This window comes from Trinickia sp., assembly GCF_036503415.1.
GTDB lineage: Bacteria > Pseudomonadota > Gammaproteobacteria > Burkholderiales > Burkholderiaceae > Trinickia.
The window spans coordinates 1-45,101 of sequence record NZ_DASXWY010000059.1 but is presented as its reverse complement, the minus strand read 5'-3'; the positions used below and the strand labels follow the sequence as shown (position 1 = coordinate 45,101).

Annotated in this window: 42 protein-coding genes, 1 other RNA gene and 1 riboswitch; of the genes, 20 read left to right on the top strand and 23 right to left on the bottom strand. The window is 65.5% G+C overall.

Annotated elements, in window-relative coordinates; translation table 11 throughout:
- Positions 1–729: anti-sigma factor (locus VGL01_RS08495; protein WP_331568419.1), on the top strand; the 729-nt coding region annotated here is incomplete at its 5' end.
- Between the two features lie 152 nt (positions 730–881).
- Positions 882–2,306, top strand: a complete 1,425-nt coding sequence (gene argH / locus VGL01_RS08490) for an argininosuccinate lyase (protein ID WP_331568418.1) — start codon at positions 882–884, stop codon at positions 2,304–2,306.
- Between the two features lie 48 nt (positions 2,307–2,354).
- Here the strand turns inward: argH and VGL01_RS08485 are convergent, their stop codons facing one another.
- The 5 genes from VGL01_RS08485 to apbC form a co-directional block, all read right to left on the bottom strand.
- Complete coding sequence (locus tag VGL01_RS08485; protein WP_331568417.1) at positions 2,355–3,107, bottom strand: lysozyme inhibitor LprI family protein; 753 nt, start codon at positions 3,105–3,107, stop codon at positions 2,355–2,357.
- A 2-nt stretch (positions 3,108–3,109) separates the two neighbouring features.
- Positions 3,110–5,389 carry an arginine/lysine/ornithine decarboxylase gene (locus tag VGL01_RS08480; protein ID WP_331568416.1) on the bottom strand — a complete coding sequence of 760 codons (2,280 nt, stop codon included), beginning with the start codon at positions 5,387–5,389 and terminating at the stop codon, positions 3,110–3,112.
- 123 nt (positions 5,390–5,512) lie between these two features.
- Positions 5,513–6,082 (bottom strand): dCTP deaminase, encoded by a 570-nt coding sequence (dcd, locus tag VGL01_RS08475; RefSeq protein ID WP_331568415.1) that lies wholly within the window; start codon positions 6,080–6,082, stop codon positions 5,513–5,515.
- 25 nt (positions 6,083–6,107) lie between these two features.
- Positions 6,108–6,659, bottom strand: coding sequence for a superoxide dismutase family protein (locus VGL01_RS08470; protein WP_331568414.1), 552 nt, complete (start codon positions 6,657–6,659; stop codon positions 6,108–6,110).
- Positions 6,660–6,808: 149 nt separating this feature from the next.
- Positions 6,809–7,897: an iron-sulfur cluster carrier protein ApbC gene (gene apbC / locus VGL01_RS08465; protein WP_331568413.1), complete on the bottom strand. Its 1,089-nt coding sequence runs from the start codon at positions 7,895–7,897 to the stop codon at positions 6,809–6,811.
- 317 nt (positions 7,898–8,214) lie between these two features.
- Between apbC and VGL01_RS08460 the strand changes: the two genes are divergently transcribed.
- On the top strand, positions 8,215–8,880 hold the full coding sequence (locus VGL01_RS08460; RefSeq protein ID WP_331568412.1) for an OmpA family protein: 666 nt from the start codon (positions 8,215–8,217) through the stop codon (positions 8,878–8,880).
- A gap of 383 nt (positions 8,881–9,263) precedes the next feature.
- The gene (gene metG / locus VGL01_RS08455) at positions 9,264–11,432 is read left to right on the top strand and encodes a methionine--tRNA ligase (RefSeq protein ID WP_331568411.1); all 2,169 of its coding nucleotides are present in this window, start codon (positions 9,264–9,266) and stop codon (positions 11,430–11,432) included.
- A 48-nt stretch (positions 11,433–11,480) separates the two neighbouring features.
- Here the strand turns inward: metG and VGL01_RS08450 are convergent, their stop codons facing one another.
- From VGL01_RS08450 to VGL01_RS08435, 4 genes are all read right to left on the bottom strand, one after another.
- Positions 11,481–12,248: a hypothetical protein gene (locus VGL01_RS08450; protein WP_331568410.1), complete on the bottom strand. Its 768-nt coding sequence runs from the start codon at positions 12,246–12,248 to the stop codon at positions 11,481–11,483.
- Positions 12,163–12,861 (bottom strand): hypothetical protein, encoded by a 699-nt coding sequence (locus VGL01_RS08445; protein WP_331568409.1) that lies wholly within the window; start codon positions 12,859–12,861, stop codon positions 12,163–12,165. The genes VGL01_RS08450 and VGL01_RS08445 overlap by 86 nt, the downstream gene beginning before the upstream one ends.
- 88 nt (positions 12,862–12,949) lie before the next feature.
- Complete coding sequence (locus VGL01_RS08440; RefSeq protein ID WP_331568408.1) at positions 12,950–17,128, bottom strand: translocation/assembly module TamB domain-containing protein; 4,179 nt, start codon at positions 17,126–17,128, stop codon at positions 12,950–12,952.
- Between the two features lie 71 nt (positions 17,129–17,199).
- Positions 17,200–18,969 (bottom strand): autotransporter assembly complex protein TamA, encoded by a 1,770-nt coding sequence (locus tag VGL01_RS08435; protein WP_414720199.1) that lies wholly within the window; start codon positions 18,967–18,969, stop codon positions 17,200–17,202.
- A 283-nt stretch (positions 18,970–19,252) separates the two neighbouring features.
- Here VGL01_RS08435 and VGL01_RS08430 point away from each other — a divergent pair, with 283 nt between their 5' ends.
- The 4 genes from VGL01_RS08430 to panD all read left to right on the top strand — a co-directional run bounded on the left by VGL01_RS08430 (position 19,253) and on the right by panD (position 21,707).
- Positions 19,253–19,438 (top strand): DUF3460 family protein, encoded by a 186-nt coding sequence (locus VGL01_RS08430; RefSeq protein ID WP_331568407.1) that lies wholly within the window; start codon positions 19,253–19,255, stop codon positions 19,436–19,438.
- Positions 19,439–19,449: 11 nt separating this feature from the next.
- Positions 19,450–20,319 (top strand): ScpA family protein, encoded by an 870-nt coding sequence (locus tag VGL01_RS08425; RefSeq protein WP_331568406.1) that lies wholly within the window; start codon positions 19,450–19,452, stop codon positions 20,317–20,319.
- A gap of 125 nt (positions 20,320–20,444) precedes the next feature.
- Positions 20,445–21,278 (top strand): pantoate--beta-alanine ligase, encoded by an 834-nt coding sequence (gene panC / locus VGL01_RS08420; RefSeq protein ID WP_331568404.1) that lies wholly within the window; start codon positions 20,445–20,447, stop codon positions 21,276–21,278.
- A gap of 42 nt (positions 21,279–21,320) precedes the next feature.
- Positions 21,321–21,707, top strand: coding sequence for an aspartate 1-decarboxylase (gene panD, locus VGL01_RS08415; protein WP_331568403.1), 387 nt, complete (start codon positions 21,321–21,323; stop codon positions 21,705–21,707).
- Positions 21,708–21,771: 64 nt separating this feature from the next.
- Here the strand turns inward: panD and VGL01_RS08410 are convergent, their stop codons facing one another.
- Positions 21,772–22,395: a ParA family protein gene (locus VGL01_RS08410; protein ID WP_331568402.1), complete on the bottom strand. Its 624-nt coding sequence runs from the start codon at positions 22,393–22,395 to the stop codon at positions 21,772–21,774.
- Positions 22,396–22,528: 133 nt separating this feature from the next.
- Between VGL01_RS08410 and cobU the strand changes: the two genes are divergently transcribed.
- Positions 22,529–23,092 carry a bifunctional adenosylcobinamide kinase/adenosylcobinamide-phosphate guanylyltransferase gene (gene cobU / locus VGL01_RS08405; RefSeq protein ID WP_331568401.1) on the top strand — a complete coding sequence of 188 codons (564 nt, stop codon included), beginning with the start codon at positions 22,529–22,531 and terminating at the stop codon, positions 23,090–23,092.
- The gene (locus tag VGL01_RS08400; RefSeq protein ID WP_331568400.1) at positions 23,092–24,045 is read left to right on the top strand and encodes a cobalamin-binding protein; all 954 of its coding nucleotides are present in this window, start codon (positions 23,092–23,094) and stop codon (positions 24,043–24,045) included. The genes cobU and VGL01_RS08400 overlap by 1 nt, the downstream gene beginning before the upstream one ends.
- Before the next feature lie 69 nt (positions 24,046–24,114).
- On the opposite strand, the gene VGL01_RS08395 is transcribed toward VGL01_RS08400, so the two are convergent.
- The 6 genes from VGL01_RS08395 to VGL01_RS08370 form a co-directional block, all read right to left on the bottom strand.
- Positions 24,115–24,732: a histidine phosphatase family protein gene (locus tag VGL01_RS08395; RefSeq protein ID WP_331568399.1), complete on the bottom strand. Its 618-nt coding sequence runs from the start codon at positions 24,730–24,732 to the stop codon at positions 24,115–24,117.
- Positions 24,717–25,520 (bottom strand): adenosylcobinamide-GDP ribazoletransferase, encoded by an 804-nt coding sequence (locus VGL01_RS08390; protein WP_331568398.1) that lies wholly within the window; start codon positions 25,518–25,520, stop codon positions 24,717–24,719. Before VGL01_RS08390 ends, VGL01_RS08395 begins: the two co-directional genes overlap by 16 nt.
- Positions 25,517–26,629, bottom strand: coding sequence for a nicotinate-nucleotide--dimethylbenzimidazole phosphoribosyltransferase (cobT, locus tag VGL01_RS08385; RefSeq protein WP_331568397.1), 1,113 nt, complete (start codon positions 26,627–26,629; stop codon positions 25,517–25,519). Before cobT ends, VGL01_RS08390 begins: the two co-directional genes overlap by 4 nt.
- Before the next feature lie 99 nt (positions 26,630–26,728).
- Positions 26,729–27,550: an ABC transporter ATP-binding protein gene (locus VGL01_RS08380; protein WP_331568396.1), complete on the bottom strand. Its 822-nt coding sequence runs from the start codon at positions 27,548–27,550 to the stop codon at positions 26,729–26,731.
- Positions 27,547–28,548, bottom strand: a complete 1,002-nt coding sequence (locus tag VGL01_RS08375; protein WP_331568395.1) for an iron ABC transporter permease — start codon at positions 28,546–28,548, stop codon at positions 27,547–27,549. Before VGL01_RS08375 ends, VGL01_RS08380 begins: the two co-directional genes overlap by 4 nt.
- Before the next feature lie 63 nt (positions 28,549–28,611).
- Positions 28,612–30,531 carry a TonB-dependent receptor plug domain-containing protein gene (locus tag VGL01_RS08370; RefSeq protein WP_331568394.1) on the bottom strand — a complete coding sequence of 640 codons (1,920 nt, stop codon included), beginning with the start codon at positions 30,529–30,531 and terminating at the stop codon, positions 28,612–28,614.
- A gap of 101 nt (positions 30,532–30,632) precedes the next feature.
- Positions 30,633–30,868, bottom strand: a riboswitch (cobalamin riboswitch).
- Between the two features lie 159 nt (positions 30,869–31,027).
- Here VGL01_RS08370 and VGL01_RS08365 point away from each other — a divergent pair.
- From VGL01_RS08365 to VGL01_RS08345, 5 genes are all read left to right on the top strand, one after another.
- The gene (locus tag VGL01_RS08365; protein ID WP_173259339.1) at positions 31,028–31,396 is read left to right on the top strand and encodes an ATPase; all 369 of its coding nucleotides are present in this window, start codon (positions 31,028–31,030) and stop codon (positions 31,394–31,396) included.
- Entirely contained in the window at positions 31,393–31,707 is a 315-nt protein-coding gene (locus VGL01_RS08360) for a cell division protein ZapA (protein WP_331568393.1), read from the top strand. The genes VGL01_RS08365 and VGL01_RS08360 overlap by 4 nt, the downstream gene beginning before the upstream one ends.
- Before the next feature lie 77 nt (positions 31,708–31,784).
- Positions 31,785–31,966, top strand: a non-coding RNA gene (gene ssrS / locus VGL01_RS08355) — 6S RNA.
- A gap of 109 nt (positions 31,967–32,075) precedes the next feature.
- A complete protein-coding gene (locus tag VGL01_RS08350) occupies positions 32,076–32,534 on the top strand; it encodes an EVE domain-containing protein (protein WP_331568392.1) in 459 nt (152 codons plus the stop codon).
- A 40-nt stretch (positions 32,535–32,574) separates the two neighbouring features.
- Positions 32,575–33,312, top strand: a complete 738-nt coding sequence (locus VGL01_RS08345) for an SIMPL domain-containing protein (protein WP_331568391.1) — start codon at positions 32,575–32,577, stop codon at positions 33,310–33,312.
- 65 nt (positions 33,313–33,377) lie between these two features.
- Here the strand turns inward: VGL01_RS08345 and lgt are convergent, their stop codons facing one another.
- Together lgt and VGL01_RS08335 are read right to left on the bottom strand one after the other, a co-directional pair.
- Positions 33,378–34,277 (bottom strand): prolipoprotein diacylglyceryl transferase, encoded by a 900-nt coding sequence (gene lgt, locus VGL01_RS08340; protein WP_331568390.1) that lies wholly within the window; start codon positions 34,275–34,277, stop codon positions 33,378–33,380.
- A gap of 91 nt (positions 34,278–34,368) precedes the next feature.
- Positions 34,369–35,337, bottom strand: coding sequence for a LysR substrate-binding domain-containing protein (locus VGL01_RS08335; RefSeq protein ID WP_331568389.1), 969 nt, complete (start codon positions 35,335–35,337; stop codon positions 34,369–34,371).
- Between the two features lie 204 nt (positions 35,338–35,541).
- Between VGL01_RS08335 and ilvD the strand changes: the two genes are divergently transcribed.
- Positions 35,542–37,215, top strand: a complete 1,674-nt coding sequence (ilvD, locus tag VGL01_RS08330; protein WP_331568388.1) for a dihydroxy-acid dehydratase — start codon at positions 35,542–35,544, stop codon at positions 37,213–37,215.
- Positions 37,216–37,228: 13 nt separating this feature from the next.
- Here ilvD and VGL01_RS08325 read toward each other — a convergent pair whose 3' ends face one another.
- From VGL01_RS08325 to VGL01_RS08315, 3 genes are all read right to left on the bottom strand, one after another.
- The gene (locus VGL01_RS08325; RefSeq protein ID WP_331568387.1) at positions 37,229–37,972 is read right to left on the bottom strand and encodes a DUF2486 family protein; all 744 of its coding nucleotides are present in this window, start codon (positions 37,970–37,972) and stop codon (positions 37,229–37,231) included.
- Positions 37,973–38,082: 110 nt separating this feature from the next.
- Positions 38,083–38,499 (bottom strand): DNA polymerase III subunit chi, encoded by a 417-nt coding sequence (locus tag VGL01_RS08320; RefSeq protein ID WP_331568386.1) that lies wholly within the window; start codon positions 38,497–38,499, stop codon positions 38,083–38,085.
- A 40-nt stretch (positions 38,500–38,539) separates the two neighbouring features.
- Positions 38,540–40,051, bottom strand: coding sequence for a leucyl aminopeptidase (locus VGL01_RS08315; protein WP_331568385.1), 1,512 nt, complete (start codon positions 40,049–40,051; stop codon positions 38,540–38,542).
- 132 nt (positions 40,052–40,183) lie between these two features.
- Between VGL01_RS08315 and lptF the strand changes: the two genes are divergently transcribed.
- The 4 genes from lptF to VGL01_RS08295 all read left to right on the top strand — a co-directional run bounded on the left by lptF (position 40,184) and on the right by VGL01_RS08295 (position 44,067).
- Positions 40,184–41,281 carry an LPS export ABC transporter permease LptF gene (gene lptF / locus VGL01_RS08310; protein WP_331568384.1) on the top strand — a complete coding sequence of 366 codons (1,098 nt, stop codon included), beginning with the start codon at positions 40,184–40,186 and terminating at the stop codon, positions 41,279–41,281.
- 4 nt (positions 41,282–41,285) lie between these two features.
- The gene (lptG, locus tag VGL01_RS08305) at positions 41,286–42,434 is read left to right on the top strand and encodes an LPS export ABC transporter permease LptG (protein ID WP_331568383.1); all 1,149 of its coding nucleotides are present in this window, start codon (positions 41,286–41,288) and stop codon (positions 42,432–42,434) included.
- A gap of 19 nt (positions 42,435–42,453) precedes the next feature.
- The gene (locus VGL01_RS08300) at positions 42,454–42,849 is read left to right on the top strand and encodes a CbiX/SirB N-terminal domain-containing protein (protein WP_331568382.1); all 396 of its coding nucleotides are present in this window, start codon (positions 42,454–42,456) and stop codon (positions 42,847–42,849) included.
- A 288-nt stretch (positions 42,850–43,137) separates the two neighbouring features.
- Positions 43,138–44,067 (top strand): HAD family phosphatase, encoded by a 930-nt coding sequence (locus VGL01_RS08295; protein WP_331568381.1) that lies wholly within the window; start codon positions 43,138–43,140, stop codon positions 44,065–44,067.
- A gap of 38 nt (positions 44,068–44,105) precedes the next feature.
- Here VGL01_RS08295 and cobA read toward each other — a convergent pair whose 3' ends face one another.
- Together cobA and VGL01_RS08285 are read right to left on the bottom strand one after the other, a co-directional pair.
- Entirely contained in the window at positions 44,106–44,879 is a 774-nt protein-coding gene (gene cobA, locus VGL01_RS08290; protein ID WP_331568380.1) for a uroporphyrinogen-III C-methyltransferase, read from the bottom strand.
- Between the two features lie 65 nt (positions 44,880–44,944).
- A partial coding sequence (locus tag VGL01_RS08285; RefSeq protein WP_414720198.1) for an elongation factor 1-alpha C-terminal domain-related protein occupies positions 44,945–45,101 on the bottom strand: 157 nt, incomplete at its 5' end.

Here is a 45,101-nt window from a genome sequence, read left to right as displayed (position 1 = left end):
CTCGCCGCGCACGATACCGCCATTCGCACGGCTATCGCGGCGTGGCAGGCTCGCCTTGGCGCGCTGCCCGAGCTGGTCCCCGCCGTCGCGCCTCCGACAGGCACCTGGCAGGCAATCGAACGAGCGCTCGGATGGGCCGATTCGACACGCCGCGCGGCCGGCGAAGCGCCCGGCAATCGGGTGCTCGCTCGCACCGTGGCCGCGCGCGAGCGCCATCGGCGCTGGTTCGACAGTCTCGCGTTCTGGCGGGGTTGGTCGTTTGCGGCCACCGGTGCGGCATTGGCCGCCGCAATCGGCTTTGCCATCGTTTTGCGGCCCGCGCCGCTCGCCGTCCAATCCGCCGCAAGCGGCGGCGCGGGCGACACGGTTGCCCACGAGAACGCGATCGAGCGCGTGTCCTACGTCGCGGCGCTGGCCGATGTGAAGACGAGCAAGACGATGGTCTTTGTGATGTGGGACGACAAAAGCGCGATGATGAGTGCACACCGCATGAGCGGCGGCGATGCGGCACCGCCGGGCCATTCGGAGCAGCTCTGGGGAATCCCCGAGCACGGCGCGCCAGTCTCGCTCGGCATGTTGCCGCCGGGCAAGGTCGTGCATATGAAGGTGCGCGATATGAACGCCTATGTAAGGCTCGCCGTATCGGTTGAGCCGCCCGGCGGCTCCACGAGCGCAAGCGGGCCGAGCGGCCCGGTGGTCTGCGCGGGCAAGCTGATGGCGACCGCTTAGGCGAGCGCACGACGGCCGCACCGGGCCGGTCGTTGGCGCGGTGATAAAATCGAGCGTTTCCCGGCATGCGCCGCGCGAGCCGTGCCGCGGCCAGACGTACTCTCGGCGCACGCCCGGCGCTCTCACGACGGACCACTTCTCAGCCCATCATCATGACGTCTCAACTGCATAAAAAAGGCGAAGCCTGGTCGGCTCGCTTCTCGGAGCCGATGTCCGAGCTCGTCAAGCGCTACACGTCGTCAGTGTTCTTCGACAAGCGCATGGCGCTCGTCGACATCGAAGGCTCGCTCGCGCACGCGAAGATGCTCGCGGCGCAAAAAATCATCGCCGCCGAAGACCTCGCGGCCATCGAGCGCGGCATGGCGCAAATCCGCGGTGAAATCGAGCGCGGCGAATTCGTCTGGCAACTCGATCTCGAAGACGTCCATCTGAATATCGAGGCGCGTTTGACGGCGCTGATCGGCGATGCCGGCAAGCGCCTGCATACCGGCCGCTCGCGCAACGATCAGGTCGCCACCGACATTCGCCTCTGGCTGCGCGGCGAAATCGACCGCATCGGCGGCTTGCTCGGCGATTTGCGTCTTGCGCTCGTCGAATTGGCCGAGCAGCACGCCGGAACGATCATGCCGGGCTTTACGCACCTGCAGGTCGCGCAGCCCGTCACGTTCGGCCATCACCTGCTCGCGTACGTCGAAATGTTCGGGCGTGACGCCGAGCGCCTGCGCGACTGTCGCACGCGCGTGAACCGCCTGCCGCTCGGCGCGGCCGCACTGGCCGGCACGAGCTATCCGATCGATCGGCACGCCGTCGCCAAAACGCTCGGCTTCGACGGCATCTGCGCCAATTCGCTCGACGCCGTTTCGGACCGCGACTTCGCCATCGAATTTACCGCCGCGGCGGCGCTCGTGATGACGCACGTCTCGCGATTCTCCGAAGAGCTCGTCCTCTGGATGAGCCCGCGAGTCGGCTTCATCGATCTGGCCGATCGCTTTTGCACGGGCTCGTCGATCATGCCGCAAAAGAAAAACCCCGATGTGCCCGAACTCGCGCGCGGCAAAACCGGGCGGGTCAACGGCCATCTCATGGCGCTGCTCACGTTGATGAAGGGCCAGCCGCTCGCCTACAACAAGGACAACCAGGAAGACAAGGAGCCGCTTTTCGACACGGTCGATACCGTGGCGGATACGCTGCGGATCTTCGCGGAAATGGTGGCCGGCGTCACGGTCAAGCCGGATGCAATGCGGGCCGCAGCGCTACAAGGCTTTTCGACGGCAACGGATCTGGCCGACTATCTCGTCAAGCGCGGCCTGCCGTTTCGCGATGCGCACGAGGCCGTCGCGCACGCGGTGCGGGTATGCGTGGACCGGCAGTGCGATCTCGCCGATCTGACGCTCGATGAAATGCGCGCCGAGCTTCCCAACGTCGCACACCTGATCGGTGAAGACGTATTCGATTACCTCACGCTCGAAGGCTCGGTGGCAAGCCGCAATCATCCGGGCGGCACCGCCCCCGAGCAGGTCCGCGCCGCGGCGCAGGCCGCGCGCCAGGCACTGCAAGCCCAGCTTCGGCACGACTAAGCCGGCCGGGACGCCCGGCGGGGCGGGCGCTTAGCGGGAGAGCGCCGGTTAGTCGTTGCCGGCCGTCTCGGCCAGCCGCTTGAGCGTCGCCACGCGCGCGCCGACCAGATCGACGCGCTCGGCCTCCGTGCCCAGCCCCGAGGTCGCCTCGAAGTAGGCAAGCCAGGCGCGCTGCGCATGCGAAAGGACGACGCGCGAGCGCGCCGCCAATTTCGCGCGCAGCTTGCGTGCATAACGGTTCAGATCGAATTGCGCATGCTCGCAAGCCGCATCGACGGTGCACGGGCGCAAACGCGTCGGACGTTTGGGCGGAGCCGGATCGGCATCGCTTGCCGAGTTCACGGTAGCGTCGAACTGCGCGGCCGCATGACGCAGCTGCAGCGCGCGGTCGCGCACCGGCTGCAACAAAACGTTAGCTTCGGTGATGACATAAGCCGAACCGTGCGTCGTCTGGAACACGGCATGCACGAGCGGCACTTCCTTGTCCCGCCATGTCTGCCAGCGCCGCTGGCTCTCCTCCCAGCCACGCCGCATCTTGTCGGGCGCGGCTGCCGTCAGCGACCGATAAGCGGCGTCGATGGCGGCCTGCCATGAATCGCGTGCGGCATCCATGCATTGCGCCTGCCCGGCAGGCGACGAGCGGTCCGCGCGCGCGAGACAGGTGCGCATCGCCGTATCGATCGGATCCGCGGGGGCCGCTTCGGCATGGGCGGCGACGGGTACGACGAACGAGGCGCCGACCAGGACCAACGCGCCAAGCGCGAGCCTCGTAGGGAGCAGCGTTCTTGCAGCGCACTTCATGATCAGACACGCACGCAATCGACGAAATATTCCATGCGCCCGTCCACCCGCTCGGCAACGAGCCCATGAATATCCGTCGAAAAACCAGGGAAGCGCTCGTTGAACTCGCGCGCGAACTTCAGATAGTTGACGATCGTCCGATTGAACCGCTCGCCCGGAATGAGCAGCGGGATACCGGGCGGATAAGGCGTCAGCAACACGCTCGTCACGCGGCCCTCCAGCTCGTCGATGGGCACGCGATCGATCTCGCGGTGTGCGAGCTTCGCGAACGCATCGGAAGGCTTCATCGCGGGTTCCATGTTCGACAGGTACATCTCCGTCGTGAGCCGGGCGATGTCGTTGGCGCGATAAACGCTGTGGATCGCCTGGCACAGATCGCGCAGCCCCATGCGCTCGTAAGCGGGATGCTGGGCCACGAACTCGGGCAGGACACGCCACAGCGGCTGGTTGCTGTCGTAGTCGTCCTTGAACTGCTGAAGCTCCGTCACCATCGAGTTCCAACGGCCCTTCGTGATGCCGATCGTGAACATGATGAAAAACGAGTAGAGCCCCGTCTTTTCGACGATGATGCCGTGCTCGGCCAGATACCGGGTGACGATGGCGGCCGGGATGCCCGACTCGGCGAACTCGCCGGCGAGGTCGAGCCCCGGCGTGACGATCGTCGCCTTGATCGGATCCAGCATGTTGAAGCCTTCGGCAAGCGGGCCGAAGCCGTGCCACGGATCGTTCGCGCGCAGTATCCAGTCCTCGCGCGAGCCGATGCCCTCGTCGGCAAGCGCCTCCGGGCCCCAGACCTGGAAGAACCAATCCTCGCCGTATTCGGCGTCGACCTTGCGCATCGCGCGTCTGAAGTCGAGCGCCTCGGCAATCGATTCCTCGACGAGCGCCGTACCGCCCGGCGGCTCCATCATCGCCGCCGCGACGTCGCACGAGGCGATGATCGCGTACTGCGGGCTCGTCGACGTGTGCATCAAGTAGGCCTCGTTGAAGCGATGCCGGTCGAACGCACCGTCGGCGGAATCCTGAACGACGATCTGCGAAGCCTGCGAAATGCCCGCGAGCAGCTTATGCGTCGAATGCGTCGCAAACACGAGCGCACCGGTGCGCGGACGGCCGGCACCGATCGCATGCATGTCCTGATAGAACGAATGGAATTCGGCATGCGGCAGCCACGCTTCGTCGAAATGCAGCGTATCGAGGAAGTCGCCGAGCAGCGACTTGATCGTTTCGACGTTGTAGATGACGCCGTCGTACGTGCTTTGCGTGATCGTCAGGATGCGCGGCTTCAGATTCGGGTTGCGCTCGAGCGCTTCGCGCGCAAACGGATTGGCCTCGATCTTCTTGCGGATGTTCTCGGGCTTGAACTCGTCGAGCGGGATCGGGCCGATGATGCCGAAATTGTTGCGCGTCGGCGTCAGGAACACCGGAATGGCGCCCGTCATCGTGATCGCATGGAGGATCGACTTGTGGCAGTTGCGATCGACGACGACGATGTCGCCCGGCGCCACCGTCGCATGCCAGACGATCTTGTTCGAAGTCGACGTACCGTTCGTGACGAAGAACAGATGATCGGCGCTGAAGATGCGGGCCGCGTTGCGCTCGGACGCCGCGACGGGGCCGATGTGATCGAGCAGTTGCCCGAGTTCGTCGACGGCGTTGCAGACGTCGGCGCGCAGCATGTTCTCGCCGAAGAACTGGTGGAACATCTGGCCGAGCGGGCTCTTGAGGAAGGCCACGCCCCCCGAATGGCCCGGACAATGCCACGAATACGAGCCTTCGTCGGCGTACTTGACGAGTTCCTTGAAAAACGGCGGCGAGAGCGAATCGAGATAGACCTTCGCTTCGCGCACGATATGGCGCGCGACGAACTCGGGCGTATCCTCGAACATGTGGATGAACCCGTGCAGCTCGCGCAGGATGTCGTTCGGCAGGTGGCGCGACGTGCGCGTCTCGCCGTACAGGAAAATCGGAATGTCCGCGTTGCGCCGGCGCACCTCGTTGACGAACGCACGCAACTCGAGAATCGCCGTCGCGAACTCGGGCAGCTCGCCATCGGGACCGGTCTCGCCGAGCATCAGTTCGTCGTCGTCGAGCGACAGAATGAAGCACGACGCGCGACTCGATTGCTGCGCGAACGAGGTCAGGTCCCCGTAGCTCGTCAGGCCGAGGACCTCGACGCCCTCCCCTTCGATCGCCTCGGCGAGCGCCCGAATGCCGGAACCCGAGATGTTCTCGGAACGGAAGTCCTCATCGATGATGACGACGGGGAAACGGAACTTCATGAACGATTCTCCAAAAACAAGGACCGCTGGCGCGGGTCATGTTCTCCGTGCCGAGCGGTCGCTCGAAAACCTGTCAGTCTCTTTGCGCTTTGCGTCAGTGTCGTGACGGCACACCGACGGTATTCAGGTCTTCGGCAGCGTGACGCCGTGCTGGCCCTGATACTTGCCGCCCCGGTCCGCGTAGGACACGTCGCAGACTTCGTCGCTTTCGAAAAAGAGCACCTGCGCCACGCCCTCGTTCGCATAGATCTTCGCCGGCAACGGCGTCGTGTTCGAGAACTCGAGCGTCACGTAGCCTTCCCATTCGGGCTCGAACGGCGTCACGTTCACGATGATGCCGCAGCGCGCATAGGTCGACTTGCCGAGGCAGACCGTCAGGACGTTGCGCGGAATGCGGAAGTACTCGACCGTGCGCGCGAGCGCGAACGAATTCGGCGGAATGATACAGACGTCGCCCTTGAAATCGACGAATGATTTCTCGTCGAAGTTCTTCGGGTCGACGATCGTCGAGTTGATGTTCGTGAAGATCTTGAACTCGTCGGCGCAGCGGATATCGTAACCGTAGCTCGACGTGCCGTAGCTCACGATCTTGCGGCCGTCCTCGGCCGTGCGGACCTGATCGCCCACGAACGGCTCGATCATGTTGTGCTCGGCGGCCATTCGCCGAATCCACTTGTCGGATTTGATGCTCATAAATATCGAGGTCTCTCGGTCCTGCTCATTGTCCGTGAATCACGCCGCACCCGAGCGCGGGCCCGACGCTGTGATCGGGAAATGCCGGGTCGACCGGCTCGCGATAGATCAGCACCGAACGCCCGATGACCGAGCGCACGCCGTCGAGCGAGACGTCGGGCGCGACGATGAATCCGGTCGCGCCGCCGTTCGCGTCCGCATGAAGATTGCCGAGATCGCCCTCGAGCCGCACCCCGGCGCGCAGCCTCGACGCGGCCGGCGCGAAGACGGGGCCGGCGCTCGCGCCGTCGACCGCATTGCAATCGCCACGCTCGTGCACCTGCAGCGCATGGTCGGTGTTGGGCGGCAAGCCCGCGAGGTTGTATGTGACCTGCACGCCGTCCGCCCGTTCTATGAACGTGACGGCACCTTGCACCGCGCTGCCGACCGTCGGCCGCAATTGCGCATCGGCGCGCTTTTCGTGGTGGCCCAAAAACGCGGTGCAGCCCGCAAGCGGCGCGCCCGCCAGGCCCAACAGGGCGACGCAGGCGACGACGCTCAACGCACGCGCGTGCCGCCCGTCGGTTCGTTGTCTCATGCGATCCTCATGCCGGCCGCAGCGCCCCTGCGCTGCCGTCCCGGACTCAAGCGAAGGCGACATGATACCGCGCCGCGCGGCCGGCGCGGCGCAAGGGCATGCCAGGCCCTCGCGCGAAAGCCTCGCATGCCGCTTGAAGCAGGCCCCGCTCAGGTGTTCTGAACGACGATGCTCGGGAATTTGCCGGTCATGTCGCGCGCGCGCTCCGCAATCTGGATGGCCACTTTGCGGGCAATGGCGCGGTATGTCTCGGCGATGCGTCCGCTCGGATCGGCGACGACGGACGGGTGCCCGCTGTCGGCCTGCTCGCGAATCGAGATGTCGAGCGGCAAGCTGCCGAGCACCACGACACCGTATTCGCCGGCCATGCGCTCGGCGCCGCCGGCGCCGAAGATATGCTCGGCATGGCCGCAGTTCGAGCAGACGTGGATGCTCATGTTCTCGACGATGCCAAGGATCGGCACGCCGACCTTCTCGAACATCTTCAGGCCCTTCTTGGCGTCGATGAGGGCGATGTCCTGCGGCGTCGTGACGATGACCGCTCCCGTCACCGGGACGCGCTGCGCAAGCGTCAGTTGGATGTCGCCCGTACCGGGCGGCATGTCGACGACGAGGTAGTCGAGCTCGCGCCAATTGGTTTGCCTGAGCAGTTGCTCGAGTGCGGACGTGACCATCGGGCCGCGCCAGACCATCGGATTGTCCTGCTCGACGAGAAAGCCGATCGAATTCGCCTGCACGCCGTGACCCTCGAGCGGGTTCATCGTTTGTCCGTCGGGCGAGTCCGGCCGCCCCTCGATGCCGAGCATCATCGGGATCGACGGTCCATAGATATCGGCATCGAGCACGCCGACCGACGCCCCTTCGCTTGCCAGCGCCAGCGCGAGATTGACGGCGGTCGTGCTCTTGCCGACCCCGCCCTTGCCCGACGCCACGGCGACGATATTCTTCACGTTGGGAAGCAGTTTGACCCCGCGCTGTACGGCGTGCGCGACGATCGACTGCGAGAGCGCGACCTCGGCGCGCTCCACGCCGGGCACCTGCCGCAGCGCCGCAACGATCAACGCACGCAGCGCGTCGAGTTGGCTTTTCGCGGGATAGCCGAGGACGATCTCCGCCCGTACGGTCGTACCGTCGACGGCGACCGACTTCACGCCCTTGGCTGCCGCGAACGGTCGGCCGGTGTTGGGATCCGTCACGGCCGCGAGTGCGGCGTCGACCAAGGCCCGATCAATGCTCATCGAAAAGACTCCGAAGCGAAACGGCTCGCGGCGAGGCGCACCGACGGGCCGCAGCGTATGCGGCTCGAGGGCGACTCACGCCGCAAGGCAGGAAAATTGAAAGAAAGTGTTGCTCGCCATTGCCAAATAGCGGGCTGCCGGGCACTTTCGCCCTCGGCGCCCGCCACAGGGCCGCGTGCGGACCCCGTACGCGCTATTGTAGTGGCTTGCGTCGTCGTGGCTGGAAGACACTGCGCGCGGCAAGGCTTAGCGGTTTTCCGCCCGGTTCGGGCCGCGCCGGCGTCGTTCCGACACGTTTTCTTGAGAGGACTCGAAAAATGAACTCGAAAATCATGACCCGCTTGACGGTATTCACGCTGGCCGGCGCACTGCTCGCCGGCTGCGCCACGGAGCAGCAAACGAACGCGGCCTATGGCACGGGCGCCGGTGCGGCCGCGGGCGCCGGACTCGGCGCCATCTTCGGCGGCGGCAAGGGCGCGGCCATCGGCGCGGGTGTCGGCGGGCTGTTGGGCGGCATCACGGGCTACAACTGGAGCAACATCCGCAACCGGATTTCGGGCGCGTCGCGCGGCACCGGCACGACCGTCAACGAACAGCCCGATGGCTCGCTGAAGGTCAACATCCCGAGCAACGTGACGTTCGCGACCGATAGCTACCAGATCAACCCGGCGCTCTATCCGACGCTCAATGAAGTGGCGACCCAGATGGGCCAAAACCCTGAACTCGTTGCCGAAGTGCGCGGCTATACGGACAGCACGGGGTCGCCCCAGTACAACCAGACGCTTTCGCAAAACCGCGCACAAAGCGTGGCGAACTACCTCAGTCAGCACGGCGTATCGCCGAACCGTCTGGCCGCTGCTGGATACGGTCCGAACAACCCGGTCGCCGACAACGGCACGGACCAGGGCCGCGCCCAGAACCGCCGCGTCGAAATCTATTTGAAAGCGACCGCGCAGCACGGCCAGGCGCCGCGCTACCAGTAAGCTGGCCGCAGCCCGCCGGGCGGGCTGCGGGCTGACCGGGAATACGCCCGGAATGTTTCGGTAAACAAATCGAAAAATTTTTCGAACTCGCCCGGAAATCGGCTGTCTCTACGTACGGTACGCGGATGGCGAAGGCCGCCGCGTCACCATTCTCCTCTTGTCGTTGTTGCTCCGGGGCCGGTTCATATTCGCCCCGGTTTTTTTTGCCCGCTGTTCTCGGTACGCGGGCCGCAACGGTTCCCGACCCTCGGCGCCTCCGAGTCGGTGGGCCCTCCGCCCCTCGCGCCAACGTCATGGGGGCGCACCCCGCTCGCTGCCGCGAATTGCCGCGCCCGCCCTGTTAAAATCGGCGTTTTCCCTGCGCGGTCCCTCCTCGAACGCCAATGACAGCACCCGACATCGCCTCCAGCCCGCCCGCGCTCCGTCGCCGGATTCTCGTCACATCCGCCTTGCCTTACGCGAATGGACAGATCCACCTCGGCCATCTGGTCGAATATATCCAGACCGACATCTGGGTTCGCACGCTGCGCATGCACGGGCACGAGGTGTACTACGTCGGCGCCGACGACACGCACGGCACGCCGGTCATGCTGAGCGCCGAAAAGGAAGGCATCACGCCGAAGGCGTTGATCGAGCGCGTCGGGCGGGAGCACAAGCGCGATTTCGACAGCTTCCTGGTCTCGTTCGACAACTACTACTCGACCGATTCGGACGAGAACCGCGAACTGTGCGAGTCGATCTTTCTCTCGCTGCAGGCAGCCGGGTTCATCGATGCCCGCGAGATCGAGCAGGCCTACGATCCCGTCAAGGAAATGTTCCTGCCCGATCGCTTCATCAAGGGTCAATGCCCGAAGTGCGGCGCGAAGGATCAATACGGCGACAGCTGCGAGGTCTGCGGTTCGACCTATCAGCCGACGGAGCTGATCAACCCCTACTCGGCCGTCTCGGGCGCGACGCCCGTGCGCCGCAAGTCGACGCACTACTTCTTCCGCCTCTCGGACGTGCGCTGCGAATCGTTCCTGCGCAGCTGGGTGAGCGGGCTTGCGCAGCCGGAAGCCACGAACAAGATGCGCGAATGGCTGGGCGAAAAGGGCGAGGCGAAGCTCGCCGATTGGGATATCTCGCGCGACGCTCCGTATTTCGGTTTCGAAATTCCGGGCGCGAGCGGCAAGTACTTCTATGTCTGGCTCGATGCGCCGGTCGGCTATTACGCCAGCTTCAAGAATCTGGCCGCGCGCGTCGGGCTCGACTTCGAAGCATGGATCCGCCCGGGCACCGAGACCGAGCAGTACCACTTCATCGGCAAGGACATCCTCTACTTTCACACGCTCTTTTGGCCGGCGATGCTCGAGTTCTCGGGCCACCGCACGCCGACCAACGTCTTTGCACACGGCTTTCTGACCGTGGACGGCGCGAAGATGTCGAAATCGCGCGGTACGTTCATCACGGCGAAGAGCTATGTCGACACGGGGCTCAACCCCGAATGGCTGCGTTATTACTTCGCCGCGAAGCTCAACGCCACGATGGAAGACATCGACCTGAACCTCGAGGATTTCCTCGCGCGCGTGAACAGCGACATCGTCGGCAAGTTCGTCAATATCGCGAGCCGCGCGGCGGGCTTCCTCGTCAAGCGATTCGACGCCCGCGTGCAGGACAGCGCGATGCATCACCCGCTGCTCGGCATGCTGCGCGAGGCGCTGCCGCAAATCGCCACCCATTACGAAGCGCGCGAGTACGGCCGTGCCGTCCGGCAGACCATGGAGCTCGCCGATGCCGTCAACGCCTATGTCGATACGGCCAAACCGTGGGATCAGGCGAAAGATCCGGCCAACGCGGCGGCACTGCACGAAACGGTCAGCGTCAGCATCGAGGCGTTCCGGCTGCTCACGCTCGCACTGAAGCCGGTCCTGCCGGCATTGGCCGCGAACGTCGAGGCGTTCCTCGGTATCTCGCCGTTGACTTGGGCCGATGCCGGCAACGTCCTTTCGTCGGCACGCCCGATCAACGCCTATAAGCATCTGATGACGCGTGTCGACCCCGCACAGATCGAAGCGCTGATCGCGGCGAACCGCGCATCGCTGCAACCCACGGACACCACACCGCCTCATCGGCAAGCGGCCTCGGCAGCGAAAACCACCGCCGAAGCGGCCAAAAGCGCCAAGGGCCACAGCGTGGCAGCAGCCGCGAAAGCGGCCGAAAGCGCCGAGGCCTCGGTCATTTCCATCGACGACTTCGCCAAGATCGACTTGCGCATCGCACGCATCGTCGAATGCAAGGCCGTCGAGGGCTCCGACAAGTTGCTGCAACTGACGCTCGACATCGGCGAAGAGAAGACCCGCAACGTGTTCTCGGGCATCAAGTCGGCCTACCGACCTGAGGACCTCGTCGGCAAGCTGACCGTGATGGTGGCGAATCTGGCGCCGCGCAAGATGAAGTTCGGGCTCTCCGAGGGGATGGTCCTGGCGGCATCGGCTGCCGACGAGAAAGCCGAACCGGGGCTTTATATCCTCGAACCGCACAGCGGCGCACAGCCGGGTATGCGCGTGAAGTAGCGGCGGGCTGCGGGCGTGCGCGCCATGAATCGGCGTGCGCCCCGGCCATCAATACTGCTGCAACACGGCCTTATCGATATCGCGAAAAAACAGCTTGCCGGTGCCGATCTTTCGAGAACCGCCGAACGGCACATGCCAAAACTTGACCATCAGGATCCCGCTGCCCTGGGCAGCGGGCGCCGCGGCAAATCCCGGGTTGCGCACCTTCGGTATCTCCTTATGGAGCTTCGACGCGAGTTTGCCCAACGACGCTGCAATCCGTGAGCCCACCGCACTGCTCGGCATTTTCAGACCCATCGCGCCGAACGTCGCGGGCGAACTGAGGGTCCCGCCGGCAAACTTCGCCACTCTCGTGGCTACTTCGTTATAGGGGTATAGCGACTTGTAACGCGCCACGGCGGAAAGCTCGAAGACGGACATATAAATGTCCGGCTTGCCCGAAAAGGTATTCGGTGAAGTGTTTTCGATGCCCTTGTCCGCGTTTGCGCCGAAGAACCCGGCAATTTCGTCGAGCGTACCGTAGACGACGAGCGCCCGCGCACCCTGCCCGTTATCGGACAACAGCCACATGTCGTTCATTTGTGGACGGCAAGGAACAGGCACGCCACCATGATCGAATATCACCGCACCGAAACTACCGAAGTTGGGCCTTCCCGACGATAACCGGCACATCCGGCCGGCATGCTCCTTAATGCATATATCCATTTCGGAATCCTGAATGATAGTGACGTCAGAGCCGGAAAAGACGTTTGAAGTCATTGCCGTCGGCCGTGGAGTTCGGCATGCCCTGGCCGCTAAACCTGGAGAAGAAGACACGCCTTTGTCCGATCCGCCGCATGCCCTCGCCCGGAAACGGACTGAATGTGACGCGAAATAGCGCCCCCGCCTTGCCGTTCGATTCGGCGATACCGGGATTGCGGATGAACTTGTACATGTCGTAGACCGTGGCGATCAGGTCGCCGATATCGCCCACGTCGCCGACGGGCGCCGTACAGCCGCCAATGCCGCAGGCGAGCGCATGGGAATCTTGCGGCACGAATTTCGAGGTCGACCAATCCTTCAGGGCGACACAGCGGATCAACGTGTTCGCGACGCTGACACCGGCCATGGCCGCGTCATTTCCCGCAAAGAGCGTCCTGTAACGGTTGCGCGAGACGTGCGCCGTCACGCCCATAAAAATCGATGGCAATTCCGGTATCGTGTTTTCGATGCCGTACATCGCCTCGCGCTCGAAGAAATCGACGATCTGCGCACCAGTACCAACGAGTACCAAATCGCGCGCACCGGTTTGTGTGTCCGCGAATAAATAGCGGTTGTACGCCCCGCTCCTGATGGCGGTCGTGAATGCGCCGCGATCCTCGATGAAATTCATCGGACCGGTCCGGTGGACCATCGACGATGGGGCACGCATCATTCTGATCGGCTGCATAGTTCGGTTTTCGATAAAGTCGGAAACCGCTATCGGAACATGCAACCCCCAGGCGGGAATAGGGAACTTTTCTCAGTTATTTTCCGGCTCACCGTTTCGACCAGAACGCATCGAAGCGGCGCGTGTAATTGATATCGACGCCCTGGAACGTGCCCGTATAAGTCGAAAGCGCCCAGAAACGCGAGAGATTGATCGTCGCCTTGAACGCATTGGCCGCCGATTGCAGACCCTGCTCGTAGCCGAGCACGAGCCGCTCGTTGATCGCTTTCGAGAGCATGACCACCTGCGGATCGGTCAATCCGACCTCGCTGCGGCCCACCGTGAATTCGTCGAGTCCGAACGTCTGCGCCACGCGTTTGCCCGTCGCACTGCCGAGCAGTGCGAGCGCGGTCGTCATCGAGCTTTGCTGGCCCAGATTGTTGCCCTGATCCGTGCCATGGCCGAACAGCAGCCACGACAATTTTTCGTTGTCGGACACGTTCGGCTCAGACACGAGTTTGACGATCGGCGCATCGACGGTGCCCGTGACCTGCACGCCGGCCTCGACCTCCTGATTGCGGCGCATCGCGAGGATATTGATGCCGGGATTCGCCACCGGTCCGTTGAACGTGAAAAAGCCGTTCTCGATTGCGAGCTTGCGGCCGAACTCGGTATAGGTCGAGCCCTCGGTCACGCCGACATTGCCGATGGCCCGCAGCGGCTGGCTCGGTGCCGACATCACGGTCACCATGCCGCGCAGCCCCAGATCCGCGCCGCGCCCCCGGAAACGGAAGTTGCGCCCCAGATCGATGTCGATGTTCGCGCGCGGCGCGAAGGGGCTCACCGGCTTGTTCATCGCCGGCTCGATCGGCTGCGGCGCACCTCGCACGGCGGCGTTGTTGCGCAAGATCACGACATCGTCCGACAAGCTGGGCGCCGGTTGCTCCGGCATGTCGAACAGCGCGCGGTCGATCTTGAACTTGCCGTCGATATTCATACCGCCGGCCGGCCCGCCGTTCGCAACCGTCGCACTGCCCGACAGCGAGAGCCGCCGGTCCGGCGCGGCGAACAACTCGAGCTTGTCCGCAACGATTTGCGCTGTGATGTCGGGCTCGGCGCGATCGAGCCGCACTTGACCGGTCGCACGCAGCGTACCGTCGCCGCCATGAAACTCCACGCGTTGAAAGTCGACGAGATTCTCCGACAGCGCAATGCGTACGACACCGTCTTTCAACTGCACGCCCTGATCGATGAACGTCGCCGCGAGCCCGTCGCCGGTCAGCGCCCCCGAAAGCGCGGGTTTCGCGATCGTGCCCGCCACGGTCAGCCTGAGCGCCGCGCGCCCATCGAGCACGTAGCTCGGCCCGAACAGGCCGCCCGTCGTTTTCAGCGAAGGTACGTCGGCCGCGATCGTGCCCCCAAGCGGCGCATCGGCCGCCAGCCCAAGCTGACCGCCGCGCGCCGGATCGGGGGAAAGCGCTACGCTCAGGTTCGCGTCCGCCCTGCCGATGCGGCTCGCCGCCGCGCGCAACGTGACGCTCAATCGCGAGCCGGTACGAAAATCGGCGCGCGCGCCGAGCGCGGTGATGCCGAGCGGCGCCAATCCGCCCCGGACCGTGTCGACCGACACGTCTCCGCTCACGCGTTCGAGGCGCGCGTAGCCGGACGCGGTGCGGCCCAGCGTGAAGTCCCAATCGCCCGCGAAGACGAGATCGCTACGCATGCGCGAAGGCGTGCCGGTCAGTTGCTCGCGTATTGCGAGCAGTCTCGCCACCGACAGATTCGAGGCCGAGCCGGCCGAGCGTATCGCGCCGCGATCGTAGACGAACGACTTGATATCGATCCGCGCGCCTTCGAGCGCGAGCCGCGTCGCGCCGAGCGTCACGAACTCGCGGCTCGCGTTGATCGCAAGCGGCGCCTGCAGTTCGAGCGCCGGCATGCCGCGATTGGCGAAGCGCGTGACGGTGCCGGCCCACTGCAGGCCGTCGCGTGTATCGGTCAAACCGCCCGACGCCGCCAATACGAGGTCTACCGGCCGGCCGCGCAGCGTGCCTTTTGCCGCCACATCGAACGCGTGCTTCGCGCGCGTGCCGCTCGCGTGCGCGGAAAGGCTCGTGAAATCGGCGACGCTCGTATGGACGTCGCGCGCATCGGTCGTGAATTCGAGCGCGCCGTTCGCGCCGTCACGCACGAGCGCACGCCCCGTCGCCGCACCGACGCGGTTTTCGCCGAACGACACGCCGTGCGCATCGTAGCTGAGCGTGGCATTGGGATGAGCGAGCGAGCCCGTCACGTCGCCGTCGGCATTCACCGCGCCCGCCAGGCCAAAGCCGAGCCGCTCGAGCTGCGGCGCGGCAATGCGAAAACGCAGTCGATCGCCCGGTGCGCCGAAGCTGCCGTGCAGCTCGACGTCATTGCCGGCGATCGATAGCGCCGCGTCGCTCGGCAATAAGCGCTTGTCGGCGACCTGCACCGTGCCTTCGCCTCTGAGCGGAAGGCCGTCGTAGAGGCTGTCGGCGAGCTTGAACCGCAGCTTCGTCGCGATACTCGGGGCCAAGGTGCCGCTCGCTTCCATCGTGCCCGTCACGCGCGCCTCGGGCCACCGCGTCGACGCGCCCCGCGCCACCGCGGCGGACTTTCTTGCCGGGGCCGATGGATGCGATGTCGCTTGCCGCTTCGATGCGGTCGATGCGGTCGATGCGGTCGATGCGGTCGATGTCTTCGACGATGTTCCTGCGCGCGGCGGGTGCGGGGCACCTGGGCGCTTTGGCGCAGCCGGCGGCGCACTCGCCGCCAGCACGAGACGCGGATCGAAGCTCTTCAGCGTTGCGCGCAGCGAGAAAGTCGATCGAGCATCCCGCATCAGAGCGCCGTCGAGATCGACGTGGCCATTGCCGGCCGCGACGCGCACATCGCGCAACGCGATACGCTCCGGCTCCAACGCGATTTTGGCCCGTGCGCCGAGACCCGCACGCTTGTCGGCAAGGTCGAACTCGAGCCCGGTGGTGGCGCCGTCGAGCTGTACGCTGATCGGCCCGTCGAGGGCCGTCGTGCGCACCCATGGCGTGATCGTGTTCAGATCGAGGCGGCTGGCCTGCAAGGCGATGCGGCCTCGGCCGCGTTTGAGCGTGCCGCCGCCCGCGAGCTCGGCGTCGTCCACGAGCCGCACGCGCAGGTTCGCAATGCGCTCCTCGCTTGCATCGAGCCGCACATCGGCGTGTGCGTCGATGAGCGGCAGCAACCGCGCGTCGAGTCTGCCCGGCTTCGCGTTGACGATCGAGACCGGACCGGCCACGACCGACGTGCCCGCCCCCGGCACGGGGCCGAGGTCGGCGTCGAGCGAAAGATCGGCCGCGGGCGCACCGGGGCTGAACGTCTGCGGGTTCACGTGAGCGAGCGCGACTTGCGCGCGCTTGAGCGGCACCGGTGCAAAAGGCGTGGCCTCCACCCGTGCGTGCCCCTTGAGCTTGAAACCGCTCGCGTCGATCTCGGCCGTCAGCGCCTCCAGCGTGCCCGTGACCTGCGCGCTCGCCCGCGCCGGCTCGCCCGCGAACTCGCCGGCATAACCGGCGTTGCCCGAGAGCGCAAACGGTCGCACGCCGTCGAGCGAAAGCTGGGCCGTGATCGCCCCGTAAGGCGTATCGAGCCCGCCGAGCGCGAGCGTATGATGCCGCCCGTCGCTGCGGCCGCTCATCCGCAAACGGTCGAACTCCGTCACGCTGGCGCCGTCATGGATGCGCAGCCGGTCGATACCGATTGCGCGCACGTCGAGCTGGATCGGCAAGCGCAGGCTCTGCGGCAAAGTCATCGGCGCATTGCTGCGGGACGGCGCAAGACGCGCATCGACAGTGCCCGCGTGCAGATCGACGATGGTCAGCCGCCAGGGCGACGGCGTGAGCGCCCATCGGCCGCTCAGCCGGTCGATGCGAATCTCGGTCGTCGCGGCTGTTGCGGCCGAGGGACCGCCCGTTACCGTCGGCCGCTCGACAAAATGCACGTCGGCCAACCTCAGCCCGCTGGCGAGCGTGCCGCCCTGGAACGTGCCGGCGAGCCGTCCGCCCGAGAGCGCCACGGCCGCGCGCCAAACGAGCCCGGTCCCGCGCTCGGTCGTGAGCGCACCGAATAGCGCAAGCGATTCGGCGCCCAGCATGAGCACGATACCCAGCACCGTCAACGCGAACACGCGCAGCGCCCGGCGCGGCTTGCGACGGGGCGGCGGTGCATCGCGCCCGGCGTCGTCGACGTCTGGCGGCGGTGCTGAGGGCGGCGGTGGCGAATCGTTCGTCATGCTCGTTTCGGGAAAAGCGCGCTCAAGGCTAAAGCGGTATCGAAGCTGTCTTCATGCGGTTTGAGGCCGTTTCAAAAGGCGATGCCAAGCGTCAGATACGGCCTTACGCTCTTGTTGCGAATGCCATATGCGAGGTCGACGTTGACTGGGCCGACCGGGCTGCGCCAGCGCGCGCCGAAGCCGACGCCGGGGAAGAACGTCCGCTCGTGCCAGGTATCCGTGGCTGCACCGATGTCATAGAACACCGCGGCGCCCCAATCGTGCGTGAACCAGTGCTGATACTCGGCCGTGCCGGTGATGAGGTACTTCGTCGGCAGCACCGAACCCGACACCTTGTTGCCGATACTCTGAAAGCCATAGCCGCGTACCGAGTTCGAACCGCCCGCGCGAAACAGCAGCGATGCCGGCACATCGGCCGAGCTGCCGCTCGTGAACACGCCGCCGAGCTCCGCGCGAAAAAGCAGGAGATCGCGTTTGCCGACCGGCAGATACTGCACGCCGCGCGCATAGCCGCGCACGAAGGTCTCGTCCGAGAGCGCGTGGCGCACCGCGAAGCCCGCCTCGGCATGGAGCAGATTGCCCGAATGCGGAAATAGCGGATCGTCGACATTGCGCCGCGTCCACGACCACTGCGGCACGAGCGCGTGGCTCGTCTTCGGGCTGGCGGCGTTCTGATCGAGCCGATCGACGTAGTACTGCAGCGAGTAGGTGTAATCGATGAACTGCGACGTGCGCGCGCGCTGCACGCCGATGCGCGCGCTATAAATGCGCGTGTCCGATACGTTCGTGCTCGTGTACGACGCGAGCGCGCTGTTGACCCAGCCCCGCCGCCCCGGCGGCATCGACAACTGGATCTGGCCGTATTGCTGGATCTGATCGATCCGGCCCTGGACCGTAAACGGCCAGGCGGCCCCGAACGTATTCAGATACGAGTAGGCCCCCTGGACGTGCGCGCCCGTATCGGTCGCGTAGCCGACCCCTCCGCGCACGCTGTTATACGGATACTCGCTGACCTTCACGTGAATCGGCGTCTCGTGCGGCTTGTCGACGTCGCTGTCGACATCGATCGCGACACTGGCGTAATACGGCGTGTTCTGCAATTGCCGTTGCAGTTCCTCGATCCGCGTCGTGTCATAAAACTCGCCGACGGCAATCGGATTGACGTTGGTCACGATCCATTCGGGATAGCGGCGCACGCCCGATACGTCGAGCGGACCCACCGTAAACGTCGGACCGCTCTCGAACGCGACTGAAAGCGCCGCCGTCTTTTTGCGCGGATCGATGAGCGCCTGAGAGCGCGCGATCTTCGCGCCGAGATAGCGACGGGCCTGCAGCGCCTTGAGCGCTGCCGATTTGGCATCGCTCCAGCCCGACTGCGTAAAGGGGTCGCCCGGGTGCAGCGAGAAGGCGAAACGCGCCGCGTTCTCGCGGGAAGGGTCTTCCGTTTTCACCGGGCCGGCGAACGAGAGATCGATCGACGAGACGTTCGTGCGCGGCCCCGGATCGACATGCACGATCACCTTTTTCTTGCCCTCGGCCGTGCGGACATCGGTACGCACGACCGGTGAAAAATAGCCGTCCGTGGCTGCGAGATCGCGCACCTGCTGCGGCGTCGCCGTCAAGAGAAAATCGAATTGATCGTCCGTGATGTCGTCGCGCTTGGCAAATCGAGAGAGGTCGAGATGCGCTTTCAGCAGCTTGCGAAGTTCGCGCGGCGCATCGATCTCGATGCCATATTTGGCCGAAGCCGGCAACGCAAGCCCCGCAAGCAGTGCCCCGACAGCCGCTGCGAGCCAGCTGCGGGCGAGGCGTCCGCCGCACCGGCGGGCGGTGCGCGTCAAGCACGGGTTGTCGATCGCTGCTTCCCGCAAACGGGGCCTCCCGGCAACGTTGAAAAGACGAACTCACGCGCGGCGCATACGAACACGCGCGCCGCCGGCCGCTCATTTGACCACAGCCGCGACCTGGGGGCGACCGCGCGAAAGCGAGTCCGGTTAGCCCGCGCGGTTTTGACGCCATCGCGCCCGCGATGTTCCGCCTGCGATGGCATGCGCTAAAATCCCGGTTTGCGAGAGACGGTGCTCGCCGCACCGATGTGCCCCTATTTTCCACGAACGACGAGCCATGTATCAATCGGATATCACGCAGTTCCTGAACCAGCTCAAGCAGCAACAACCGACGCTCGAGGAAGAGCAGCGCCGCGGCCGCGCACTCCTGTGGGACAAACAGCCGCTCGATCTCGAGGAGCGGGCGCGTCAGCAGGCTGCGGGCGTCAAGCAATTGCCGTACGTCTACTACCAGAACTTCTGAGCGCCCACCGCGTGAACCCTGCCGACGAGGCCACGCGCTCGCAAGAGCCGGTCTCGGCGCTCGCCGCGCCGGCCACCGATACCACGCCCGACACGATCGACGGCGTGGCATTCGCGCGTCTTTACGGCGAGCCGCTCTTCAAGCTGCCGCAGGATCTCTATATCCCGCCGGACGCGCTCGAAGTCTTTCTCGAAACGTTCGAAGGTCCGCTGGATCTGCTGCTCTATCTGATCCGCAAGCAGAACTTCAACGTACTCGATATCCCGATGGCCGATGTCACGGTGCAATACCTCGGCTATGTCGAACAACTGCGCCAGACGAACCTCGAACTCGCCTCCGAGTATCTGCTGATGGCCGCGATGCTGATCGAGATCAAGTCGCGCATGCTGTTGCCGGTGAAGAAAGCGGATACGGGCGAGGAAGCGGAGGATCCGCGCGCCGAGCTCGTGCGGCGCTTGCTCGAGTACGAACGGATCAAGCTCGCCGCGCAGCGCATCGATCAATTGCCTCAGCTCGGGCGGGATTTTCTGCGGGCCGACGTCTATATCGAGCAGAGCATCGCGCCGCGCTTTCCCGACGTCGTCATCGACGATCTGCGGGCGGCCTGGGCCGATGTGCTCAAGCGGGCCAAGCTCGTTGCGCATCACAAGATTTCGCGCGAGGAGCTGTCCGTACGCGAGCATATGAGCCTGATCCTGCGGCGGCTGCAAAATGCGCGCTTCATGGAGTTCGCCGAACTGTTCGACGTTTCGCGCGGCATGCCTGTCGTCGTCGTCAACTTCATCGCCATGCTCGAGCTGTCGCGCGAATCGCTGATCGAGATCACGCAGGCCGAACCGTTCGCGCCGATCTACGTGCGGCTGGCTTATCTGCCGGCGTAGCGCTGAACGGCGCCACGGTTGCCCTGGAGGATCCGCTCTTTTCGCTATCGCGCCTCGTCGAATCCTCTACAATCGGCGCCCTGTTGCAGTCCACGCGCCTCGCCGCGCTTCAACCCCGGTCCATCATGAAAGTCATCAGCTCGATCCAGGAATTGCGCGACCAGTTGCGCGGACAGAACCGTACGGCTTTCGTGCCGACCATGGGCAACCTGCACGAGGGACATCTCTCGCTGATGCGTCTCGCGCGTCAGCACGGCGACCCGGTCGTCGCGAGCATCTTCGTCAACCGGCTGCAGTTCGGCCCGAACGAGGACTTCGACAAGTACCCGCGCACGCTCGAAGCCGACATCGACAAGCTGCAAAGGGAAAACGTCTACGTGCTGTTCGCGCCGACCGAGCGCGACATGTATCCCGAGCCGCAGGAATATAGCGTGCGTCCGCCGCACGACCTCGGCGACATCCTCGAGGGCGAATTCCGGCCCGGCTTTTTCACGGGCGTGTGCACGGTCGTCATGAAGCTGATGGCCTGCGTGCAACCGCGGGTGGCCGTATTCGGCAAGAAGGACTACCAGCAGCTCATGATCGTGCGGCGCATGTGCCATCAGTTCGCGCTGCAGACCGACATCATCGCGGCCGAAACGGTGCGCGACGCGGATGGGCTCGCGCTCAGCTCCCGCAACCGCTATCTGACCGAAGCCGAGCGCGGCGAAGCGCCGATGCTCGCCGTCACGCTCGGCCGCCTGCGCGATGCCGTGCACACCGGCGAGCGCGATTTCAAGCGGCTCGAGCGCGACGCAATGGCGAGCCTCGCCGCACGCGGCTGGCAACCCGATTACGTGGCCGTGCGCAAGCGCGAGGATCTCATCGCGCCCGCCCCTCACGAAACCGATGCGCCCCTCGTCGTGCTGGCCGCGGCGAAGCTCGGCGCCACACGTCTCATCGACAATCTGGAAATCTGAAGCGGCACGCGTGAGTTGCCGCGCACGTCAGAGGAAACGACCATGCAGCGCCATTTGCTCAAATCGAAGATTCATCGCGCCGTCGTCACGCACTGCGAGCTCCATTACGAAGGCTCCTGCGCGATCGACGAAGATCTGCTCGATGCGGCCGATATCGTCGAGAACGAACGCATCGACATCTGGAACGTCAACAACGGCGAGCGGTTCTCGACCTACGCCATTCGCGGCGAACGCGGCAGCGGCATGATCTCGCTGAACGGCTCGGCCGCGCGGCGGGCCCAGCTCGGGGATCTCGTCATCATCGCCGCGTTCGCGGTGGTCGACGAGGCGGATCGGGCGGCCGGCTGGGAGCCGAAACTCGTGTTCGTCGACGAGCGCAACAAGATCAAGGGCAGCCGGGCGCAGGTGCCCGTGCAAAGCTGGAGCTGACGCACCCGGCGGCTGCGCGCGCAGCGCATCGCGTGCTGCGCACGGGCGCCTCGGCCAGCAGCCCTCAGCGAGCCGCCCAGGCGACGATGGGTTCCCACTGCTCAAGGTCTTTCTCGACGCGGCTTTTTGCCACGTCCCATAGCGTGAGTCCGTGCGCGGCCAATTGCACGTAGTTCTGCGTATCGCGCAAAAATCCCAGCACCGGCAGATCGAGCCCCTCCACGAAGCGGTGCAATTGGTCGGCCGAGCGCGTGCGCGCGTCCACGCGCATCCCGACGACGCCGACTTGGATGGCGCCCCTGCGCACGGCCTTCTCCTTCGCGAGCCGTTCGAGGAAATGCTGTGTGGCGAGAATGTCGAACATCGATGGCTGCAGCGGCACGATGACCTTGTCCGCCAGTTCGAGGGCACTCACGAGACGATTGCCGTGCAATCCGGCCGGCGTATCGACGACGGCCCGCTCCAGGCCGCGCGGCGGCTTGGCGGGCGCGTCGGGATCGACCTCCCAGCTCTCGATGGGCGGCAGGCCACCGGGCCGCAACGCCAGCCACGACTGGGCCGATTGCTGCCGGTCCAGGTCCGCGAGCGCAACCCATTCCCCGTTTGCCGCGAACGAGCCGGCCAGATTGGTCGACAACGTGCTCTTGCCCACCCCGCCCTTGGGGTTGGCCACCACGATTACCGTCATGAACGCTCCCGATTTGCGAAGCCGTCTGGCCCCGTATGGGTGTCGATGATATCGGCAAATCGGTTCGCGCCGTAGCCCCTTCGGCAACCGCCCGGACGCCATGTCGGGCCCGCGATGCCGTTACAATCGCGCGATGACCACGCCAGACCTCATTTTCGTGCTCGGCGGCGCCCGCTCGGGCAAGAGCGCCTACGCCGAGGGCCTCGCCGGGGCCAGCGGCCGCGGCGTTACCTACATCGCAACGGCCCGCGGCGCCGATGCCGAGTTCAGCGAGCGGATCGCTCACCACCGCGCGCGGCGGCCGGCGCATTGGCGGCTCGTCGAAGCCGGTGCCGCGCTCGACGATGCGCTTCGCGCGGCCGACGGGGACGATGCCTGTGTACTCGTCGACTGCCTGACGCTATGGCTCGCCGGTCTCCTGTGCCCGCCCGAAGCGTGCGGGCCCGCAGCTGAGGACGCCGACGCCCGGATCGACGCGTTCATGGCGGCGCTGGCGGCCGCTCGCGCGCGCGTCATCGTCGTCAGCAACGAGATCGGCCTGGGCGTGGTGCCGCTCGGTTCGGTGACACGCCGCTATGTCGATGCGCTCGGCCGGCTCAATCAGCGCGTGGCCGCGCTCGCGCCCGAGGTCACGCTGATGGTGGCGGGCCTTCCGCTCGCCGTCAAAACGGCGCCGCGCCCGATGCGAACCGCCTGATGCGCAAGCTCGTCGAAGCGCTGACTCTCGCCATTGCATTCGCCTGGGCCGCCGGTTCGCCGCTGCCCGCGCGCGCGGCCGTTTCCGTCGTCGACGACGCGGGCCGCACCGTCACGCTCGCCCAGCCCGCGGCACGCGTCATTTCGCTCGCGCCGCACACGACGGAGCTCGTCTATGCAGCCGGCGGCGGCGCACGGCTCGTGGGGGCGGTGTCCTATAGCGACTATCCGCCCGAAGCCAACGCGCTGCCGCGTGTGGGCAGCAATTCCGCCCTCGATCTCGAGCGCATCGTCGCGCTCAGGCCCGAACTCATCGTCGTGTGGCGGCATGGCAACGACACGCGGCAGCTCGATAAGCTGCGTGCCCTCGGCATCCCGCTTTTCGTCAGCGAGCCGCACAAGGTCGATGACGTCGCGACGAATCTGGAACGCCTCGGGACGTTGCTCGGCACCGAAAGCACGGCCCGCGCCGCGGCGCAGCGCTATCGCGACGAAATCGCCCGGCTGCGGGCGCGCTATGCGGCGCGACCCGTGGTCAGCGTGTTCTATCAGGTCTGGGACCGCCCGCTCCTGACGCTCAACGGCGCGCATATCGTCAGTGACGCCATTGCGCTATGCGGCGGACGCAACGTATTCGGCGAGCTGGCCGCTCGCGTGCCCACAGTGTCGGTCGAAGCCGTCGTCGCGGCGAACCCCGAGGCCATCGTCACGGCGGCCAAGGGTGCCACCGCGCCCTCACCCGACGCGCCGCTGCCCGATCTCGCGCGCTGGCGCGCCTGGCCGCGCATGACTGCCGTCGCGCGCGGCAATCTGTTCGCCATCGACGGCGACCTGATCAACCGGCCGGGGCCACGTCTGGCCGAAGGCATCGATGCGCTGTGCCGCGACCTGGAAACGGCTCGAGCGAAACGGCCTGCCTCGGGCGCAGCCGCCGGGGCTTCGGACGCGCACTGAGCGAATCCACCTCGGTTCATCGATTCGGTCGATCCGGTCGACCCGGTCGACCCCGTCGACGGCCAAATGTCATCCATTCCACCGAATCACGCGCCAGGCGTCGCCCTCCTCGTCTCCCCGGAGCCAAACGATGCCGGCCATCGCGACGGGCCACGCAAGTGTGCGCTCGAGCGGTACGACAAGTGCGAGCGACGCCAGCATACGGATCACGCCCGCGTGCGTGACCGCGATCGTCGGCGCCTTGCTTCCTCGCTGCCCCGCTCCCGCGGCCTTGCTCGCCCGTTTCCAGGTCTCGAACCATTCGCCCACGCGTGTGCCGAATTGCGCCACGCTTTCGCCGCCGTGCGTGCGCGCGTGGCGCAAATCGGCAGCCCAGGCGTCGAGCGCCGCACGGTCGATGGCATCCCATCTGAGACGCTCCCAGGCGCCGAAATCGATCTCCTGGACCCTGGCGTCGGCGGTCTCGGCGCAGTCGAAGCGGCGCGCCAATTGACGCGCCACGCCGGCGCACCGAACGAGCGGACTCGTGACGAGCGCGCGCGGCAGGGGGACATCGAGTGCCGCCAGCCGCGCGAAGATGGCGGCAGCCGCCTCGCGCTCGTCGACGGCGAGCGGCACGTCGGTGCGCCCGTAGCAGACGCCGCGCTCGACAGCCGGCGGCGGATGGCGGATCAGGACGAGATCCATGCGAGAACGACGAGGTAGATCGCCAGCTCGAAGACTTGCTGCGCGAAGCCCAGGCAATCGCCCGTATAGCCGCCGAGGCGCCGCTGGAAATAGCGCGACATCAGCATGCGCAGCACGGCCGCCACGGCCAGCGCGGCAAGCCCGGCGCGCCAGTCCGGCCAGAAGAGCCAAGGCAGTCCGAGTGCAGCGATGAGGCCGTACGCGCGTACGGACAGGCGCCGCACGACAGCGCCCGCCTTGCCTTCGGCTCGCGCGTAATCGAGCGTGACGAGCAGACTCGCCGCGAGCGCCCGGCTGGCCGCATGCGCGGCCACCATGACCCAGGCAGCCAGGAGCGGGGGAAGCGCGGCGAGCGCCTGCCATTTGATGGCGAGAGCCATGACGAGCGCGATCGCGCCGAACGCACCAATGCGCGGATCGCGCATGATTCGCAGGACATCCTCGCGCGCCATGCCGCCGCCGAACGCGTCGCAGCAGTCGGCCAGCCCGTCTTCGTGAAAGGCCCCCGTTACCAACAGTGTCGCCGCCATCGAAAGCAGTACGGCCAACGACACCGGGAAAACGCGCCACGCCAGCAGGTAGACGAGTGCGCCGAATGCACCGACCAACGCGCCGATGAGGGGGAAGTAGCGGATGGCGCCGGCCAGATCGCCTTGCGCGGCACCGACGCCATACGGTACCGGCACGCGCGTGAAATAGCCCAGTGCCGCGCACAGATAGCGCCACTCGGCACGCGGATCGAGGCGGCGCACGCGCTCGGTCTCCTCGCCGCCGGCATGGCGCGTCACGATGTGCCGCGCCCGCCGCGGAGCGGGTCCGACTCGCCGGGTTGCCCTGTTTGGCCGGCGTCGCAGCACCCGGCTACACCGGCGGACTCGAAGCTCGCCATCTCGTTGAGAAACGCGACCGCCGCGCGCAAGAGCGGCAAGGCAAGCGCAGCACCCGTGCCCTCGCCGAGCCGCATGTCGAGGGCTAGCAGCGGCTTGGCGTCGAAGGCGTCGAGCATGCGCCGGTGACCCGCCTCGTTCGACAGGTGCGCGAAGACGCAATAATCGCGCACCGCCGGCGCGAGCGAGTTGGCGACGAGAAACGCCGCGGTGGCGATGAATCCATCGACGAGGATCGTCATCTTCGCCTCGGCCGCGGCGAGATAGGCGCCGGTCATCATCGCGATCTCGAAGCCGCCGAACGCCGCCAGGGCGTCGAGCGGCTGCGTCGCGCCTGCGTGGCGCGCCAGCGCCGCGCCGAGCACGCGGCGCTTGTGCGCAAGCCCGGCATCGTTGAGTCCGGTGCCCCGGCCGACGCACTCGTCGATCGGCACGCCTGCGAGGCGGCTCATCAGGCATGCCGCGGACGACGTGTTCGCAATGCCCATCTCGCCGAAGCCGATCACGTTGGTGCCGAGCGCCGCATGATGACGCACGCGCTGCGCGCCGGCCGCGATGGCCGCGAGCGCCGCCTCGCGCGTCATGGCGCACTCGCGTGCGAAGTTGCGCGTGCCGCGGGCGATGGGAATATCGACGAGCCCTGGCAACGCGTCGAGCGTCGCGGCCACGCCCGCGTTGACCACCTCCAGCGTGAAGCCGGCCACCGAGCTGATCGCATTGATCGCCGCGCCTCCGGCGAGAAAGTTCGCGACCATCTGCGCCGTGACCGCCTGTGGATAGGGGCTGACACCTTCCTCGGCGATGCCGTGGTCGCCCGCGAAGACGATCATGGCCGGCCGCGCGAGCGTGGGGTGCGTCGTGCGCTGGATCATGCCGATCTGGCATGCGAGCGCTTCGAGCCGGCCAAGGCTGCCGGGCGGCTTGGTCTTGCCGTCGATGATGCGTTGAAGCTCGGAGCCGAGCGAGCGGTCGAGCGGTTCGACGACGGGCAACGTAACGGAGGCGTTCATACCTTTCCTATGGGTTCGGTCGAAATCATCGTGCCGATGGCGAACGATTTCGCGAAAGAATCGGCATAAGCCGACATGCGGCCAGGTTCACTGGGGGGTTCAAGGTTCGGGGGACTCCCTTTCAGGTCGACGCAGCGCGGGCACGAGCGCCTCGTGACCGTCGGCTTCGATCAGCACGAGCGGGTATCCGAACACGCGGCTCGCGAGTTCGGGCGTGAGCACGTCCCGCACGGGCCCGGCATGCGCCGTACCGTCACCGGGCATCAGCAGCGCGTGGGTCGCGAAACGACGCGCGAGGTTCAGATCGTGACAGGAAAATATGACTGTGCGCGGACTTTCTCGGGCCCAGTGCGCGAGCAACGTCAGACAGTCGATCTGATGACGCAGGTCGAGATGCGCAAGCGGCTCGTCGAGCAACAAAAGCGGTGCATCCTGACAGAGCGCGGCGGCGAGCCCCACGCGCTGGCGCTCGCCGCCCGACAGCGAACGTACGTCGCGTGCCGCCAGTTGGGCAAGCGCAAGCGCGTCGAGCGCCGCGTGCGCGGCGGCGCGATCGCGCTCAGTCTCCCAGCCCCAGCCGCCAAGATACGGAAAACGGTTCAGAAGCACGATGTCGAACACCGTTGCGCTGAACGCGTCGTGCATGTTTTGCGGCATCAGCGCACGGCGTTTCGCGAGCTCGCCCGGCCGCCAATCGCCGATCGGCACACCATCGAGTGCAACGCGCCCCCGCGCCGGCGGCACGAGCCCCGCGAGCGTCGAAAGCAGCGTCGTCTTGCCCGCACCGTTCGGACCCGCCACGCACCAGAGCTCGCCGGCGCCGAACGTCTGCGTGAAATCGGCCAGCAAGACGCGCTCGCCTGCGTCGAGCGCGAGCTCGTACGCCGCGAGCGTCGAAACGACCATTCGCGCGCTGCTCATCGCGACCTCCGCGCCAGCATCCACAGAAACACCGGCACGCCGAACAATGCCGTGATCACGCCCACCGGCAACTGCGCCGGCGCGGCGACCGTGCGCGCGAGCAGGTCGGCACTCATGACGAACAGGCCCCCGGCCAGCGCGCTCGCCGGCACGAGCATGCGCTGATCGTTGCCGAACGCGAGACGCAACGCGTGCGGCACCACGAGGCCGACGAAGCCTATGGTCCCCGCCGTCGTCACCGCTGCGGCGGTGGCAAGCGACGCCACCAGATAAATGCGCAAGCGCAGCTGTCCCGCGTTCACGCCCAGGGCGAACGCCACCGCTTCGCCGCGCGCGAGGACATTGAGCTGCGGCGCAACCGATGCCGCCGCGGCCAGCGCGAGCGCGAGCGCCGCCAGCGCGGGCCACGGGCTGGCCACGCCGTTGAGGTCGCCCGCGAGCCAAAAGAGAATGCCCCGCAGCCGCTCGTCCGGCGCCAGCGTCAGCAGGAGCGTGACGCCGGCCCCCCAGCCCGTGGCGAGTACGACACCGGTGAGCAACAGCCGCGGCGACGCCTCTTGCGGCTCGCCGCGGGCAAGCGCACGGCGGGCGAAGCCGAGCACGAGCGCGATGGTGAACAAGGCCCCCGCGAACGCAGCCGCATCGACGAGCCACCATGCCGCGCCCGCGAGCAAAGCGCCGATCGCGAACACGGCGGCGCCGCCCGATACGCCAAGCACGTACGGTTCGGCAAGCGGATTGCGCAGCAGCACCTGCAGCAGCGCGCCGGCCAGCGCAAGCAAAGCGCCACAGCCGAACCCCGCGAGTGCACGCGGCAGACGAAGACTGCGCACGATTTCGTCGATCGTATCGGCGCCCGCCGTGCCGGAATGTGCAAGCGCGCCCAACGCGCGCAGCGGCGGGACGCTCACACTGCCGAGCGTCAGCGCGGCGACGAATACGATGCCCGCCAGCGCGGCCAGCGCAAGCCAGATGGCGATCGCGCGTTGCGCATTCATGGCCTGAGCCTCCGCCGAGCCGCCCAAAGCACGATGAGCGCCCCGCTCGCGCGCGCACGCGCGCTACTGCTGTTGCCAGCCGAGCGTGATGAACGCACTGCGCCGCGGCGTGTTGTAGGTATAGGCGAGCTCATAGTGCTTATCGAAGAGATTGTCGATCTGGGCGGCCACGTACCAGGCCTTCGTGATGCGGTAGCGCGCCGAGAGGTTCACGACGCCATATCCCCCCAGGACAGTGCCGCTATCGTTGCGCGCGCCGCTCGCGATCCACTCGCCGCCGACGCGCCATGTGCCGATGCTCCGGTTCGCCGCAAACGATGCGAAGTGCCGCGCACGCCGGTTCAGATCGACGTGGGCATCTTCGTCGACGGGGTTTTGCACCGTGAGCGCTGCCCGGATATCGGTCTTGCCGAGGTGACCGCGCCACGATGCCTCCAGGCCCTGCACCTTCGCGCGCCCCACGTTCTTCGCGATATAGAAGAGCCCGCCTTGTGTCGGCACATAGTTGATGAGGTCGCTGTAGTTCGTCTGAAAGGCGGTAAGGCGCGCCACGCCGAATGCATCGGAAGCATACTGCAGCGCCGCCTCGAGAGCATGACTGCGCTCGGGCCTGATCGATCGATTGCCGCTGCCGGGGTAGTACAGATCGTCGAAGCTCGGGGCCCGGAACGCGCTCGCATAGCTGAAGCGCGCCCCCCAGTGCTCGGTGATGTCGTATCCGTAGCCGAGGTAGTAGGTGTTCGCGCCGCCGAAATCGGAATACTGATCGCGGCGCACGTTCGCCTGAATACGGCTCGCGCCGAATCGGCCCGTATAGCCCGCGAATGCCGAATCGACGCGCCGCGCGGGCGCGGCGAAGATATCCGACTCGAGCGATTGATCGAGATGCTCGTAGCCGAGTTGCAGCGTATGGTCCGGCGACAGCTTGAAATCGTTCTGCCACGTGTACTGGCGGTTGTTCGTATCGAAGCGGTTGTCGTAGACGCCGTTCGTTTTCTCGACACTGCGATCGTCGCCCTCCGCTACGGTGAAGTGGGTGGTCCACCGATCGCTCAGCTTGCCGTTCGCGAATACGGAGACCTCGCGCACTTTGCTATAGAGGTTGTTCAAATCGGCGGGCATTCCGAACGGGTTGTCGAAACTCGCGTTGCCGTTCGATTGAAAAAAGCGCACGCCCGCGTCCCACGTGTCGCTGAACCGATGACGAATCGCCGCCGACACCGTCTCGTTGAGGTAACCGTTCGCATTGGGATTGGCATTCGGAGCAAGCGCCGGGTCGATCGACGAAAAGCCATCGTTCTTGAAGCGCGAAACATCGAAGCTGAAGGTCGTCTTGCCTTCCTTGTCCAATGCGCCATCGACACCCGCTTCCTGCGTTTGCGTGTGATAGCTGCCGTAGCCGAGCGAAAAATGAAAACGCGGCGGATGATTGCCGCCGTCTTTCGTGAAGACCTGCACGACGCCTCCCATCGCGCCCGAGCCATAAAGCGCTGAGACGTCCCCGTTCACGACCTCGACATGGTCGATTTGCGACAGCGGAAGCTGCGCGATCTGCGCCTGCGCGAGACTGACCGAATCGACGCGCACCCCGTCGATCAGCACGAGCGATTGCGTCGGCGAGCCGCCGCGCAGCGTCAGCGACGCATTGCCGCCGGGCCCGCCGTTACGAATGAGCTGCGCGCCCGGCGCGAGCGACAGCAGCCCCGGCAGATCGATCGCCGTCGAATCCTCGATATCTTGCCGCGTAAAACTCGTGGTTTGCGGGATCGCATCGGCGAGGGCCTGCGGCGAACGCCGCGCCGTCACGACGATCGGCTCCAATGTGCCAAGGGTCGAATCGGACGCGGTGGAGGCGGAGAGGGAACCTGAAGCCGAAACCGTCGACGAACTCGACGGTGAATCGAAGGCGGCCGATTGCGCGAGCGCGGCAAGCGGCAGGCCTGCGAACGCAACGCACGCCGCGCGGGGCATGGACAAGGACATCGTTGGTATTCCCATGGGTCGGCAGGCAGCCCGCTTCCCCGCAGGCCACCCCGTCATGAGCACGCCCCGAAACACGCGATGCAGCTTCGCGTTGCCGTCGGGAGGGCGCTCCCCCTTTGGCCGGTATCCGGGCTGACGAGCTCTCGAATCCGCCTTCCCACGCGCCAAGGCGCGCAGTGGCTTCGGATCGATTTCGCCGCGACGAACGCGGACGACGCATCGCTTACCGTTGCGGGGGCAGCACAGGTTGACGCGCGAAACGCCGCACGCTCCCTGTTTCCCGTTTAACCGCGCGCATCGGAAACGAACGCGCGGGCACCAAAGTGCCGCAAGTGTAGGAGCGGGCCCCATGAGCGTCAAGAATCGACCGTTTTGGCGTCTCGGGCGGCAACATCGGCACAAATCGACAGGATGTTGTTACGTCTCGAAACGAGACAAGGATCGGACGCTCGCGTATTCCGCGCTAAAATGCGCAAGTCTTTAGAGGACGCAGCAGATGCTCACCGAACTCGAAACCCTGTCACACAACATCGGCCGGCTGATCGCGATCAACGAACGCCATCAGCAGGCCCGCCACGCGCTCGAAGAGCAGCTTGCGCAATTGCGCGCGGAAAACGACTCGGCCCGCGCCGAGCTCGAACTCCTGCGCGACGAACGCAATGCCTTGCAAGTCGAGCGCGATACATTGCTTGCCAAGATCGACGATGCGCAGGTGCGCCTGAACGCCATTCTCGAAAAACTGCCGCGCACGAAGGGCCCGTACGAAGGCGATAACCAGCTCGATCTGCTCGCCGAACCGGGCGAGCGCGAAGCGCCCCACGGCAATTCGGCGAACGCGGCGGCTCAGCAGGGAGAAAACGCATGACGACGAAGCAGATCGAAGCGACGATTCTCGGGCAGACGTACCGTCTTGCGTGCTCCCCCGAAACCGAAACGCAACTGCTCGACGCCGTTGCGCGCGTGGACGCCGAAATGACGAAAGTCCGCTCGGTGAGCAGCGTGCGCGGCACCGATCGCATCGCGGTCATGGCGGCCCTCTCGCTCGCGTCGGAACTGGTCAAGCTGCAAGAAAGTATCCGGCATGGGGAAGCATTCCCGGCCGAGGAAATCAGGCGTACAATGCGTCAAATGAACGAACAGCTTGGCGCGGTGCTGGAGCAAAGCGAAGCGCGGTAGCCGTTGCATGAGGCACGACGCTTCGAGCACCGGTGGTTGTGACTGTTCGGTATGTTGAGCTTTACACAAGTTTTACGGCTTCCCTGCCTGGTTCGCCAAGGTCATAAATTCCTTGAACCAATGCCATGTGCACGGTTGCGGAAATTTGCAGCACGGGTGTGCGCGTCACTCTGTCTGATGTACCCGAAGTGCGGCTAACTGCGACCAATTCTGAACTCCCGGTTCAGGATGCCGGCCTAGCGGCTAAGGCGGGGACTTTATTCGACGGCATCGGTTCTACCGATGCCGTTTTCATTTGCGGCGCGAGAAGGCCAAAACTACCGGGCCGTGTTGGTTTCATCCACCGTTGAACGCATTCAATCGATCCTATGCGCTATTGGCTGATGAAGTCCGAACCGGACGAAGCGAGTATCGACGATCTCGCCACCGCTTCCTCGCGCACGCTCCCCTGGACCGGCGTACGCAACTATCAGGCGCGCAACTTCATGCGCGATACGATGCAGCTCGGCGACGGTGTGCTTTTTTACCATTCGAGCTGTCCCGAGCCCGGCATCGCGGGGATTGCCCGCGTGGTCTCCGGCGCCTATCCCGATCCGACGCAGTTCGACCCCAAAAGCGTGTACTTCGATCCGAAATCGACACGCGAGTCGCCGCGCTGGATGCTGGTCGACGTCGAGTTCGTCAAGAAAATACCGCTCATTTCGCTCGCCGAGCTGCGCAAACATCGCGAGCTCGCCGACATGCGCGTGCTGGCGAAAGGCAACCGCCTGTCGATCACACCCGTCACGGAAGCCGAATGGCGCTTCATCACCGAACGGCTGGCGTGAACCTCATCCATCGATTTTTCCAAGAAAAAGGACCTGAGAGATGACAAGAACGACCGCCACTGTTTTCACGCTCGTTGCCGCCGCCGCACTGACGTGTGTTGCCCCATTCGCAACCGACGCGGCGCGCGCGGCCACGCCGCCGTCCGCGGAGAGCGCGCCGGCCGGTGTGTTGTCGCTGTCCGCGCAGGCGAGCGACGAAGTGCCTCAGGATGTCGTCGACATCACGCTGTTTTACGAACAGGAAGCCGCCGATGCGGCTTCATTGACGGATGCCCTCAACAAACGCACGGCCGCGGCGCTTGCGCAAGCAAAGAGCGTGACCGGCGTGAGCGCACGTACGGGCGCGTTTTCGATCTATCCGTCGACCGATCGGAATGGCCGCATTTCCGCTTGGCGCGGACGCACGGAAGTCGTGCTCGAATCGCGCGATTTCGCCGCGGCGTCGAAGCTTGCAGGGCAAATGAATACGTCGATGCAAGTCGCCAATGTCTCGTTTTCATTGTCGCCCGAAGCGCAGCGCACGGCGGCCGAACACCTGACCCGGCAGGCGATCGACTCGTTCCGCAAGCAGGCCGAATCGGCCGCGCAGGCCTTCGGTTACAACGGCTACACGATACGGCAGGTCAACATCGGTCAGGAAGCGCCGCCGCCGAGACCGCTCTTCGCCATGCGCGCGATGGCTGCGGCGCCAGCCGCGGAAGCGGCGCCGCTGCCCGTCGAAGGGGGCAAGGCTCGTGTGAGCGTGAATGTCTCGGGTTCGGTGCAAATGACGCGGTAGGCGCGGTTCCCGCTCATTGCCGGCTTGCGCTGGCGCCAGCCAGCGCTGCCGTCCGCGCTGCCGCCTCAGCGGGCAAGCGCGGCAGGCGCCTTGTCCGCGCGACGGTACGACCACGCGAACAGCACGATGCCCACGACGATCATCGGCAGCGAGAGCCACTGCCCCATCGACATGCCGAGCGCCAGCAGCCCGAGGAAGTCGTCCGGCTCGCGCGCGAACTCGACGATGAAGCGGGCCAGCCCGTAGCCCATCAGAAACACGGCGGAGGTTGCACCGACGGGCCGTGGCTTGCGCGAGAAAAACCAGAGCACGAAAAAGAGCACGATGCCTTCGAGCGCGATCTCGTAGAGTTCCGACGGGTGCCGCGGCAGCATATGGTACTTGGCGAAGATTTCGCCGAGATGCCAGCGCGCCGCGAGCTCGGGATGCGCGATGAGCCAGCGCGCGTCGTCTTCCGTCGCGTTCTGAAACAGCATCGCCCACGGCGCGTTCGGATCAGTCACGCGGCCCCAGAGTTCACCGTTGATGAAGTTACCGAGCCGGCCGGCCGCGAGCCCGGCGGGCACCATCGGCGCGACGAAATCCGTCACCTGCAGCCAGGTGCGCTTGCGCTGGAACGCGAACAGCATCATCGCGAGCGTGACGCCGAGAAAGCCGCCGTGAAACGACATGCCCCCCTGCCAGACCTTGAAGATGTCGAGCGGATGCATGAAGTAGTAGTCGGGCTTGTAAAAGAGCACGTAACCGAGCCGCCCGCCGACGATCGTGCCGAGCACACCGTAGAACATCATGTCGTCGATATCGCGCACGCTCCAGCCTTGCGCAGCGACATGCGGCAACCGCAGGCGCAGCCGGCCGACGACGATCGCCATCGTGAACGCGGCGAGGTACATCAGGCCGTACCAGCGCACGGCGAGCGGTCCGAGATGGATCGCCACCGGATCGAAGTTGGGATGAATCAGCATCGTATAGGCTTAATTGGCATAGAACGGTTGATCGACGGGTAGGACCGCGACGGCCGGCCCGCGCCCGGGTGGCGGCGGCGCGACGCCACGGTCATGCCGACGCATTCGCACCGGCGTTCGCCGCCAGTGCCGCGGCGTGACCATGCACGACATCCAGGAACCCGGCCAGCACGGGACTGACATCGGCCGTGCGCCAGACGAGCCCGGTCTCGACGATCGGCGCGCGCTCGGCCAGCGGTCGATAGACAACACCGGTGCGGCGCAAGTTGCGCAACGATTGCGGCACGAGCGCCACGCCCATGCCTGCCGAGACCAGGCTGACGATCGTTTGCATCTGAATCGCCTCCTGGCCGATGCGCGGCGTGAGCCCCGCGGCACCGTAGCAGCCCGTAATGATGTCATAAAACCCCGGCGCCAAACGACGCGGGAAGATCACGAGCGGCAACTGGGCCAGATCGGCGAGCGTCACGGGTGTCTCGTCCCACTCGGGCGGCTCCCCATGCCGATTGCGCGAGCGCACGCGCGCGGCAGTGCTGGGCAGCGCGGCGATAAGCGGCTCGCGCATGACGGGAAGGTAGGTCAGCGCCGCCGCGTGTCGCGGCGGCAAAGGCGCGATGACGAGCCCCGCGTCGACGCGGCCCGCCACGAGCTCGTCGATCTGCACGTCGCTCGTCGCTTCGGCAAGCTGCAGCCGCACACCGGGGTAGCGTCCTGCGAATTCGCGCAGAAGCTGCGGCAACAATCCGTAATCGGCCGTCGAAACGAACGCCAGTGCCAACGTACCGGCCTCGCCCCGCGCCAGGCTTTGCGCGAGGGGGCGCAGGCCCTCCGCCGCGGCCAGCAGCTTGCGCACTTCCGGCAGCAGATCGGCGCCTACCGGCGTGAGCTCGACGGTACGCTTCGTGCGCGCGAAAAGCGCGACGCCGAGTTCCTCCTCGAGTGCGCGGATAGCTTGCGAAAGCGGCGGCTGGGTCATCGCCAGCCGCTTGGCGGCACGGCCGAAGTGCCGCTCCTCGGCTACGGCGACGAAGTAACGCAATTGCCGCAGATCGGGCGTCATGGAGGGCTCCCTTCCCTTTCGGGTTTCGATCGTCTGATATGTTTTTCGACTTAATCAGCCATCAATAATATATTGGACACGCGTATCGAGTCAGGGCATTCTGGCGCCACCCCACGCAAAGCTGCTGCGGCATGCGGCCAATGCGCCCGCATCAGGCTTTGCGTGCACGGCATTTACAGGCAATCGAACGAACCCGGAGTCCCCATGGCTTACAACCGTCGCTCGCAAAACATCACGCAGGGCGTTGCCCGCGCGCCGAACCGCTCGATGTACTACGCGCTCGGCTACAAGAAGGACGATTTCGACAAGCCGATGATCGGCGTCGCCAACGGCCATTCGACCATCACGCCTTGCAACGCGGGCCTGCAACGCCTCGCCGATGCCGCCGTGAGCGCCGTGAAAGACGCGGGCGCCAACCCGCAGATATTCGGTACGCCGACGATCTCCGACGGCATGTCGATGGGCACCGAAGGCATGAAGTACTCGCTCGTCTCGCGCGAAGTCATCGCCGATTGCATCGAGACTTGCGTGCAGGGTCAGTGGATGGATGGCGTCGTCGTCATCGGCGGATGCGACAAGAATATGCCGGGCGGCATGATCTCGCTCGCGCGCATGAACGTGCCCGGCATCTACGTCTACGGTGGCACGATCCGTCCCGGTAACTGGAAGGGCAAGGATCTGACGATCGTCTCGTCGTTCGAGGCCGTCGGCGAATTCACGGCCGGACGCATGTCGCAGGAGGACTTCGACGGCATCGAGCAAAACGCCTGCCCGAGCACCGGTTCATGCGGCGGCATGTACACGGCCAATACGATGAGCTCGTCGTTCGAGGCGCTCGGCATGTCGCTGCTCTACTCGTCGACGATGGCCAACCCCGACGATGAAAAAGTCACGTCCGCGGCTGAGTCGGCCCGCGTGCTGGTCGAGGCGGTCAAGCGCGATCTGAAGCCGCGCGACATCATCACGAAGAAGTCGATCGAAAACGCCGTGGCCGTCATCATGGCGACGGGCGGCTCGACGAACGCGGTGTTGCACTACCTTGCGATTGCACATGCGGCCGAGGTCGAATGGACGATCGACGATTTCGAGCGCGTGCGCCAGCGTGTGCCCGTCATCTGCAATCTGAAGCCGTCGGGCGAATACGTGGCGACCGATCTGCATCGCGCGGGCGGCGTACCCCAGGTCATGAAGATTCTGCTCGACGCGGGCCTGCTGCATGGCGATTGCATCACGATCACCGGCAAGACCCTCGCCGAAGAACTGAAGGACGTGCCGAGCGTGCCGCGTGCCGATCAGCAAGTGATTTTCCCGATCGACAAGGCGCTTTACAAGGAAGGCCACCTCGCCATTCTGAAGGGCAACCTCGCGACCGATGGGGCCGTCGCCAAAATCACCGGTCTCAAGAACCCCGCGATCACGGGCCCTGCCCGTGTATTCGACGACGAGCAAAGCGCGCTGGCCGCGATTCTTGCCGACCAGATCCGGCCCGGCGATATCCTCGTGCTGCGCTATCTGGGCCCGCAAGGCGGTCCCGGCATGCCCGAGATGCTGGCACCCACGTCGGCGCTGATCGGCAAGGGCCTCGGCGAATCGGTGGGGCTCATCACCGACGGCCGTTTCTCGGGCGGGACCTGGGGCATGGTGGTCGGTCACGTCGCCCCCGAAGCATTCGTGGGCGGCACGATCGCGTTCGTTCAGGAGGGCGATTCGATCACGATCGATGCACACAAGCTGCTGTTGCAGCTGAATGTCGACGATGCCGAACTCGAACGCCGCCGCGCGGCGTGGAAGCAGCCGGCGCCGCGCTACACGCGGGGCGTGCTGGCGAAGTACGCGGCGCTTGCGCGGCCCGCGAACAAGGGCGCGGTCACCGGCTGACGCCGGGCACGTATTACGCGCCCGGGCGGCGCGATGCGCGGTGCGCCGCGAGTTCCTCGCGCACCGCGTCGCGCACCCAGCCCACCACCTCCCCTTCGAGGGCGAGCGCGACTTCACGCGTCACTTGCCGGACGAGCCAGCTCGTGTGTTCCTGCAAAGCCTCGCGGCAACGCGCTTCTATGACCGCTCGCCCTTCCTCGCGCAGGTAGCCTGCAAACCGCACGCGCAGACGCTCGGCAAGCTGCTCCGCATCGCGTTCGGACAAATCCTCCGCGGCAGGCAGTTCGACGGCAGGCGCGGCTGACGATAGCGGCGCCGAGGCCTGAGCCTGTTGTTGCGCCGTTGCGTCTTGCGCTGCTTCGGCTTGTCGCTCCGCTTCAGCTTGTCGCTCTACCTCTGCCTGTTGCTTTGCCGCGGTCGATGCCTCGAGCGGCGCTTCAACTGGCGTATCGGCCGGCGCTTCCGCGGATGTCGATGGTGCAGCGGCAGCCGGCTCGACAAACTCCTCGATCTGCGCGGCTCGGACCGCTTCGGTGCTCGACTCCGTCGGGCGGCGTGCCTCCTGCTGCTCCACGGTCGCGAACGATCGCCCCGATTCGTGCATCGACGGCTCGCTTCGCGTCGCGGCATCGGGCTCGTGCTGTGCCGTAGGGCGCGGCATGGGCGGCCGCCCCGCCACGAGTACGTCGGTCAGCACGGGGAGCGAATCGGGATCGCCCGGATCGCTCGAATGTTCGGGATGCTTGGGATCGGTCACGATGGGTCTCCCTTTCTCTTGGATCGGCCCGTTAGGCTGGACGGCCCGGGCGTTTGCGCCACGATGGCATGCCGGCCTTGCGGGTGTCGGACAAACGCTAGTGCGCCATCTCAGGCGCCCTGCTTGTAGTTGTTGAGCGCGTAGCCGCGGTCGCGATAAAAGCGATAACGCTCGCGGCCCGCAAGCAACTCGTCCTCGGCATTGCCGACGACTTCGAGCAGACGCTCGAAGCGCGCGAACTGCGCCGGCACCGTCGCACCGAGATTGAGCAGCACGCGATGGTGAGGCACCGCTTCGAGATCGGTCGCGAGTACCACGGGCGTGCGCTCGGCGAGCGGCTGACCCGCCATGCAGTGCGGCACGAACTCGAGCGGCGAGAAGGTCCACAACCGCTCGTCGAACGCGCGCAGGCGCGCCGCGTCTGCCAGCACGACGATGGGCTGACCGGCCAGGTATGCCTTGCGGGCGAGCCGGCATGCGTAGAGCAGCGAGTCGCCGACATTCGTATGAAAATCGATGCGCGTCACCGCGGGCTCCTCGTCGCGCAAGAGGCCATGCGTGCCGCCATCACTGCGCCGCGCGGTCGATGAGGAACTGGGTGAGCAACGGCACCGGCCGGCCCGTCGAACCCTTGGCCGCCCCGCTCTTCCATGCCGTACCTGCAATATCGAGGTGCGCCCACGGATAGGCCGAAGTGAAGCGCGACAGGAAGCAGGCCGCGGTGACGCTGCCCCCCGGGCGGCCGCCGATATTGGCGACATCGGCGAAATTCGATTTGAGCTGCTCCTGATACTCCTCGTCGAGCGGCATGCGCCAGGCCGGATCCGCGGCCTCGCGCGCGGCATCGAGCAGCTCGCCGGCCAGCGCATCGTCTTTCGAAAAGAGTCCGCTCATATGATGGCCGAGTGCGATCACGCAGGCTCCCGTCAGCGTGGCGACGTCGACCACGGCCGCCGGCTTGAAGCGCTCCGCGTAAGTCAGCGCGTCGCAGAGCACGAGCCGGCCTTCGGCATCCGTATTGAGGATTTCGATCGTCTGGCCCGACATGCTCGTGACGATGTCGCCCGGCTTCGTGGCCGTGCTGCTCGGCATGTTCTCGCACGCCGGCACGATGCCGACGACGTTCAGCTTCAGGCCGAGTTCCGCAACGGCACGCAGCGTCCCGAAAACGGAGGCCGCGCCGCACATGTCGTACTTCATTTCGTCCATGCCCTCGCCGGGCTTCAGCGAAATGCCACCGCTATCGAACGTGATCCCCTTGCCGACGAGCACGATCGGCGCCGTCTTGGCGCCGGCGCCCTGATACTGCATGACGATGAATTGCGGCGGCTGGGCCGAGCCGCGCGTGACCGACAGCATCGAGCCCATCTTGAGCGCCTCGAGTTGCTTCACGCCCAGTATCTCGGTCTTCAGATTCCATTCCTTGCCGAGCTTTTTCGCCGTGTCGGCGAGGTAGGTCGGCGTGCATACGTTACCGGGCAGATTGCCGAGATCGCGGGCGAGGTCCATGCCGTTCGCCAGTGCGGCGCCTTCCTTGGCAGCGGCCTTGGCGAGCTTCTCGTCCGCCGCATCGACGCTGAAAACGATGCGCTTGAGGTTGCGTTTGACGGGCTCGGGCTTGCCCTTCATCTGCGTGAACTGATAGGTTTCGGCCCGCAGCGCGAGGATGGCGGCTTTCACGGCCCACTCGCCGCCGCGCTCCTGGACCGGCAGTTGGCTCAGCGTGAACGTGACCTGTGCGATCTTCGTGCCGAGAATGGCGCGCCAGGCGGCGCGCACGGCGTCGCCGTAGGCCTTCTGCCCGAAGCCGTCCTGCTTTCCGAGCCCGACCAGCAGCACGCGCGACGCGCCGATGCCGGAGACCTCCGGCAAAAAGAGGGTCGTGCCGCTCTTGCCCTGCATATCGCCGGCCTTGACGATGCGCGTAATGAGCCCTTTGGTGGCCGTGTCGATCTCGAGCGCCGCCCCGTTCAGGGTTTGCGACTCGAAGACGCCCAGCACGATGCAATCCGATTTGCCCGTCAGGAAACCGTTCGTCGTGCCTTTCGTCCACTCACAGGCTTTTATGCTAAAGTCCATCGCGCTCGTCCTCGGATAAAATTCGGCTACTGCTTTGAAGGAAAGTAGCCGCAATTATCCGCTATTTTTTTGCGGCGTCGGACCGCGACGCACACCGTCCGCGTTCTCCGCCCCCGCCATCTCTCGCCGACAATGATCTTCGAACGCTCCTTGCAGCGCGAGCTCGCATATACGGCAGGCGCCGTTTTCATGGTGCTGCTGACCATCTTTCTGACGACGATGATGATCCGCATCGTCGGCTTTGCCGCTTCGGGCGAAGTGGACCCGAAGGACGTTCTCGTGCTGATCGGGCTCACCGTCATCGGCTATCTCGCCGTGATGCTCGTGGTGACGCTGTTCGTCTCGATTCTGTTCGTCCTGACGCGCTGGTACCGCGATTCGGAAATGGTGGTCTGGCTCGCCTCCGGCGTGAGTCTCACGCGCTTCATCAAGCCGATCGCCACCTTCGCGGCGCCGATGCTGCTGCTCATCGCGTTCTTCGCGTACGTGGGCTGGCCTTGGTCCAACGCGCAAAACAAGCTTATCCGCGCGCGTTTTCAACAGCGCGACGAGGTGTCGCTGCTGGCGCCGGGCCAGTTCCGCGAATCGCCCGCGAGCCATCGCGTCTTTTTCGTCGAGAAGATGACGCCCGACCAGGCCAAGGTCGAGAATGTCTTCGTGACGAGCACCGAAAACGGCAAGGTGAGCGTCGTCGTCTCGAAGCAGGGTCACACCGAAACCGAAAAAGACGGCGCGCGATTCGTCGTGCTCGACAACGGCCGCCGCTATGACGGCGAGCCGGGCAAGCCGGACTTCCGCATCATGGAATTCGAGCGCTACGGCGTAAAGATCACGCAACAGCCGGTCGTCAGCAAGCCATCGACAACCGGTCTGCCTACACTCGCGCTGTTGCGCCACCCGAGCAACACGAATCTCGCCGAGTTCGCCTGGCGCACGGGGCTGCCGCTCATGGCCATCAATCTGATGCTGCTCGGGATCCCGCTCGCCTATCAGAATCCGCGTCGCGGGCGCACGATCAACCTCGTCATGGCCGTGCTGATCTTTCTGACCTACTCGAACCTGCTCAACGTCGTGCAGTCGTGGGTCGAACAGGGTCGGATGTCGTTCGTCGTCGGCCTGCTGGGGCTGCATGCGGTCGTGACGGCGCTCGTCGTCGTCGTGTTCTGGCTGCGCGTGCGCAACCGGCCGCTGATCTCTCGCGCGCTGTTCAAGCGCGCGGCAGGAGCGTGACGCGATGCGCATCTACGAAAAATACTTCGCCCGCCAGATCTATCTCGCGTTCATCTTCATCCTGTTCGCGTTCTCGGGGCTCTTTTTCTTTTTCGATCTGATCAACGAGCTCAACACGGTCGGGCACGGCAACTACAAGTTCGGTTATGCCGTGCTTCGCGTCGCGCTGCAAACGCCGTCGCGGTTCTACGAGATCATCCCGGTGGCGGCGCTGATCAGTGCGATCTACGTCTTCGCGCAAATGGCCGCGAGCTCCGAGTACACGATCTTCCGCGTTTCGGGGCTCGCTACCGGGCAGGCGCTTCGGTCGCTGCTCAAGATCGGCATTCCCATCGTGGCACTGACCTACTTCATCGGCGAAGTCGTCGGGCCCTATACCGATCAATTATCGGAGCGCGTCCGGCTCGAAGCGCTCGGCTCTGCCGTATCGACGAATTTCGCGTCGGGCGTCTGGGTCAAGGACACGCTCGGCGCGCGCGAGAACGGCGAGCGCATCACGCGCTTCGTCAACGTGGGCGAGTTGATGCCCGACACGTCGATCAGCAATGTGCGCATTTACGAGTTCGATCCCGGGTTCCGGCTGACGAACATACGCATCGCGCAAAGCGGTCGCTACCAGGGTAACGGCCATTGGTTGCTCAAAGGTGTCACCGATACCGAGCTCACGAGCATCGCGCCGCCCGACGCGCACCCCGCCGACGCGCTGAACCCCGTCTATCGTGCGGCGCAGACAACGCTGCCCGAATATTCGCTGCGCTCGGAGCTCACGCCGCAAATCCTCTCGGTGCTGCTGATCGCGCCCGACCGGATGTCGATGTTCAACCTGTTCCGGTATATCCAGCATTTGACCGAGAATCGGCAGGACACTCAGCGCTACGACATCGCACTCTGGAAAAAGCTGCTCTATCCGTTCGCCGTGCTCGTCATGCTCGTGCTGTCGCTGCCGTTCGCGTACCTGCATACGCGTGCGGGTGTGGTCGGCGTGAAGGTATTCGGTGGCATCATGCTCGGCATGAGTTTCCAGCTCATCAACACGCTTTTTTCGCATATCGGCATGCTCACCACATGGCCCGCGCCGATGACAGCGGCCACGCCCGCACTGATCTACCTCGTGCTCGGCTTCGTGGCGCTGAAGTGGGTCGATCGGCATTGACGTTCGGAGCGCGATCATCATGACGACGGTACGCAACGGCATCGTTCTCTTCGGCCACGGCGCGCGCGACGCACGCTGGGCCGAGCCGTTCGAACGGCTCGCTGCGAAGCTGCGCGGTCTAGCCGGCCCCGACGCGCGCGTCGACCTGGCATTCCTCGAACTGATGACGCCGGATCTGCCGACGGCCATCGCGGCGCAGGTGGCGGCCGGCTGCACGGTGGTGACGGTGGTGCCGGTGTTCATCGGCATAGGTGGACACATCCGGCGGGATTTGCCTGCTGTCGTCGACCAATGCCGCGCCGCGCACGCCGGTGTCGAGATTCGCTGCGCTGTACCCGTCGGCGAAGACGACGCGGTACTCGACGCGCTCGCCGCGTACTGCCAACGGCAGATCGGCGTACGCGATCAGCGATAGGGCCAACGCTGACGAGCCGGGTGCCTCGATCGTGTTCACGAAAGCTCCCCATCTTCTGCCTTTCCTCGCCGCCTCTCACTGAAAGCCGCACTGCTCGCCTGAGCTTTCGAGAATTCGTTTCCTCCCCCCGGCCTTCGCCTCCATTCCGTTGGAATCAGACGAAGGGTCCTAACATGCGCTCGTTCCAGGTGCATAGCACCGGAAATAAGGCGCCGCTCCGTCGCAGTCCCGCTCCACCCACGTGACGGGCGACGAACGTGCGGTCGAATCTTCGACAGGAGGATTGACATGAGAGTTGGAGACACAGGAGATACACCAGGTGCGTACAGGCCTCGCCAGGCAGCAGCTCGGCTGTCGGCGGACGGTGATAGCGATACGCTGGACCTCGGTCGGTTGCACACGAGTCACCCCGGCCACCCGCTGGAAGGCCCGCTGAGCCATTTGCGGGCCATGCGCCTCTCGCAACCCGGCGACGCGCCACGCCTTGCGCGCGCTACGTTCTCGGACGACGGCCGCGACAGCCGATTTGCATCGGTAACGGATGGTGACGGTACGGTCTTCGACAGTGCGCCTGTGCACGCTCAAGCGTGGTGCGTCTTCTTCGATCAGTGTTTCAATATCAAGGTCGAAGCCGACGAGCCGAATCACTTCCACGGCAGCGACGAAGAGATCGTCATCCGCGAGATCCGTAAGCGACAAAATCGCGACCTGACCACGGAAGAACTGAAGCTCTACGAAAAGAAGGACGAGATATTCCGAGACCTCGTCAGGAAGAACGGAATCAAGCCGGTGCGAGGAGCGCCCGAATTTTTCGCGCACGTCAGGACCCATGGGCCGGTCGCGCTGGTGACGAACAGTCCCGGAGAGAGTGTGGACGCGATGAAATACTGGACGGGGACACGCGACGCATTCACCTACACGGTCACCGGAGATGACGTGAAGCAGAAGAAGCCCGCACCGGAAGGCTATCTCAAAGCAGCGGAGTTGCTAGGGGTGCCCCCTGACGAGCTCGTTGGATTCGAAGATACGCCGGGAGGAGAAGAGGCAGCGCTGCGAGCGGGAATACGCGAGATGTATATCGTCGGCAACACGGTTGCGCGGGACGACTTTCCCGCAGCGGTCCATCACCGAATATTCGGAGTGGATTACCACGAGCTGAGTAAAGCTTTGCGGATCCCCGAAGCATTACTGCGGCAGCACCGCATTCCTCGGCTCTGAAGCGCGCCTCGAACCGTAGGCCCGTCGAGAGGAGGACGCTAGGCCGCAGCGCGCGCGGGCCGTTCGTCGACCAAGCCTTGCCCGCTGGCGTCCTGTGTCCGCGCCCCACGCTCGGCGAACGCCTCGCCGATCATCAGCAGGCTCGGCTGAGCCGGATCGAGCCACTGCTGGGCTTCGCCCGCCGCGAGCGCTTCGAGCGTCAAGGTCAGCGTACGTTCGCGGGCGGTGCTGCAAGCTTCCACGATCGCAACCGGCGTCGCGGCAGCCCGTCCCGCATCGATCAGTTGCTGCGCGATCTCGGGCGCGCTGTCGCGGCCCATATAGAAGACCAGCGAATCCGCATTGACCTGCTCGCGGATTTCCTGCGAATCCGGTGCGCGGCTGCGCGTGGCCAGCGCCACACTGCGCGAAACGCCGCGCAAGGTCAGCGAGCGCTTGACGGCCGATGCGGCCGCGAGCGCCGCCGTGATGCCCGGCACCACTTCGTACTCGATACCGGCTTGCTCCAGTGCGCGCATTTCCTCGTCGGCGCGGCCAAACAGCATCGGGTCGCCACCCTTCAGCCGCACCACGAACTCGTGCGTCAGCGCCGCATCGACGATCTGCTTATTGATGAACTGCTGCGCCGTCGAGCGCCGACCGCAGCGCTTGCCGACAGCGATCTTGCGAGCCGTCGGCGCGTATTCGAGCATTTCCGGTTCGACCAGCGCGTCGTGCAGCACCACGTCCGCCATGCCCAATAAACGGGCACCGCGCACCGTAATGAGGTCCGCCGCTCCTGGCCCCGCACCGATCAAGTACACCTTGCCCATACGCCATCCGTCCCGTTCGAGTTCATGCGGCCGTCTGTCGCCTGCTTGGTGGGTCTCAGGCCGCGTCAGGCAGAGTATGCACGAATCATGCCGGCGGCCACCGTATGATGCGTGGCCTCGTCGATGAGCACGAACGCGCCCGTCGCCGGCTGCTCGTCATACACGTCGCACACCACCGGCTTTTGCAGCGTCAGCGACACGCGCCCGATGTCGTTCATCGTC

Coding starts and splice junctions, on each gene's coding strand:
- metG (WP_331568411.1), top strand. CDS start 9,264: ATGACAGCACCCGACATCGCCTCCAGCCCGCCCGCGCTCCGTCGCCGG.
- VGL01_RS08460 (WP_331568412.1), top strand. CDS start 8,215: ATGAACTCGAAAATCATGACCCGCTTGACGGTATTCACGCTGGCCGGC.
- lgt (WP_331568390.1), bottom strand. CDS start 34,277: ATGCTGATTCATCCCAACTTCGATCCGGTGGCGATCCATCTCGGACCG.
- VGL01_RS08360 (WP_331568393.1), top strand. CDS start 31,393: ATGACGACGAAGCAGATCGAAGCGACGATTCTCGGGCAGACGTACCGT.
- VGL01_RS08365 (WP_173259339.1), top strand. CDS start 31,028: ATGCTCACCGAACTCGAAACCCTGTCACACAACATCGGCCGGCTGATC.
- VGL01_RS08485 (WP_331568417.1), bottom strand. CDS start 3,107: ATGAAGTGCGCTGCAAGAACGCTGCTCCCTACGAGGCTCGCGCTTGGC.
- VGL01_RS08470 (WP_331568414.1), bottom strand. CDS start 6,659: ATGAGACAACGAACCGACGGGCGGCACGCGCGTGCGTTGAGCGTCGTC.
- panD (WP_331568403.1), top strand. CDS start 21,321: ATGCAGCGCCATTTGCTCAAATCGAAGATTCATCGCGCCGTCGTCACG.
- VGL01_RS08400 (WP_331568400.1), top strand. CDS start 23,092: ATGCGCAAGCTCGTCGAAGCGCTGACTCTCGCCATTGCATTCGCCTGG.
- lptF (WP_331568384.1), top strand. CDS start 40,184: ATGATCTTCGAACGCTCCTTGCAGCGCGAGCTCGCATATACGGCAGGC.
- cobT (WP_331568397.1), bottom strand. CDS start 26,629: ATGAACGCCTCCGTTACGTTGCCCGTCGTCGAACCGCTCGACCGCTCG.
- VGL01_RS08350 (WP_331568392.1), top strand. CDS start 32,076: ATGCGCTATTGGCTGATGAAGTCCGAACCGGACGAAGCGAGTATCGAC.
- VGL01_RS08315 (WP_331568385.1), bottom strand. CDS start 40,051: ATGGACTTTAGCATAAAAGCCTGTGAGTGGACGAAAGGCACGACGAAC.
- VGL01_RS08480 (WP_331568416.1), bottom strand. CDS start 5,389: ATGAAGTTCCGTTTCCCCGTCGTCATCATCGATGAGGACTTCCGTTCC.
- VGL01_RS08295 (WP_331568381.1), top strand. CDS start 43,138: ATGAGAGTTGGAGACACAGGAGATACACCAGGTGCGTACAGGCCTCGC.
- apbC (WP_331568413.1), bottom strand. CDS start 7,897: ATGAGCATTGATCGGGCCTTGGTCGACGCCGCACTCGCGGCCGTGACG.
- VGL01_RS08445 (WP_331568409.1), bottom strand. CDS start 12,861: ATGCAGCCGATCAGAATGATGCGTGCCCCATCGTCGATGGTCCACCGG.
- VGL01_RS08375 (WP_331568395.1), bottom strand. CDS start 28,548: ATGAATGCGCAACGCGCGATCGCCATCTGGCTTGCGCTGGCCGCGCTG.
- VGL01_RS08410 (WP_331568402.1), bottom strand. CDS start 22,395: ATGACGGTAATCGTGGTGGCCAACCCCAAGGGCGGGGTGGGCAAGAGC.
- VGL01_RS08370 (WP_331568394.1), bottom strand. CDS start 30,531: ATGTCCTTGTCCATGCCCCGCGCGGCGTGCGTTGCGTTCGCAGGCCTG.
- VGL01_RS08395 (WP_331568399.1), bottom strand. CDS start 24,732: ATGGATCTCGTCCTGATCCGCCATCCGCCGCCGGCTGTCGAGCGCGGC.
- panC (WP_331568404.1), top strand. CDS start 20,445: ATGAAAGTCATCAGCTCGATCCAGGAATTGCGCGACCAGTTGCGCGGA.
- ilvD (WP_331568388.1), top strand. CDS start 35,542: ATGGCTTACAACCGTCGCTCGCAAAACATCACGCAGGGCGTTGCCCGC.
- cobU (WP_331568401.1), top strand. CDS start 22,529: ATGACCACGCCAGACCTCATTTTCGTGCTCGGCGGCGCCCGCTCGGGC.
- VGL01_RS08440 (WP_331568408.1), bottom strand. CDS start 17,128: ATGACGAACGATTCGCCACCGCCGCCCTCAGCACCGCCGCCAGACGTC.
- dcd (WP_331568415.1), bottom strand. CDS start 6,082: ATGAGCATCAAATCCGACAAGTGGATTCGGCGAATGGCCGCCGAGCAC.
- argH (WP_331568418.1), top strand. CDS start 882: ATGACGTCTCAACTGCATAAAAAAGGCGAAGCCTGGTCGGCTCGCTTC.
- VGL01_RS08430 (WP_331568407.1), top strand. CDS start 19,253: ATGTATCAATCGGATATCACGCAGTTCCTGAACCAGCTCAAGCAGCAA.
- lptG (WP_331568383.1), top strand. CDS start 41,286: ATGCGCATCTACGAAAAATACTTCGCCCGCCAGATCTATCTCGCGTTC.
- cobA (WP_331568380.1), bottom strand. CDS start 44,879: ATGGGCAAGGTGTACTTGATCGGTGCGGGGCCAGGAGCGGCGGACCTC.
- VGL01_RS08380 (WP_331568396.1), bottom strand. CDS start 27,550: ATGAGCAGCGCGCGAATGGTCGTTTCGACGCTCGCGGCGTACGAGCTC.
- VGL01_RS08335 (WP_331568389.1), bottom strand. CDS start 35,337: ATGACGCCCGATCTGCGGCAATTGCGTTACTTCGTCGCCGTAGCCGAG.
- VGL01_RS08300 (WP_331568382.1), top strand. CDS start 42,454: ATGACGACGGTACGCAACGGCATCGTTCTCTTCGGCCACGGCGCGCGC.
- VGL01_RS08345 (WP_331568391.1), top strand. CDS start 32,575: ATGACAAGAACGACCGCCACTGTTTTCACGCTCGTTGCCGCCGCCGCA.